This window comes from Amycolatopsis circi, assembly GCF_003385235.1.
In the GTDB taxonomy this organism is placed as follows: domain Bacteria; phylum Actinomycetota; class Actinomycetes; order Mycobacteriales; family Pseudonocardiaceae; genus Amycolatopsis; species Amycolatopsis circi.
This window is the reverse complement of the sequence record NZ_PQIA01000051.1, coordinates 1-55,154: the sequence shown is the minus strand read 5'-3', so window position 1 is coordinate 55,154 and position 55,154 is coordinate 1. Positions and strand designations below refer to the sequence as shown.

54 protein-coding genes are annotated in these 55,154 nt (G+C 69.4%); 15 read left to right on the top strand and 39 right to left on the bottom strand.

The annotated features are described in order from the left end of the window. The 3 genes from tsaD to tsaB form a co-directional block, all read right to left on the bottom strand. On the bottom strand, positions 1–970 hold a 970-nt coding region (gene tsaD, locus D0D37_RS22285; protein ID WP_116202503.1), incomplete at its 3' end, for a tRNA (adenosine(37)-N6)-threonylcarbamoyltransferase complex transferase subunit TsaD. Beyond that, positions 970–1,452 (bottom strand): ribosomal protein S18-alanine N-acetyltransferase, encoded by a 483-nt coding sequence (gene rimI / locus D0D37_RS22280; RefSeq protein ID WP_116202502.1) that lies wholly within the window; start codon positions 1,450–1,452, stop codon positions 970–972. The genes rimI and tsaD, both read right to left, overlap by 1 nt. Continuing rightward, positions 1,449–2,114, bottom strand: coding sequence for a tRNA (adenosine(37)-N6)-threonylcarbamoyltransferase complex dimerization subunit type 1 TsaB (gene tsaB / locus D0D37_RS22275; protein ID WP_116202501.1), 666 nt, complete (start codon positions 2,112–2,114; stop codon positions 1,449–1,451). Before tsaB ends, rimI begins: the two co-directional genes overlap by 4 nt. Before the next feature lie 81 nt (positions 2,115–2,195). On the opposite strand from tsaB, the gene D0D37_RS22270 reads away from it, so the two are divergent. The 8 genes from D0D37_RS22270 (at position 2,196) to D0D37_RS22235 (ending at position 10,634) form a co-directional block, all read left to right on the top strand. After that, positions 2,196–2,759 carry a DUF3558 domain-containing protein gene (locus tag D0D37_RS22270; RefSeq protein ID WP_116202500.1) on the top strand — a complete coding sequence of 188 codons (564 nt, stop codon included), beginning with the start codon at positions 2,196–2,198 and terminating at the stop codon, positions 2,757–2,759. A 112-nt stretch (positions 2,760–2,871) separates the two neighbouring features. Beyond that, positions 2,872–3,363 carry a hypothetical protein gene (locus D0D37_RS22265; protein ID WP_116202499.1) on the top strand — a complete coding sequence of 164 codons (492 nt, stop codon included), beginning with the start codon at positions 2,872–2,874 and terminating at the stop codon, positions 3,361–3,363. 4 nt (positions 3,364–3,367) lie between these two features. Beyond that, complete coding sequence (locus D0D37_RS22260) at positions 3,368–3,967, top strand: DUF3558 domain-containing protein (protein ID WP_116202498.1); 600 nt, start codon at positions 3,368–3,370, stop codon at positions 3,965–3,967. Continuing rightward, positions 3,964–5,265, top strand: coding sequence for a hypothetical protein (locus D0D37_RS22255; protein WP_116202497.1), 1,302 nt, complete (start codon positions 3,964–3,966; stop codon positions 5,263–5,265). The genes D0D37_RS22260 and D0D37_RS22255 overlap by 4 nt, the downstream gene beginning before the upstream one ends. Positions 5,266–5,268: 3 nt before the next feature. Next, positions 5,269–6,015 (top strand): ESX secretion-associated protein EspG, encoded by a 747-nt coding sequence (locus tag D0D37_RS22250; RefSeq protein WP_116202496.1) that lies wholly within the window; start codon positions 5,269–5,271, stop codon positions 6,013–6,015. A 109-nt stretch (positions 6,016–6,124) separates the two neighbouring features. Further along, positions 6,125–7,546, top strand: a complete 1,422-nt coding sequence (locus D0D37_RS22245) for an acyl-CoA synthetase (protein ID WP_116202495.1) — start codon at positions 6,125–6,127, stop codon at positions 7,544–7,546. Beyond that, on the top strand, positions 7,543–8,859 hold the full coding sequence (locus tag D0D37_RS22240) for a carboxyl transferase domain-containing protein (protein WP_116202494.1): 1,317 nt from the start codon (positions 7,543–7,545) through the stop codon (positions 8,857–8,859). The genes D0D37_RS22245 and D0D37_RS22240 overlap by 4 nt, the downstream gene beginning before the upstream one ends. 371 nt (positions 8,860–9,230) lie before the next feature. After that, positions 9,231–10,634 carry an MFS transporter gene (locus tag D0D37_RS22235; protein WP_116202493.1) on the top strand — a complete coding sequence of 468 codons (1,404 nt, stop codon included), beginning with the start codon at positions 9,231–9,233 and terminating at the stop codon, positions 10,632–10,634. A gap of 66 nt (positions 10,635–10,700) precedes the next feature. Here the strand turns inward: D0D37_RS22235 and tsaE are convergent, their stop codons facing one another. The 8 genes from tsaE to glmS form a co-directional block, all read right to left on the bottom strand. After that, a complete protein-coding gene (gene tsaE, locus D0D37_RS22230; RefSeq protein WP_279630330.1) occupies positions 10,701–11,156 on the bottom strand; it encodes a tRNA (adenosine(37)-N6)-threonylcarbamoyltransferase complex ATPase subunit type 1 TsaE in 456 nt (151 codons plus the stop codon). Continuing rightward, positions 11,153–12,241 (bottom strand): alpha/beta fold hydrolase, encoded by a 1,089-nt coding sequence (locus tag D0D37_RS22225; RefSeq protein WP_162834387.1) that lies wholly within the window; start codon positions 12,239–12,241, stop codon positions 11,153–11,155. Before D0D37_RS22225 ends, tsaE begins: the two co-directional genes overlap by 4 nt. Further along, positions 12,238–13,359 carry an alanine racemase gene (gene alr, locus D0D37_RS22220; protein ID WP_116202491.1) on the bottom strand — a complete coding sequence of 374 codons (1,122 nt, stop codon included), beginning with the start codon at positions 13,357–13,359 and terminating at the stop codon, positions 12,238–12,240. Before alr ends, D0D37_RS22225 begins: the two co-directional genes overlap by 4 nt. 29 nt (positions 13,360–13,388) lie before the next feature. Then, positions 13,389–14,489 (bottom strand): ABC transporter ATP-binding protein, encoded by a 1,101-nt coding sequence (locus D0D37_RS22215; protein ID WP_116202490.1) that lies wholly within the window; start codon positions 14,487–14,489, stop codon positions 13,389–13,391. 3 nt (positions 14,490–14,492) lie between these two features. Next, positions 14,493–15,926: a xylulokinase gene (gene xylB, locus D0D37_RS22210; RefSeq protein ID WP_116202489.1), complete on the bottom strand. Its 1,434-nt coding sequence runs from the start codon at positions 15,924–15,926 to the stop codon at positions 14,493–14,495. Further along, the gene (locus tag D0D37_RS22205) at positions 15,916–16,740 is read right to left on the bottom strand and encodes a DeoR/GlpR family DNA-binding transcription regulator (protein ID WP_116202488.1); all 825 of its coding nucleotides are present in this window, start codon (positions 16,738–16,740) and stop codon (positions 15,916–15,918) included. The genes xylB and D0D37_RS22205 overlap by 11 nt, the downstream gene beginning before the upstream one ends. 278 nt (positions 16,741–17,018) lie before the next feature. After that, the gene (locus tag D0D37_RS22200) at positions 17,019–18,464 is read right to left on the bottom strand and encodes an NAD(P)H-hydrate dehydratase (protein ID WP_116202487.1); all 1,446 of its coding nucleotides are present in this window, start codon (positions 18,462–18,464) and stop codon (positions 17,019–17,021) included. A gap of 17 nt (positions 18,465–18,481) precedes the next feature. Next, positions 18,482–20,344: a glutamine--fructose-6-phosphate transaminase (isomerizing) gene (gene glmS / locus D0D37_RS22195; protein ID WP_116202486.1), complete on the bottom strand. Its 1,863-nt coding sequence runs from the start codon at positions 20,342–20,344 to the stop codon at positions 18,482–18,484. A 194-nt stretch (positions 20,345–20,538) separates the two neighbouring features. On the opposite strand from glmS, the gene D0D37_RS22190 reads away from it, so the two are divergent. Then, positions 20,539–21,375 carry a dienelactone hydrolase family protein gene (locus D0D37_RS22190; protein WP_116202485.1) on the top strand — a complete coding sequence of 279 codons (837 nt, stop codon included), beginning with the start codon at positions 20,539–20,541 and terminating at the stop codon, positions 21,373–21,375. Here the strand turns inward: D0D37_RS22190 and D0D37_RS22185 are convergent, their stop codons facing one another. The 6 genes from D0D37_RS22185 to rplM form a co-directional block, all read right to left on the bottom strand. Next, positions 21,376–23,790 carry a hypothetical protein gene (locus D0D37_RS22185; protein ID WP_116202484.1) on the bottom strand — a complete coding sequence of 805 codons (2,415 nt, stop codon included), beginning with the start codon at positions 23,788–23,790 and terminating at the stop codon, positions 21,376–21,378. It lies immediately after the preceding gene. A 2-nt stretch (positions 23,791–23,792) separates the two neighbouring features. After that, positions 23,793–24,110, bottom strand: a complete 318-nt coding sequence (locus D0D37_RS22180) for a hypothetical protein (protein ID WP_116202483.1) — start codon at positions 24,108–24,110, stop codon at positions 23,793–23,795. Between the two features lie 27 nt (positions 24,111–24,137). Further along, positions 24,138–24,590: a hypothetical protein gene (locus D0D37_RS22175; RefSeq protein ID WP_162834386.1), complete on the bottom strand. Its 453-nt coding sequence runs from the start codon at positions 24,588–24,590 to the stop codon at positions 24,138–24,140. Positions 24,591–24,669: 79 nt separating this feature from the next. Beyond that, positions 24,670–26,007, bottom strand: a complete 1,338-nt coding sequence (glmM, locus tag D0D37_RS22170) for a phosphoglucosamine mutase (RefSeq protein ID WP_116202481.1) — start codon at positions 26,005–26,007, stop codon at positions 24,670–24,672. 206 nt (positions 26,008–26,213) lie between these two features. Beyond that, the gene (gene rpsI / locus D0D37_RS22165; protein WP_037816243.1) at positions 26,214–26,702 is read right to left on the bottom strand and encodes a 30S ribosomal protein S9; all 489 of its coding nucleotides are present in this window, start codon (positions 26,700–26,702) and stop codon (positions 26,214–26,216) included. 11 nt (positions 26,703–26,713) lie between these two features. Further along, positions 26,714–27,166 carry a 50S ribosomal protein L13 gene (rplM, locus tag D0D37_RS22160; RefSeq protein WP_009072361.1) on the bottom strand — a complete coding sequence of 151 codons (453 nt, stop codon included), beginning with the start codon at positions 27,164–27,166 and terminating at the stop codon, positions 26,714–26,716. A gap of 252 nt (positions 27,167–27,418) precedes the next feature. Between rplM and D0D37_RS22155 the strand changes: the two genes are divergently transcribed. Further along, on the top strand, positions 27,419–28,324 hold the full coding sequence (locus tag D0D37_RS22155) for a hypothetical protein (protein WP_167493554.1): 906 nt from the start codon (positions 27,419–27,421) through the stop codon (positions 28,322–28,324). Positions 28,325–28,376: 52 nt separating this feature from the next. Beyond that, on the top strand, positions 28,377–29,078 hold the full coding sequence (locus D0D37_RS22150) for a DUF4333 domain-containing protein (RefSeq protein ID WP_116202479.1): 702 nt from the start codon (positions 28,377–28,379) through the stop codon (positions 29,076–29,078). A 166-nt stretch (positions 29,079–29,244) separates the two neighbouring features. Here the strand turns inward: D0D37_RS22150 and D0D37_RS22145 are convergent, their stop codons facing one another. The 5 genes from D0D37_RS22145 to eccCa form a co-directional block, all read right to left on the bottom strand. Then, positions 29,245–29,535, bottom strand: coding sequence for a WXG100 family type VII secretion target (locus D0D37_RS22145; protein WP_116202478.1), 291 nt, complete (start codon positions 29,533–29,535; stop codon positions 29,245–29,247). Between the two features lie 61 nt (positions 29,536–29,596). After that, positions 29,597–29,917, bottom strand: a complete 321-nt coding sequence (locus D0D37_RS22140; RefSeq protein WP_116202477.1) for a WXG100 family type VII secretion target — start codon at positions 29,915–29,917, stop codon at positions 29,597–29,599. A 241-nt stretch (positions 29,918–30,158) separates the two neighbouring features. Then, complete coding sequence (locus tag D0D37_RS22135) at positions 30,159–30,518, bottom strand: hypothetical protein (RefSeq protein WP_116202476.1); 360 nt, start codon at positions 30,516–30,518, stop codon at positions 30,159–30,161. Positions 30,519–30,528: 10 nt separating this feature from the next. Next, the gene (locus tag D0D37_RS22130) at positions 30,529–32,559 is read right to left on the bottom strand and encodes a type VII secretion-associated protein (protein ID WP_116202475.1); all 2,031 of its coding nucleotides are present in this window, start codon (positions 32,557–32,559) and stop codon (positions 30,529–30,531) included. 43 nt (positions 32,560–32,602) lie between these two features. Further along, complete coding sequence (gene eccCa, locus D0D37_RS22125; RefSeq protein WP_116202474.1) at positions 32,603–36,622, bottom strand: type VII secretion protein EccCa; 4,020 nt, start codon at positions 36,620–36,622, stop codon at positions 32,603–32,605. 329 nt (positions 36,623–36,951) lie between these two features. Between eccCa and eccD the strand changes: the two genes are divergently transcribed. Together eccD and D0D37_RS22115 are read left to right on the top strand one after the other, a co-directional pair. After that, entirely contained in the window at positions 36,952–38,352 is a 1,401-nt protein-coding gene (eccD, locus tag D0D37_RS22120; protein ID WP_116202473.1) for a type VII secretion integral membrane protein EccD, read from the top strand. An 8-nt stretch (positions 38,353–38,360) separates the two neighbouring features. Continuing rightward, positions 38,361–40,007, top strand: coding sequence for a S8 family serine peptidase (locus tag D0D37_RS22115; RefSeq protein WP_116202504.1), 1,647 nt, complete (start codon positions 38,361–38,363; stop codon positions 40,005–40,007). Between the two features lie 135 nt (positions 40,008–40,142). On the opposite strand, the gene D0D37_RS22110 is transcribed toward D0D37_RS22115, so the two are convergent. The 3 genes from D0D37_RS22110 to eccB all read right to left on the bottom strand — a co-directional run bounded on the left by D0D37_RS22110 (position 40,143) and on the right by eccB (position 43,198). Beyond that, complete coding sequence (locus D0D37_RS22110; protein WP_116202472.1) at positions 40,143–41,189, bottom strand: WXG100 family type VII secretion target; 1,047 nt, start codon at positions 41,187–41,189, stop codon at positions 40,143–40,145. Then, complete coding sequence (locus D0D37_RS22105; RefSeq protein ID WP_162834385.1) at positions 41,186–41,494, bottom strand: hypothetical protein; 309 nt, start codon at positions 41,492–41,494, stop codon at positions 41,186–41,188. Before D0D37_RS22105 ends, D0D37_RS22110 begins: the two co-directional genes overlap by 4 nt. A gap of 90 nt (positions 41,495–41,584) precedes the next feature. Then, a complete protein-coding gene (gene eccB / locus D0D37_RS22100; protein WP_116202470.1) occupies positions 41,585–43,198 on the bottom strand; it encodes a type VII secretion protein EccB in 1,614 nt (537 codons plus the stop codon). A gap of 777 nt (positions 43,199–43,975) precedes the next feature. On the opposite strand from eccB, the gene eccE reads away from it, so the two are divergent. After that, entirely contained in the window at positions 43,976–45,208 is a 1,233-nt protein-coding gene (gene eccE / locus D0D37_RS22090) for a type VII secretion protein EccE (RefSeq protein ID WP_116202469.1), read from the top strand. Between the two features lie 79 nt (positions 45,209–45,287). Continuing rightward, positions 45,288–46,007, top strand: a complete 720-nt coding sequence (locus tag D0D37_RS22085; RefSeq protein ID WP_116202468.1) for a hypothetical protein — start codon at positions 45,288–45,290, stop codon at positions 46,005–46,007. Between the two features lie 209 nt (positions 46,008–46,216). On the opposite strand, the gene D0D37_RS22080 is transcribed toward D0D37_RS22085, so the two are convergent. The 14 genes from D0D37_RS22080 to secY form a co-directional block, all read right to left on the bottom strand. Further along, positions 46,217–46,630, bottom strand: coding sequence for a type II toxin-antitoxin system death-on-curing family toxin (locus tag D0D37_RS22080; RefSeq protein WP_116202467.1), 414 nt, complete (start codon positions 46,628–46,630; stop codon positions 46,217–46,219). Continuing rightward, positions 46,627–46,830 (bottom strand): CopG family transcriptional regulator, encoded by a 204-nt coding sequence (locus D0D37_RS22075; protein WP_116202466.1) that lies wholly within the window; start codon positions 46,828–46,830, stop codon positions 46,627–46,629. The genes D0D37_RS22080 and D0D37_RS22075 overlap by 4 nt, the downstream gene beginning before the upstream one ends. 59 nt (positions 46,831–46,889) lie before the next feature. Continuing rightward, complete coding sequence (truA, locus tag D0D37_RS22070) at positions 46,890–47,726, bottom strand: tRNA pseudouridine(38-40) synthase TruA (RefSeq protein WP_116202465.1); 837 nt, start codon at positions 47,724–47,726, stop codon at positions 46,890–46,892. A gap of 72 nt (positions 47,727–47,798) precedes the next feature. Beyond that, positions 47,799–48,347 (bottom strand): 50S ribosomal protein L17, encoded by a 549-nt coding sequence (rplQ, locus tag D0D37_RS22065; protein WP_116202464.1) that lies wholly within the window; start codon positions 48,345–48,347, stop codon positions 47,799–47,801. A gap of 42 nt (positions 48,348–48,389) precedes the next feature. Beyond that, a complete protein-coding gene (locus D0D37_RS22060) occupies positions 48,390–49,463 on the bottom strand; it encodes a DNA-directed RNA polymerase subunit alpha (RefSeq protein ID WP_009072342.1) in 1,074 nt (357 codons plus the stop codon). Positions 49,464–49,565: 102 nt separating this feature from the next. Continuing rightward, positions 49,566–50,171 carry a 30S ribosomal protein S4 gene (gene rpsD / locus D0D37_RS22055; protein ID WP_116202463.1) on the bottom strand — a complete coding sequence of 202 codons (606 nt, stop codon included), beginning with the start codon at positions 50,169–50,171 and terminating at the stop codon, positions 49,566–49,568. 23 nt (positions 50,172–50,194) lie between these two features. Then, the gene (gene rpsK, locus D0D37_RS22050; RefSeq protein ID WP_009072340.1) at positions 50,195–50,599 is read right to left on the bottom strand and encodes a 30S ribosomal protein S11; all 405 of its coding nucleotides are present in this window, start codon (positions 50,597–50,599) and stop codon (positions 50,195–50,197) included. Between the two features lie 18 nt (positions 50,600–50,617). After that, positions 50,618–50,803, bottom strand: a complete 186-nt coding sequence (locus tag D0D37_RS22045; RefSeq protein WP_116202462.1) for a hypothetical protein — start codon at positions 50,801–50,803, stop codon at positions 50,618–50,620. Next, positions 50,800–51,180 carry a 30S ribosomal protein S13 gene (gene rpsM, locus D0D37_RS22040; RefSeq protein WP_009072337.1) on the bottom strand — a complete coding sequence of 127 codons (381 nt, stop codon included), beginning with the start codon at positions 51,178–51,180 and terminating at the stop codon, positions 50,800–50,802. The genes D0D37_RS22045 and rpsM overlap by 4 nt, the downstream gene beginning before the upstream one ends. 197 nt (positions 51,181–51,377) lie before the next feature. Continuing rightward, positions 51,378–51,491, bottom strand: a complete 114-nt coding sequence (gene rpmJ, locus D0D37_RS22035) for a 50S ribosomal protein L36 (RefSeq protein WP_004558882.1) — start codon at positions 51,489–51,491, stop codon at positions 51,378–51,380. 37 nt (positions 51,492–51,528) lie between these two features. Continuing rightward, positions 51,529–51,750 carry a translation initiation factor IF-1 gene (infA, locus tag D0D37_RS22030; protein ID WP_004558881.1) on the bottom strand — a complete coding sequence of 74 codons (222 nt, stop codon included), beginning with the start codon at positions 51,748–51,750 and terminating at the stop codon, positions 51,529–51,531. A gap of 238 nt (positions 51,751–51,988) precedes the next feature. Continuing rightward, complete coding sequence (map, locus tag D0D37_RS22025) at positions 51,989–52,765, bottom strand: type I methionyl aminopeptidase (RefSeq protein WP_116202461.1); 777 nt, start codon at positions 52,763–52,765, stop codon at positions 51,989–51,991. A 44-nt stretch (positions 52,766–52,809) separates the two neighbouring features. Continuing rightward, positions 52,810–53,364 (bottom strand): adenylate kinase, encoded by a 555-nt coding sequence (locus D0D37_RS22020; RefSeq protein ID WP_116202460.1) that lies wholly within the window; start codon positions 53,362–53,364, stop codon positions 52,810–52,812. Beyond that, positions 53,361–54,668 carry a preprotein translocase subunit SecY gene (gene secY, locus D0D37_RS22015; protein ID WP_116202459.1) on the bottom strand — a complete coding sequence of 436 codons (1,308 nt, stop codon included), beginning with the start codon at positions 54,666–54,668 and terminating at the stop codon, positions 53,361–53,363. Before secY ends, D0D37_RS22020 begins: the two co-directional genes overlap by 4 nt. Positions 54,669–55,154 lie beyond the last annotated feature (486 nt).

The window sequence follows — 55,154 nt, the reverse complement described above, 5'->3', positions numbered from 1 at the left end:
CCACCTGCACGCTCAACGCCGCGATCATCGCACCGTTGTCCGTACACAACCGCGGCCGCGGCACGCGCAGCTCGATACCCGCCTCCGCGCACCGTTCCGCCGCCAACTCCGAAAGCCGCGAATTCGCTGCCACGCCACCGGAAATCACCAAGGTGCCGATGCCCTGCTCCCGCGCGGCACGAATCGCCTTCGCGGTGAGCACGTCCGCGACCGCCTCCTGAAACGAGGCTGCGACGTCGTTCACCGGCACCTCGTCGCCAGCCCGCTCGGCGTTCTCCACCCAGCGAGCCACGGCCGTTTTCAAGCCAGAGAAGGAAAAGTCGAACTTCGCGTCGCGCGGACCGGTCATCCCGCGCGGGAACGCGATCGCCTTCGGGTTGCCTTGCTTGGCCGCCTTGTCGATCGGCGGCCCGCCCGGATACGGCAGGTCCAGCACGCGCGCGACCTTGTCGTACGCCTCGCCCGCCGCGTCGTCCACAGTGGACCCAAGCTCGGTAATGCTCGACGCGATGTCGTCCACTCGCAACAGTTGCGTATGCCCGCCGGAAACCAGCAACGCCAACACCGGCGTCGGCAACGGACCATGCTGCAACGTGTCCACCGCGATGTGCCCGGCAAGGTGATTCACGCCGTACAGCGGCACATCCAGCGCGGTCGCATAGGCTTTCGCCGCCGAAACGCCCACCAGCAACGCACCAGCGAGTCCCGGCCCGGCCGTCACCGCGATCGCGTCCACATCGGACAGTTTCAGTCCGGCAGTGGCAAACGCGCGCTCCGCGGTCGGCACCATCGCTTCGAGATGCGCGCGGCTGGCGACCTCCGGCACGACCCCGCCGAAGCGAGCGTGCTGGTCCACACTGGACGCGACCTCGTCGGCGAGCAGTTCCACGGCGCCGTCGTCGTGCAGCCGGACGAGGCCGACTCCGGTCTCGTCGCAAGAGCTTTCGATGCCCATGATGACGCGCGCCATCAGCCGGCCACCTCGTCTCGTGCCGGGGCCTGCGCGGGGCGGGCCATGGTGAACGCGTCGGCGCCGGAGGGCTGGTAGTAGCGCTTCCGGATGCCGAGTTTCTGGAAACCGTGCGCCTCGTACAGCTTCACGGCCGGGTCATTGTCCGTGCGCACTTCGAGGAAGACGGGCGCGTGCAGCTCATCGGCGCGCGTCAGCAACGCACGCAGCAGTGCCTTGCCGATCCCCTGCCCCTGCGCCTCCGGCACGACGCCGATCGTGTGCACGTTCGCCTCGTAGTCACCGCGTCGCCCCACCACCGCGAGCCCCGCGTACCCAAGCAGGGTCTCCCCGTCGTCCGACCGCGCGGCCAAGTAGTAATGCCCCTGGTCAAGCTCGGAATGGAAGGCGCGCGCACTCCACGGATCGTCACCGGGAAAGAGGATCTTCTCGATCTCCGCACACCTCGCGACGTCAGCGCGGCGCAGTTGGTCGAGCTTCACAGCGCGGTCACCCTCTTGCGCGCCGCGGGCTCGACAGCGTCCGGACGACGCAGGTAGAGCGGCGTCAACGGCTCCGGCTGCGCGCGCTCGAGAAGCGCCGTACGCGCGACGCGCACCAACCCAGCCGGCGACGGAAACCGCGGCTCGATCGGCACCACGCCCACCGCTGCCGCGTACTGCAAGGCCCCGTCGCCCGCCGCTACGCGAATGTCCGTGTCGACTTCTGCAGGCCGCTGTACGTGGGGACCGTCCGTGCGCGCGCCCGAAGCGTCGTACGCGGCCCAGTAGACCTCGCGACGCCGCGCGTCCGTGAAGACGAGAAACGGCTTCTCCGTACGCACCACATCAGCAGCGATCGCGTCGAGGCTGCACACCGGATACGCCGGAATGCCGAGCGCGTGCGCGTACGCGGCCGCCGTGGCCATGCCCGCCCGCAGTCCCGTGAAGGGGCCCGGCCCGACGCCGCACACGATCGCGTCGAGTTCGCGGAGCGTGACCCCGGCCTCTTCCGCAGCAGCGAGCGCGTGCGGGGCGATCAGCTCGCCGTGCGCCCGAGGATCCACCGTGACGCGATCCGCCCGAGTGACGAGCGAACCCTCGTCGACAGCGACGATGCCCGCAGTCACCGCCGGAGTAGCCGTGTCGATCGCCAATACCAGCACGATTTCCCAGGATAGCTCTGGCCCGACAGAAGCCGGGGAGCGGGCGGGTCGGGTTGGGGGTCGGGGAGGATACGTTCCGTGATGAAGCTGTCTGCTGTGGCCTTGCTGGGCGGGGTGTTGGTTGTGGCTGGTTGCTCGGCCGCCCCGGCTCCCGTCCCGCCGGTGGCGTCTTCCGCGCCGCCCGAGGTGCCTCGGGTGACCCAGCCGCTCGATGTGGCCAAGTACGAGCGGGCACCGTGCTCTCTGCTCACCCAAGCCCAGGCCGCAGAGGTCTTCAACGCGGTCCGCAACCGCAAGATCGCAGGCAACGTCGCCCCGGTCTGCACGTGGAACAACAGCGAAAACAGCTCCCTGGCGATCGGCCTCCTCCCCGGACAGGGCGGACTCGCCACCGTCTACCAGAACCGCAGCAGCAGCGGCTACTTCGAACCGGCCCCCTCCGTCGACGGATACCCGGCGGTATTCACCAACGTCCTGGACAACCGTTCGGACGGCGGCTGCCAGATAGCAGTCGGCGTCCGCGCCGACGAGGCGTTCACCAGCTCAGTCATCCTCTTCAAACAGTCCCCGGCCTACGACGACCCCTGCGCGGTCGCCCTCAAAGCAGCCACTGCGGTCGTGGCCACCCTCGAGGCAGGTTCCTGACACCTGCCCGGCTTGGGGGATTTTGTCCACACGCGGAACCTCGACCGATTAAGCTCAGTCAGAGCGTCGGCAGTCGGAGACAGTGCCGCCGGGAGCGAGGGGGAGCGTCATCGTGGGCAATGGACAGTCGTCCAGCGACAGCCAGCCGGTGGACGGGCGCGCTGGGTACGTCGACCCGGAAGAGCAGGCCAAGCGCGACCGCCAGGACCAGCAGTTCGGCGAAGCGATGAACTCCAACGGCGTGCGCGTCTACCAGCAGCGGGCGGCCGAGGATGCCAAGGTCAACGCCGCTGCCGCGGGTGGCGGGTTCAACATGGACGTCGACGCGATGAAGACCCTGCAACCGGAGTGGCAGAGCATCGCCGACGGCCTGAACGGCATGATCAGGTCAGGTCGGCAGTTGCGCGCGGTAACGCCGCCAGCCAGCGACGATGGCAGCTCCCTGCAAAAGAGGGCAGCGGACATGCATGCCGACGCCTATCTCACGAGTCTCCAGCAACAGCAGACTTACGCGCAGGGCTATGCCGACAGACTGAAAGAAGCCATCGGCAAGTACGAAAAGCAGGATCAAGCCAATACGTCCAGCATGAGCAAGCAAGGATGACCCGGTGACGAAGACCAGCATCCGCGCCGCCGCGACAGCGATCCTGCTCCTCACCCTGACCGCCTGCACGTCCAATCCGGGTTCTCCCGCACCGTCAACTCCGAGCACGTCGCTGGCAACGTCTTCTGCCGCGCCCGACGTTCCGCAGGTAGCCAACCCGCTCGACGTCGCCAAGTACGAACAGAATCCCTGTACGCTCCTCACCCAGGCGCAGGCCAAGCAGGTCATCGAGTCGGTCCGCACCACCACCGACGCCGGAGCCGGGGCACCGATCTGCAGCTGGTACGGCCCGGACAACAGCAGCGTCGGGATCGGATTCGTCCCCAACGGCGGCGGACTCGCCAGCGCCTACCAGTACAAAGACAGCTCATCCGGATACTTCGAGAAAGCACCGGACACCGACGGTTACCCGACCGTGCTCTCCGGCCCCACCGACGACCGCAAAAAAGGCGGCTGCCAGGCCATCGTCGGAGTGAAGAACGACGAGACCTTCACCAGTTCGGTGATCCTCCGGCAATCCTCCCCCCACTACAGCGACCCGTGCGCATTGGCAATCACCGCGGCTACCGCGGCGATCAAGACGATCAAGGCAGGTGCGCGATGACTAATTACACTCCGCAGCAAATCGTCGGCCTCGTCAAAGGCGGCAAGGGATCTGGCGGGATGTACACCGGGGCAGACCTGTCCTCGGATCTCTCCCGTCAGCACCAGGAAATCGCCGGACGGATGCAGCAGCTGCAAGGCAAGATGAGCCAGTACTGGCAGGGAGATTCCGCCGGTCAGGCCTACGCCGGCGCGGGCCCGCTCGTGCAGGCGTCCGAGGTCAGCGGGCAGCATCTCCAGCAGGCGCAGGAGCTTTACCACGGCCAGGGCGGCTCGTTCCAGCAACTGCACAACAAGATCCAGGACATCGGCGACGTCGGCGATAAACCGGGCGGCGACTGGGTTTCCGGGACCCCTCTCTCGTTCCTCTCGAACCGGCAGGACGAGATCGACGAATGGAACCGGAAAGCGCAGGCGGTCACTGAAAGCTACGACGCTTATCACCAGCAGTCGACGGACAATTCGAGTCGCTGGGCGGACCCGTCCCAATACGGGCAGCTCGCGATGCCCTCCGCGGGCGGGGACTTCACCATCACCCAGCCCGGAGGCACCGGTACCGCGCATCTGCCTTCTCACTACACCCCGGGAGGTACCGGCGGCACCGCTGGCACGTACTCCGAGGGCGGCTACGTCGGCGACAACACCAGCAGCGGCACCGGCAACAACACCAGCCACCGCGACCACACCAACGATCGCACTGGGCCGCCGGGGGTGACGCCTCCTTCGGAGACCCATCGGTGGGATCCGGGGCCCTACACCCCGCCGCACAATGATCCGACGGAGACGCCGGGCAAGTACCACCCGCCGCACAGCGACCTGCCGGACGACACTCGGACGTCCAGTTATGTTCCGCCGGATCTGACGAGCACCAACAATCCCAACAGCACCAGCAACCCCAACTCCTGGTCGTTCAACAGCAGCAATCCCAACACCGCTAACCCCAACGGCGGCGGCAGCGGCGGTCTGTACACGCCGGGCCTCCCCGGAACCGGCGGCGGTGATGTAAGCGGGCGAGGTGGAGTCGGCGGAAACGCGGGCAACAGCGTCGGCCGAGGAGCAGGTACCGGCACCGGGCCGTTCGGGAGCGCCGAAGCCGCCGGTCGAGGCGGCGCAACGGCCGGAGCCAGCGGGCGCGCGGGGACGTCGGGCATGGGTGCGGGCGCGATGGGTCGCGGGCAGAAGGGCGAAGGCGAAGAAGACCTCGTCCACGAGACCGCCGACTACCTGGTCGAGCAGGACCCGGACGCCGCCCTCATCGGGGACCTTCCCAAGGCGGTTCCGCCGGTGATCGGGCTCTGACGGATGCTCGTGCTCGCCCGCGAGGTGGTCCTCCCCGCTGACTGCCTTCCCATCGCGGCGGAGATGGCTGGGGTTTCGCTCCCGGCGGCGCTCTCGCCCGACCCGCTCTGGCGCGACCCCGAGGAGACGCGCGCGTATCGCGAAGCCGCGGTGAACGCCATGGCCGACCAAGGCGTGTGGGGTCGGGGCGGTCCGGACGAGACGTTCGTCCGGACCATGACCGTGTTGTGTCGCGGGACCAGTGAGCTGTCGGCGACCGTCGAGAGCGGGCGGGATCGGCGGTATCGGCTGGTTGTCGCGGCGCTGGGCAAGGACGCGGTGCTCGCCTGCCACATGCCGTCGACCAGCACGGTGGTGTTGCGTCCGGCAAAGCCCGAAGCGTTGGCGGAGGACTTGATCCGCGAGCTGCCGCGCGTCCAGCCCGCGCAGGCGCAGGCGGTGTCGGTGCCGGAGTCGGCGTTGAATCTGGCCATCGACGGCGGTCCGGCCAGGCAGGACGTCCGGCATCTGCTCGACGTCGCCGCCCTTCCCCGCGTCGGGGGCGGGCAGATCACCGCGGGCGCCCGCGACGGGCTCGGCGGGCGGCGGATCAGCGGGCGCGACCTCTGCACGTATTACGACACCGAGCACGGCCGCTACCTGTTCTCGTTCTCCGAAACCGACGGCGGCGAGCGGTACGTGAACGTCGCCCCCGGCCGCTACGAAACGATGGTCCAGCGGGTGCGCGCGCTGCTCGATAATCTCTCCTGAACCTGGGTACCCCTGACAATCAGGGGCTGTGAATCGCGTCGCAGGTGGCGACCGCCGCAAGGCGGTACGGTGCGATTCCAGGCGCCGGTGACGCAGGAGGTCCGCGAAAGTGCCCGATCCGCTGTTTCCCGCAGTCGCCGCCGGATCCGACAAGGAAGCACTGCGCTTCGGCGACCGAAAACTCACCTACGCCGAACTTGGCGCGGTCGCCGGGGCGCTCGCCGCCGAACTGCCCCGAGACCGCCGGGTCGCGGTGTGGGCGACGCCGACGCTGCACACCAGCGTCGCGGTGGTCGCCGCGCTGCTCGCCGGGGTTCCGGTGGTCCCGCTCAATCCCAAGATCGGCGAACGCGAACTCGGGCACATCCTCGCCGACAGCGAGCCCGCACTGGTGCTCGCCGAACCCGGCGTCGAACTGCCCGCCGCGCTCGACCTGCCGCGTCACGACATTCCGCTGGAAAGCAACGGGAAACCGCCGGCCAGCGAACCGGACGCCGAAGCTCCCGCCTTCATCGTCTACACCTCCGGCACGACCGGTCCGCCCAAGGGCGTCGTGCTGCCCCGCCGGTCGATCGCGACCACGCTCGACGCGCTTGAGGACGCTTGGCAGTGGACCGCCGACGACGTGCTCGTTCACGGACTGCCGTTGTTCCATGTGCACGGCCTGATCCTGGGCATCCTCGGTCCGCTGCGCCGCGGCGGAACGGTCCGCCACCTGGGGCGGTTCTCCCTCGAAGGCGTCACCGAGGAACTCGCGAACGGCGCGACGATGCTGTTCGGCGTCCCGACCATGTACCACCGGATCGCCGAAGCGGTCGCGACCGACGAAGCTCTCACCGACGCGCTCAAGTCCGCCCGGCTGCTGGTCTCCGGCTCGGCCGCGCTGCCGGTGCACGACCACCAGCGGATCACCGCCGCGACCGGACAGCAGGTCGTGGAGCGCTACGGCATGACCGAGACGCTGATGAACACCAGCGTCCGCGCCGACGGCGAGCGCAAGCCGGGTTCGGTCGGCGTCCCGCTCGCCGGGGTCGACCTGCGGCTGGTCGACGAGTCCGGCACCGAGATCAGCGAGCCGGACGCGGTCGGCGAGATCCAGGTCCGCGGGCCGAATCTGTTCACCGAATACCTCAACCGTCCGGACGCGACAGCCGCCGCGCTCGACCGCGGCTGGTTCCGCACCGGCGACATGGCCACCCGCGACCCCGACGGCTACGTCCGCATCGTCGGCCGCAAGGCCACCGACCTGATCAAGAGCGGCGGCTACAAGATCGGCGCGGGCGAGATCGAGAACGCGCTGCTGGAACACCCGAACGTCGCCGAGGTGGCGGTGACTGGCGAACCGGACGACGACCTCGGCGAGCGGATCGTCGCGTGGGTCGTGCCGGACGGCGAACGGCCCGCGCTCGAAGCACTCGCCGACCACGTGTCGAAGCTGCTCGCTCCGCACAAGCGGCCGCGCGTCGTGCGGTATCTGGATGCGTTGCCGCGCAACGACATGGGCAAGGTCATGAAGCGAGCGCTGGGATGAGCACCACCGCGCGCGAGCTGCTGGCCGCCCTCTCCGCCGGGTTCACCGACCTACCTCTCGCGGACACTCCGGCGGACGATCCGCTCGGCTGGCCGGGATATCCGGAGGCCCGGGCCGCAGCCGCCGCGCGCACCGGCGAGACCGAGTCGGTCGTCGTCGGGGAAGCCCGGATCGGCGACGTGCCGACAGTGCTGATCGCCTGGGAGTTCGGCTTCCTCGGCGGTTCGATCGGACAGCAGACCGGCGACCGCGTCGAGGCCGCCTTCGCCCATGCGAAGGAGCGCGGACTGCCGGTGGTTTCGCTGGTCGCGACTGGCGGCAGCCGGATGCAACACGGCATGCGTGCGCTTTCCCAGCTCCAGCGAATCGCGCGCGCCTCCGCGGAAGCACGCGCGGCGGGTGTCCCGCAGATTTCCGTTCTCCGCAATCCGTCCACCGGCGGCGGCTGGGCGACGCTCGGCGCCGGATCCGACATCGTGCTGGGGCTGCCAGACGCCCAAGTGGGCTTCGCTGGCTCCCGCGTACGGCCTGCGACGTCGCCTGCGGAGGCGTACACCGTCGAAGCGAAACTGGAATGGGGACAGGTCGACCGTCTCGTTGAGACAGAACAGCTGGGCGACGTACTCGCGCGATGGTTACAACTGTTGGCTTCGCCATCGACAGAGCCCGCTCCCCCGCCTAACGCCCGTCGCAAAGCCGCGCTGCCCGAAACCGGCTGGGACGCCGTACGGACGGCGCGGGCCTCTTCGCGAGCGCGCGCACCCGAGTACCTCGACGCGTACTTCGACTGGCGAGAGAACGTACAAGGCGACCGTGCCGGTCACGTCGATGAAGGCGTGCAGTGCGGCTTCGGCTGGCGAGAAAGCCGTGCGATCGCGTACGCAGCACAGTGCGGCACGGCGACGCGCCCGGCAGGATTCCGCACGGCGGCACGACTCGTGCGGCTGGCGTCCCGGCTAGGAATTCCGGTGTTGACGCTTGTGGACACTCCCGGCGCGGCAAACGACGCGGAAGCGGAAGAAGGCGGGATCGGACCAGCGATCGCGGAATTGTTCGAGGCGATCGCCACCGCCGCGGTTCCGGTCACCACGCTGGTGATCGGCGAAGGCGGTTCCGGTGGGGCACTGGCTTTCGCCGCTCCGGGCGCGACCTGGATCACCCCGGACGCCTACTTCTCGGTCACCTCGCCGGAAGCCGCGGCGGCGATCCTGAAACGCCCGATGACCGACGTGCCGGCCGTGGCCGACCAGCTGCGGTTGCGTCCACAGGATCTGGTCGGCCTCGGCCTGGCAGCCGGGATCGTCGAGTTCTAGAGTCCTGAACGGTCAGGCTTCGACAGCCTGGACCCGCCACTTGCGCTGCGCGTAGGACGCGAGGGTAGCCGCGACAGCGACTCCCGCGGTTGCACAGCTTGCGATGGCCACGAATACTGCCGTCATTGCGGCTCCTCCTCACGGGTGCACGCGTCGATGCCGTCGGCGAATCCGGATGATCCGCTGGCCGACGTGTGCGAGTTGATGGGGTTTTACAGGTATCTACCTGCTATAACGCATGGTCCCCGCTACGCGTTACCTCCGCTACCCCCGTGCGGGAGTGAGACGTATCACGTTACGCTTTGCATTGCTCGCGGTAGGTGATGTCGGGGGCTCTGCGCAGTGAGTCCTGAAAACGCGAAGGGAGCGATGTGACAGAGGCAGCAGACGGGAGGGGGCCGTCGGGCGGCGCCACCGTCACGGACGACGCGACAATGCGCCGGGCGGTCGGCGCGGCCGCGGTCGGCAACATCACCGAGTGGTTCGATTTCGGGGTCTACGGCTACCTCTCCACCACCATCGAGGCGCAGTTCTTCCCGCCCGGCAATCCCGCGCTGGCCCAGCTCGCGACGTTCGCGACCTTCGCGGTGGCGTTCCTGGTGCGTCCGCTCGGCGGCCTGTTCTTCGGCCCGCTCGGCGACAAGATCGGCCGGACCAAGGTGCTCGCGGTGACCGTCATCCTGATGGCGACCGGCACCTTCCTCATCGGACTGATCCCGTCGTACTCGTCCATCGGACTGGCCGCGCCGATCCTGCTGGTCTGCGCGCGGGTCCTGCAGGGCTTCTCCACCGGCGGCGAGTACGCGGGCGCGATGACGTTCATCGCCGAGTACAGCCCGGACCGCCGCCGCGGCTACTTCGGCAGCTTCCTGGAGTTCGGCACCTTCATCGGGTACGCGCTCGGCGCGACCGTCTCGTCGGTGCTCCCGCTGGTGTCGACCCCGGCCTTTATGGACACCTGGGGCTGGCGGATCCCGTTCATGGTGGCGCTGCCGCTCGGCATCGTCGGCGTCTACCTGCGGACGAAGCTCGAGGAGACGCCCGCGTTCCAGCAGCTGCTGGACGAGTCCGGCAAGCGCGAGGACTCCGAGGCCAAGCACGTGGTCCGCACGATCTTCGCGAAGTACTGGCCGACGATGCTGCTTGCCGGCGGGCTCGTGGTGACCTGGAACGTCACCAACTACATGCTCACCAGCTACATGCCGACCTACCTCAAGGACGACCGCACGATGTCCGCGAACGGCGGGCAGGCGATCTCGGCCACCGCGGCGGAATGGCTGCAGATCGGCGTGCTGTGGCTGGGCGTGCTGCTGATCCCGTTCCTCGGCAAGCTCAGCGACAAGTACGGCCGCAAGCCGATCCTGTGGGTCGGCGCGGGCGGGCTGATCGTGCTCGGCCTTCCGATGGTGCTGCTGCTCAAGAGCGGGTCGCTGATCTCGGTGCTGCTCGGCCTGATCCTGATGGGACTGCTGCTGATCTGCTTCTCGTCGACCTGCCCGTCGACGCTGCCCGCGCTGTTCCCGACCGAGGTCCGGTACGGCGGGTTGTCGATTTCGTTCAACATCTTCGTGTCCGCGTTCGCCGGGACGGTGTCGCTGGTGATGAGCGCGCTGGTGCTGGCGACCGGGGATCTCAAGTGGCCTGGGTACTACCTGATGATCGCCGGGGTGGTCGGCGTGATCACGCTGCTGAAGCTGAAGGAGACCGCGAGGAAGCCGTTGCCTGGCTCGGCTCCTTCGCTGTCCGCCAGCGAGGAAGCCACCGCCGGGCGGTAATCGCCTAACGGGCCGTGAAGGGCCCCTTGAGGGAATCAGATTCCCTCAAGGGGCCCTTCACGGCTTTCAGGCCGCTTGCAGCTCGTCGACCCGGGTGGTCCAGGAGCCGTGCGGTTCCAGCACGACGGTCCGGGTGTCGTCGTCGTGGCGGGTCAGCCGGACGACCAGGTGGTCCTCCGACAGCCGCTCGGCGCTGCCCTCGCCCCACTCGACGACCACCGCGGACGACTCCAGGTCGGTGTCCAGATCGAGGTCGTCCAACTGGGACAGATCGCCGCCCAGCCGGTACGCGTCCACATGGATCAACGGCACCCCGGCCGCGCCCGCGGCGTGTACTCGCGCCAGCACGAATGTCGGCGAGCTGACCCGGCCGCCGACGCCGAGACCGTCCGCGATCCCGCGGGTCAGCGTCGTCTTCCCGGCCCCGAGCGGACCGTCCAACAGCACCAGGTCGCCCGCGCGCAGGGCCGCGCCCAGGGTCCGCCCGAAGGCCATCGTGTCCTCGGGGGTTTCCAGAATCACCTTGTCCACCACCAGTTTCGCCGGTTCGGCGCGGCGCTGCCACCACAGCGCTGCAGCAGGTCGATGAGATGGCTGTTCACCAGCTCGGGCTGTTCGAGCTGCACCATGTGCCCGGCTCCGCGCACGCGCACCAGCTCGGCGTCCGGCAGCTCGGCGGCGATCCGCTCGGCGTGCGCGAACGGCGTGAACCGGTCCGAGTCGCCGCCGATGACCAGCACTTGTGCGTGTTTCAGCCCGGCCAGCACAGCGTAGCGATTGTGGCTGCCGAGAGTGTCCACGAAGTTGATCAGCCCGCGCACCGGCGTGACGGCCAGCATTTCCAGCATGAAATCGACCAGGCGCGGCGAGACGTCGCGGCTGCCGAACGCGAGCCGTCGCACTGCCTGCCGGGTGAGCTGACCGCCCGCGGCGCGGACGAACTCCACCAACCCGGGTTGCCATCCGGCCAGCTCGCCGACGCCGCGAGTGAGCGGGTTGTACTTGGACAGCAACGGCCTCGGCAACCCGCGTGCGCCGACTTCGCCCGCCGCGGTCGCGATGAAGGCGACGCCGCAGACGCGGTCCTCGAAGAGGTCTGGCCGTTGCGCGGCCAGCTCCATGATCACCATGCCGCCCATGGAATGTCCCATCAGGACAATCGGTCCTTCGGGCACCATCGCGCGCAGCACGCTGTCGAGGTCGTGCGCGAGCTGTTCGATCGTCGACGTCTCGGTGGACGCTTCTCCGGACAGACCGTGGCCGCGATGGTCGAAGTAGACCTGCCGTACGCGGGGCAGTCGCAGCGAAGCGACGTCGCGGCGCTGGAAGTGCCACGAGCGCCGCGAAAGCGCGAAGCCGTGTACGCCGACGAGAGTCAGCTCAGGCTTTTCGCCGTCCTCAGGGTCGATTTCCTCGACCGACAGCGGCGTGCCGTCTTCGGCGGCGACAGTGGACGTACGGTCCGGCTTCAGCTCGCCTAACGGCTCGTCAGCGAACGGGTCTTCGGTCGGTTTGCGTTGCTGCGTCGCGACAACTGCCGCGGCCGCACCCGTCACTACCGCTCCGACTCCGCCGACGATCGCCCACAGCCGCGCCGAAGGAGTCACGCCCGCTCCCCCACGTACCGGCGCTGTACGCGCGGCCGATACATCGAGGTGACGATCTCGTAGTCGATGGTGCCGAGTTTGTCCGCCCACTCGCGCGCGGTCGGCTCGCCGGAGCGGCCTGGCCCGAACAGCACGACCTCGTCGCCGACGCGAGGCACGTCCTCGTTGCCGACGTTCACCACGAGCTGGTCCATGCAGACCCGCCCGACGACCGGACGCCGTCGCCCGCCCAGCCAGACGTCCATCCGGCCGGACAGCGTGCGCGGCACCCCGTCGGCGTACCCGGCGGGCACGAGCGCGAGCGTGGTGTCCTCCTGCGCGGTCCAGGTGTGGCCGTAAGAGACGGATTCGCCGGCCGCCAGCGGCTTCGTGAGGACCACGCTGGAGCGGAAGGTCATCGCCGGGCGCAGGTCGTCGTCGGTGGGCACCGGGTTGAGGCCGTACATCGCGATGCCCGGGCGGACCAGGTCGAAGTGCAGGTCGGGCCGGGTGAGCGTGGCCGCGGAGTTGGCCAGGTGCCGGATCGGGTCGAGCCCGGCGGCGCGGGCCGCGTCGTAGGCCTCGGAGAACAGCTTCGCCTGCGCGTCGATCGACGCGTGTCCCAGCTCGTCGGCGCAGGCCAGATGCGACCAGACGGCCACTACCTCGACGCCGCGCGCCTTGGCCGCCGCCTCGACCAGCGCGGGCCAGTCGGCGGCCGGACAGCCGTTGCGCGACAGCCCCGTGTCGATTTTGAGGTGCACGCGGGCGCGCTTTCCGACGCGCTCCGCCGCGGCGTCGACCCGGGCCAGCTCACCGAGGGAGCTGACGCCGAGGTCGATGTCCGCCTCGATGCCGGGCGCGAAATCCAGCTCCAGCACGTCGAGCCAGCTGAACAGCCGCACCGACAGCCCAGCGGCCCGGAGGTCGAGGGCTTCCTGCAGCGAGCAGGTGCCGAGCCACGTCGCCCCGGCCTCGACCGCGGCGCGACCGACCGGCACCGCGCCGTGCCCGTACGCGTCGGCTTTGACCACGCACATCACGGCCGCGCCGGGTGCCCGGTCGGCCAGCAAGGAAACGTTGTGGCGCACGGCACCGAGATCGACCACGGTCTCGGCGTGCGGAGAACTGGCAGTCATAACGACTGCCAGTTTCCCACGTCATCGGCTCAGGAGAGACTCTGCCCGGATGTGCCGGAGAACACGTGCAGTTCGTCCGGGCGGATCCGCAGGTGCAGGGTGTCGCCCATGCTGGGAGGCATACGCGGGTCGACGCGCGCGACCACGTTGCGTGACGAGCCCTCGGCGGTCTCCGCGACGCCCGCGCCGAGCTTGCCGTACATGTACGCGTCCGAGCCCAGCTCCTCGACCAGCTCCACCTTGATCGGCAGCGCGCCCTCGGTGTCGGTGGTGACCTCCAGCGCCTCCGGACGGAAACCGATAGTGACCGTGTCTCCGTCGGCCGCGGACCGGACCGCCGGGGTGAGCGGCACCTGCACGCCGCCGACCTCGGCACCGTCCGCGGTGAGCTTCGCGGCGACCAGGTTCATCGCGGGCGAGCCCATGAAGCCCGCGACGAACACGTTTTCGGGCCGGTCGTACAGCGCGCGCGGAGTGTCGCACTGCTGCAGCAGACCATCCGACAGCACCGCGACCCGGTCACCCATCGTCATGGCCTCGACCTGGTCGTGGGTCACGTACACGGTGGTGACGCCGAGCCGACGCTGCAGTGCGGCGATCTGCGTACGGGTCGAGACGCGCAGCTTCGCGTCGAGGTTCGACAGCGGCTCGTCCATGAGGAACACCTGCGGCTCACGGACGATCGCGCGGCCCATCGCGACGCGCTGCCGCTGACCGCCCGACAGCGCCTTCGGCTTGCGGTCCAGGTACTGCTCGATGTCCAGCAGCTTCGCCGCGTCGAGCACCTTCTGCTTGATCTCCGACGCGGGCCGCCCGGCGATCTTCAGCGCGAAGCCCATGTTCTGCGCGACCGTCATGTGCGGGTACAGCGCGTAGTTCTGGAACACCATCGCGATGTCGCGCGAACGCGGCGGCAGCTGGGTGACGTCGCGGTCGCCGATCCAGACCGCGCCGTCGTCGATGTCCTCCAGGCCCGCGAGCATCCGCAGCGCGGTGGACTTGCCCGAGCCCGACGGCCCGACCAGCACGAGGAACTCGCCGTCGGCGATCTCCAGGTCCAGCGCGTCGACGGCGGGACGCTCGGTCCCGGAGTAGCGCCGGGTCGCCTTGTCGTAGGTGATGCTGGCCATCGGTCAGTCCTCTCCCAATTTCGCGGAAACCCCGTGCGCGGCCTCGCGCGCCTCGAGGTGGCGTTGCTGGATCTCGATGCCCGCGGCGCGCAGTGCCCCGGCGGGTTCGTCCAAAACGAGCTGGTTTTCGGTCCCGTGCCACACCGGCGGTTCGGCGGTGCCCGCGAGCGCCCAGGCGGCCTGCCGAGCGGCGCCCTGCGCGACGTATTCGCCGACCTCGGGGATCACCACGGGCAGGCCGAGCACGATCGGCGCGATCGCCCGCACCGCGGCGGACTGCGCGCCGCCGCCGATGAGCAGCACCCGCTTCACCGCCATGCCCTGCGCACGCACCGCGTCGAGCCCGGCGGCCAACCCGCAGACCATTCCCTCGACGGTCGCCCGCGCGACGTTCTCCGGCGTCATGTTCGCCCTGGTCAGACCGTGCAGCGAACCGGTCGCGCCGGGCAGGTTCGGAGTGCGCTCGCCGTCGAGGTACGGCAGCAGCGTGAGCCCGTCCGCGCCCGGTTCGGCGGCCAGCGCGAGCCGGTCGAACTCGGCCAGGTCGACCCCGAGCATCGCCGCGCCCGCGGTGAGCACGCGGGCGGCGTTGAGGGCGGCGGTCAGCGGCAGGAACCGGCCGGTGGCGTCGGCGAATCCGGCGACCAGGCCGCTCGCGTCGGCCGCGCCGGTCTCGGTGACGCCAAAAACCGTGCCGCTGGTGCCGATCGACATCACCGCGTCGCCCGGAGCCAGTCCGAGGGCGAGTGCGGCGGCCATGTTGTCGCCAGTGCCCGCGGAGACGAGCATGCCGTCGCTGGTGTGCCCGGCGACGTCGGAGGGACCGAGCACCGTCGGCAGATCCGGGGTACGGCCGCCGAACGCGTGCGCGAGGACGTCTTGGCGATAAGTGTTGTCCGTCGGCGAGAAATAACCGGTGCCGGACGCGTCGCCGCGGTCGGTCACCGCGGTTTCCGGACGGCCGAGCAGCCGCCAGGTGAGCCAGTCGTGCGGAAGCAGGACGCGCGCGACGCGGTCGGCGTTCTCCGGTTCGTGCTCGGCGAGCCAGCGGAGCTTGGTGACGGTGAAGCTGGCGACCGGCACCAGCCCGACCGACTTCGCCCACACGCCGGGTCCGCCCAGCTCCTCGGTCAGGTCCTTGGCTGCCTGCGCGGAGCGGGTGTCGTTCCAGAGCAACGCGGGACGGACTACCTCGCCAGCCTCGTCGAGCGTGACCATGCCGTGCTGCTGACCGCCGACACCGATGGCTTTCACGCCGTCGAGGACGGCGCGAGTGGCGTCCGCAAACGCTTGCGCCCACGCTGCGGGGTCGACCTCGGTGCCGTCCGGATGCGGTGCGCGACCGGTGCGCACGATCTCGCCCGTGCGTGCGTCGCAGACCACGACCTTGGTCGACTGGGTCGACGAATCGACCCCGGCCACCAGCTCAGCTGTCATAGGGCTGCCCCTCCTCGACGTACTCCGCGGCCTCGACCGCCGTTCCCTCGTTCAGCGCGGCCTCGATCTCCTCGGTCGGAGTGGCTTCGCTGGTGATCAGGAGGTCGTAATCGCCGACGGTGCCGTGCGCGTACGTCGCGGTGCGGCCGAACTTCGAGTGGTCGAGCACCAGCACGTTGCGGTTCGCGGCGCGCAGCACGGCTTTCTTCAGCTCGGCGTAGTCGCGGACCGGGTGGAAGAGCCGGCCGACCGCGACCGCGCTCACCGAAACGAACGCGATGTCCACGCGAATGCGCTCGAGCAGCGCGAGCACGTCAGGACCGGAGCAGGAGTCGTACTCGGGGTCGTAATGCCCGCCGGCGAGAACCACCTCGACGCCGGTGCCCAGCAGCCGCGCCGCCTGCAGCGAATTGGTGATCACGGTGAGGCGCTCGATCTGGGCGAGTCGCTCGACCAGCGGGAACAGCGTGGTGGAGTCGTCCACGAACACGGCCTGACCGGGCTCGACCTGCTGGATCGCGAGGTCGGCGAGGGCTTCTTTCTCGGCCGAGTGCAGCGTGAACCGGCTCGCGGTCTCCATGGTGAGCGCGGGGTACGCCTCGACCTTGCCGCGCAGCTTCCGCAGCATCCGCTTGTCGGCGAGTTCGTCGAGGTCGCGGTGCATCGTCATGAGGCTGACGCCGAACCGGGCGGTGAGGTCGTCGATCCGGACTTCGCCCTGGTCAATGACGTAGTCGAGGATCTCGTGGCGCCGCTGCTCCACCGCGGCGTCGGACGGGCGCGTCTTCGGCCGTCCAGGCGTGTCTCGACTCACATCTTGTTCTTACCAGATATCACGAGCCGAGTTAACACGTAACTCGATAACTATGCGGTGCGCGAGGTCGAGGTCCGTGAAGGACTCCTTGAGGGAATCTGATTCCCTCAAGGAGTCCTTCACGGACTTCTGCGGGACGAGGCCGGGCGCGTGCGGCTTCTACCCGCGCGCGAGTCCGTGAGGGGAACCCTGGGGGACTCTGATTCCCTCAGGGTGCCCCTCACGGACCTCCGACACCCCCACCCGCTACTGAGAAGACCTCCTTGGGGAAAGCCTGGTCAGCGGGACGTCGCGCGAACCAACCGAAGCGCGGCGGGGATGGCGTCGACCAGACCGGACGCCGACGTCGGCACGTCCTCGGCGGCGAGCGCGCCCGCCAGCGAATGCACCTGCGCGGCGGCCGCAGCGGCCAGCCACGGGTCGAGACCGGCGGCGAGCAGCGAGCCGACTAGGCCCGTGAGCACGTCGCCGGAGCCAGCCGTGGCCAGCCATGAACCGCGCGGGGTGTTCACCGCGACGCGGCCGCGCGGGGCGGCGACGACCGTGCAGTGGCCTTTCAGCAGCACAACGGCGTCGTACTTCTTCGCCGCCTCGCGCGCCGCAGCGACTCGGTCTGCACCTGGGCGGCGGCCCATGAGGCGTTCGTATTCACCAGCGTGCGGGGTGAGGACGAGCGGGGTGTCCGGGTCGCGGGCGTCGAGGACTTCGGGGGTGTGCGCGATGAGTGTGGTCGCGTCGGCGTCCGCGCACACCGGGACGCCCTGGCCGAGGATGTGCCGCAGGATTTCCCTGCCTTCCCCGCCGGTGCCGATGCCCGGGCCGACCACCCACGCCTGCACCCGGCCCGCGTCGGTGACCGAACCGGTCGCAACGATCTCCGGCCAGCGCGAGCGCACGACATCTGCCGCGTGTCCGGCATAGCGGACCATGCCCGCCGTCGCGCGGACCGCCGAACCGGACGCGAGCACCGCCGCTCCTGGATACGTCGCCGATCCGGCCGCGATGCCGACGACGCCTTGGGTGTACTTGTCGTCCTCCGGGCCGGGAATGGGCCACACCTCGGCGACGTCGGCCAGATCCAGGCGTTGCAGATCCGGCTCGTCCAGCCAAGGCCGCAGGCCGATGTCCACCAGCACGACTTCGCCGCATTCCTCCGGGGCCAGCACGTGCACGGGTTTCAGGGCGCCGAACGTAACGGTGCGCGCGGCGGTGACGTGCGGACCGTCGACCGCACCGGTGTCCGGGTCGACGCCGCTCGGCAGATCCACCGCCACGACGGGCGCTTCGATCTGCGCGACCAGCTCAGCGGCTTCGGGACGCAGCGGGCCACGGGCGGAAATGCCGACGATGCCGTCCACGACGACATCCGCTCGCTTAATCCATTGTGGACTGTCCGCTATGGACACCACTCGACCGCCGGATCGCCGTAGCGCAGCCAATCCGGCCGGATGCGCCTTCTCCGGCTTCAGCAGTACCGCAGCCACCGCGACACCGCGTCGACGCAGGAAAGCGCCAGCCCACAACGCATCGCCGCCGTTGTTGCCCGAGCCGACCAGCAGCACGACCCGTCGACCGGAAACGCCGCCGGTGTCCTCGGCCAGCAACCCAGCCACTTCGGCGGCGAGGCCGAAAGAAGCGCGGCGCATCAGCTCGCCGTCCGGAGTGCGCGCGAGCAGCAGGTCCTCCGCCGCGCGAATCCGTTCTGTAGTCCAGATTCCTTGCACGGCGGCGGCCTCCGGTCTTACTCGACGGTGACGGACTTCGCCAGGTTACGCGGCTTGTCGATGTCGTACCCGCGCGAACTCGCGATCTCCGCGGCCAGCACCTGCAGCGGAACAGTGGAAACCAGCGGCTGCAGCAGCGTCGGAACCGCGGGCACCTCGATGAGTTCGTCGGCGAACGGGCGCACGGTCTCGTCGCCCTCCTCGGCGATCACGATCGTGCGCGCGCCCCGCGCCTGGATCTCGCTGATGTTCGACACCAGCTTCGAGTGCAGCACCGCGCGGCCCTTCGGCGACGGCATCACGACGACGACCGGCAGGCCCTCTTCGATCAGCGCGATCGGACCGTGCTTCAGCTCGCCCGCAGCGAAGCCCTCCGCGTGCATGTACGCGAGTTCCTTCAGCTTCAGCGCGCCTTCCAGCGCCACCGGGAACCCGACGTGCCGGCCGAGGAACAGCACCGCGCGGGAGTCGGAGATCCGCCGCGCGATCTCACGGGTCTGCTCCACAGTGGACAGTACCTTTTGCACCGCGGCTGGCATGGCTTCCAACTCGGCGAACTCGCGGGCGACCTCGTCCGGATACTTCGTGCCGCGCGCCTGCGCCAGCGCTAGGCCGACGAGGTAGTTCGCGGCGATCTGCGCGAGGAAAGCCTTGGTCGACGCGACGCCGATCTCGGGCCCGGCGTGCGTGTACAGCACGGCGTCGGACTCGCGCGGGATCTGCGCGCCGTTGGTGTTGCAGACCGCGAGGACGCGGGCCTTCTGCTCGCGCGCGTGCCGCACGGCTTCGAGGGTGTCCGCGGTCTCGCCGGACTGGGAGACGGCGACGACGAGCGTGTCGCGGTCGAGGACCGGGTCGCGGTAGCGGAACTCCGACGCCAGCTCCACCTCGACCGGCAGCCTCGTCCAGTGCTCGATGGCGTACTTGGCCACGAGGCCGGAGTGATAAGCCGAACCGCAGGCGATGACGAAGACCTTGTCGACGTCGCGCAGGTCCTGGTCGGAGATGCGCTGCTCGTCGAGGATGATCCGGCCGGCCTCGAAGTGCCCGCGCAGCGTGTTCGCCAGCGCCTCCGGCTGCTCCTCGATCTCCTTGAGCATGAAGTACTCGTGACCGCCCTTTTCGGCGGCCGACAGGTCCCAGTCGACGGTGAACGGCTTGGCCTGCGCGGCGTCGCCGTGGAAGTCGGTGACCTCGTAGCTGTCGCGGGTGATGACGACCAGCTGGTCCTGACCCAGCTCAACGGCCTCGCGGGTGTGCTCGATGAACGCGGCGACGTCGGACGCGACGAAGTGCTCGCCCTCGCCGACCCCGACCACCAGCGGCGAGGACCGGCGCGCGGCGACGATCGTGTCCGGCTCGTCGGCATGCGTGACGACGAGCGTGAACGCGCCCTCCAGCCGACGGCACACCGCGGCGACGCTCGCCGGCAGGTCACCCTTGGTGTCGCCGTCGGTGTAGGCGAGAGAAACCAGGTGCGCGGCGGTCTCGGTGTCGGTGTCGCTGGCCATCTCGATGCCCGCGGCCTCAAGTTCGGCGCGCAAGGCGGCGAAGTTCTCGATGATCCCGTTGTGCACCACCGCGACGCGACCGGTGGTGTCCCGGTGCGGGTGCGAGTTGCGGTCGATCGGAGCCCCGTGGGTGGCCCAGCGGGTGTGCCCCATGCCCGCGGTGCCCGCGAACGCGTCGCGGCCGACCTCGTCGAGCCGGGCTTCCAGGTTGGCCAGACGGCCGGCCTTGCGCTCGACTGTCAGCGCGCCGGCGCCGTCCAGCACCGCCACGCCAGCCGAGTCGTAGCCCCGGTATTCCATGCGGCGGAGCCCACCGAGCACGACGTCCAGAGCCGGGCGGTGTCCGACGTATCCCACGATTCCACACACGCGAACTAGCGTAACGAGACAAGTCCAGTCCCCTACTCCGGTCCCTAGAGCGGGGTTTTCAGTGCCGCTGAGCTGGGCGAGCGACCTCCCGGACAACCGTTGACCGGGTCCGCGCGCAGTCCGGCGGGGCACCCCTAAACCGATCGGGGTGGCGCACCGGGCCGGGGCGGGGCGCGGGCAGTAAGGTCACGCGCATGGCCAGCAAGCCCAAGCAGCTGCTCACGGAGCTGTCCCACCCGGGACCCCACGAGGTTTTGCGCGGCAACCTCGCCCTGGTCGGACTGCCCGGCGTCGTGTTCACCCCGCGCCAAGGCCTCGGCCTGCCCGCCATCGCGTTCGGACACGGCTGGATGCAGCCGGCCACCCGCTACCGGCAGCTCCTGCACCACCTCGCGAGCTGGGGCGTGGTCGCCGCGGCCCCCGCGACCCAGCTCGGCCCGCTCCCGTCGCACCGCCTGCTGGCCGGCGACCTGCTGACGACCCTCGACGTCATCACCACGGTCCGCCTCGGCCCGGACGGCATCAGCGTCGACCCACAGAAGCTGGGCCTCGCAGGCCACTCCACCGGTGCCGGTTCGGCCGTATTGGCAGCCGCCCAGTCCGCCGGAGCAGGCGACGATGCCCGCCCGAAGGTCCGCGCGGTAGCGACAGTGGCTGCGGCACAGACGTTCCCGCCCGCGACGGAAGCCGCGAAAGTGATCAGCGCCCCCGGCCTGCACCTGGCGGTGGACGGCGACCTGGTGGCCCCGGCGGTCGGCCATGCGGATGCCATCGCGCAGGCGTGGGCTGGTCCGGTGCAGCTGAGGACGCTGGCGAAGTCGTCACACCTGGCGGTGACCGAGGGGCGGCACTGGAGCCAGTTGCTGCTGCAGGGCAAACCGCAGCGGGCGACTCAGCAGTTGGCGAAGGCGCTGTTCACTGCGTTCTTTCTCACGCATTTGACGGGTACGGACAAGTACCTGCCGCTGTTGGACGCGGACGTGAAGCGCGCGCCGATCGAGGTTCCGGAGGACGAGGAACCGGCTGCCTGATCAGCGCCGCCCTTCGTCCTCCTCCGCGAGCGATCCGCTGATCCGGCTGCCGCCCGGCGCGGTGCCGAACAGGCCGCCGTCGACGCGGTAACCGCTGTTCCCGCGTTCCTGGTCACCGGAGTTGCCTTGCCCGCCGCCGCCCATCATCGGGCTGCCCATCATGCCCATCTGCTGGCCGTGCTGCTGATCGGTGGTGGTCGGCGCGGTGCCGAGTTCGGACGGATGTGCCGATTCGTCCTGCTCCCATCCGGCCGGAACCGCCGAATCCCCGAGACCCGAGTCAGACGGGACGTGACCGAGCCCGGGGTCGCTGCTGAACGGGTCCAGCACGGACTGCGCCGTGGTGGACTCGTCCGGGCCGCTCTCCACCGGAATGCCGTGCGCTGGGGTCGCGTCCGCCTCCGCGGCGACCGGCTGGGCGTGGTGGCGACCCGTTTGCTCTCCAGCGGGTTGGTCGTGTCCGTCGGCGGCCGCTGATTGCCCGGTCGCCGAGTGGTCCTGCGGCACGGAAGCTTGCGCGCTTACCGGCTCGCCCTGTCCGGCAGCGGCCACGCCAGCGTCCGCCACGACCTGCCGACCTTCGCGAACGTGCTCCGCGGGCAGCTCGCTGGCAGGGGCGGCTGGACTCCCGGCACCGCCGCCGTGCTGCTGAGCGGTCACCCCGTCGACCGGCCGACCGGTAGCCGGATCGATCTTCCCGTGGTCGTCGAGGGTGTACTTCGTCGGCTCGCCGGATCCGTCGTCCACCGTCACCACGGTCGGACCGTCCGGCCCGCTCGGGCGCTCGGCGGTGATCTTGAGGCTGCCGTCCTCGATGTGGATCTTTCCGTCCGGGCCAGGGCGGTGCACCTGGTCCGGATCCGTCGTCGGCGAGGCGCCGTCCGGCTGCTTGTGGATCGGGTCGCCGGGAGCGTCGTGCGGCTTCGCCGCGGCGTCCTGACCGTCGTGTGCGGGCTGCCCCGAACCGTCGTTCGGGTGAGTGGCCGGGTTCCCTTGCGCCGCATCAGTGGCGGTTCCGGGGACCTTGTCGGCCTGGTCGCCGAAATCGAGCTGGTACGCCTTGTCGTGCCCGGTCCCGTCTCCGATCGAGACCGCCATCTTCCCGTGGTCGTCCGGCTCCGACATGGTGATCTTCTGATCGCCGTGCTGGACCGTCACGGTGTCCGGTGCTTCGTGCTCGGTCTTGACCGCTTCGCCGGTTCGCGGGTCGATCGGGTACGGCTGCCCGGTCGACGGGTCCACCTCGAGCGGCTTGTGCGTCACCGGGTTCTGGTTCGGATCCGGCTGCGCGGGCGGGGTCTGCGGCTGCGCCGGGGTCGGACCGACCTGCGGCGGCACGGTGGCCTCCTGCGGCTTCGTGTCGCCCCCGCCGCCAGAGGAGCGCGGCTTGGTGTCCCCTCCACCGTCGTCGTTCCGGCCGGACGATCCCTTGTCGTGCCCGCCGCTGCCGCTGTCGGCGCCGAGTTGCAGGCGGCCGAACGGATCCGTCGGCACGTTCAGGCCGTCGGAAAACGCGCGCAGCGCGTTCGTCGCCGCCGTGTGCGCGTTGCGGATGTACTGCCGGTAGGCGTCCATCGCGTCCGAGTACTGCTGGCAGTACTCGTCCATCTGACGGCAGAACATGTCGGACCACTTGGAATCGTAACCGGTGTCCAGGTCCACCGACATGTTCCGGATGTCCTGCGCGTTGATCGGGCCAGTGCCGTCCTCTTGACTACGCGCTACTTCCGAGCCGCTCCGCGGATTGATGACTTCGCCATCGTTGTCGTCCTGTCGGCCCCATTTGATCGCTTCGTCGAGCCGGTCCATGAAACTCAACAGCCCGTCGGTGTCCTCGGGCTTGTGCGCGTCCAGAAACTTCTTGGGCGCCTGTCCGCCGTTTTCGGGCACCTGTCCCAAATCGAGGATCGGCTTGCGGACCGTCTGCCACAACTGCTGAAGCAGCTGGCTGAAACCGTTGACCGTGCCGAGGTATTCGCCGGAAGCCTTGCTGAAATCGTCCAGCTTTTCGGCGGCCGAATCGGCGGCCTTGCCCTGCCAGGCGGCGGTCAGGCCCTGCTTGACCTGAGAGGTGTCGTCCTGCGCGGCTTTCGCCGCCTTGCCGAGGTTCGCCGCGCGTCCCTGCGCTCCCCAGAGGTAACCGAATCCGAACCCGCCGAGTTCGTTCAGCATCCGGTTTTCTTCGTCGCCCTGGCCATACGGCGGGGCGAACCGCAGCCCGAGATTCCGCGACGGATGCTGCATCCACCGCGTGTACGGCTGCACGAGTTTTCCGGTCATCTTTTCCCGGAAACCGGCCAGCGGCTTGAGAATGTTGTCGGACGTGTCGTCGAGATGGACGTCCGAGGGAGGCTGCAGCGGGGCGATGATCGTGTCGCCGAGACGACCAGTGCCCTGGTCCGCCGGAGGAGTCACAGTCAGGCTCCCTTGCCGGCGTTCGCGACGCCCCAGGCGTTCTCTTGCTCGTTCTCGCTGTGCAAGGTCACCGAGGTGTTGAGCCGTTCCGCGAAACCGCCGAGGAAAGTACTGCCCTTCGCGGCGGAGTCGCCGAGCGCCTGCATCTTCGCGACGTAGGCTCCCGCCGCTTCGGACAGGCCGGGGATCTTGCCGAAATGCGCTGGCGCCAGCTGAGACTGCGCGGTGTAAGTCTTGATCTCTTTGAACGAGGTGCTCATCGTAGAGACGTCGTTCGCCACCTTTTTGACCTGGTCCGGCTCAATGTGGAACTTCGCCATCGTCGCCCTCTCCCCTCGCGCCCGCGGCTACTCTGCGTCGATCCAGTTGGTGGACGAGAAGTCGTCGTCCTCCCACGCCCGGTGCCGGGCCGCCGAAGCAGGCGGAGGAGACGCCGGCGGCGGAGCGGCTGGCGCCGGTGGTGCCGGCGCGGCCGGTTCGGTGTCGTCCTCGACCCGGAACATCGCGGCGGCCGCGTCGTCCTCGGCAACCTGTTTGGCAACCCGCTGGGCGGTCCGTTCTGCCTCTTCCGACGCGGCGTGGTCGTCCTCGGTTCCCTCGGCGGCGACAGCGGCCTCGCGGTCGGCTTGCGACTGTGCGTCCTGAGCGCGGTGCTCCTCGAGAAGCTTGGCGAACGCGGCCTGCCTGGCCTCGTCGTCGGCGATCGCACGCTCGTGATCGGCGCTGTACTGTGCGCGCACCTCTTCCATTGCCGCCAGACTTCTGGCGAAATGCGAAGGCACCTCACTCTGGTCGTACATCGCCCCTCCCCGGTTCGTCCCGCATTGCGGAATGTACCTGCCGGGTCACTGGTGGCGCAGAGTATTCACCATATTTCGGTCAGGAGACCGCGGACACGACCCCCGCCAGCCGATCCGCCGCCGCCTGAGCTGTGGCGTGGGCCGGGGCTTCCACCATCACCCGCACCAGCTGTTCGGTCCCGGAGGGGCGCAGCAGAACCCGCCCTTCCTCGCCGAGTTCGGCTTCGACCTCGCCTACCGCGTCGCGGACTTCGGCGGATCCGGCCACCGCTGCCTTGTCCGCAACCGGGACGTTGACCAGCACCTGCGGCAGCCGGTTCATCACCGCGGACAGTTCGGCCAGCGGCTTGCCCGTCGCGGCCATCCGGGCCATCAGCCGCATCGCGGTCAAGAGGCCGTCGCCGGTCGTGGCGTGGGCGGGGAGGACCACGTGGCCGGACTGTTCGCCGCCGAGGGCCAAGCCCGACGCGCGCAGTTCCTCCAGCACGTAGCGGTCACCCACCGCAGTCGTGACGACGGTGATGCCGTGTGCCTTCATCGCCAGGTGCAGGCCGAGGTTGCTCATCACGGTCGCGACCAGGGTGTCCTTGACCAGCGCGCCTTCTTCGGCCAGCGCCAGCGCCAGGACCGCCATGATCTGGTCGCCGTCAACCAGTTCGCCAGCGGCGTCGACGGCTACGCAGCGGTCGGCGTCTCCGTCGTGGCCGATGCCGAGGTCGGCACCGTGTTCGACGACTGCCGCGCGCAGCAGGTCGGGGTGATTCGAGCCGCAGCTGTCGTTGATGTTGATGCCGTCCGGCTCCGCGTGCAGGGCCACGACCTCGGCGCCGGCGCGGCGGTACGCCTCCGGTGCGGCCGCGTACGACGCGCCGTTCGCGCAGTCCACCACGACCTTCAGCCCGGTCAGCGGGTGCGGGGTCGCGGCGACCAGGTGCTCGATGTACTTGTCGAGCGCGTCGGGAACGTCGGTGACGCGGCCGACGCCATCGCCGGTCGGGCGGGTGATGCCGGTCGCGTCGAGGCCGGATTCGATCTCGTCCTCGATGCTGTCCGGCAGTTTGTGCCCGCCGGCGGCGAAGAGCTTGATGCCGTTGTCCGGCATGGGGTTGTGCGAGGCGGAGATCATCACGCCGAGGTCCGCGTCGAGCGCGCCGACGAGGTACGCGACGGCGGGGGTCGGGAGCACGCCGAGCCGCAGGACGTCCGCGCCGGCCGAGGCGAGTCCCGCCACCACGGCGGCCTCCAGCATCTCGCCGCTGGCGCGCGGGTCGCGGCCGACCACGGCCACCGGGCGGTGCGAACGGTCGTGCGCCGCCAGCACTCGGGCGGCACTCGCCGCGACCGACAGGGCCAGCTCCGGGGACAGGTCGGCATTGGCCAGACCGCGTACCCCGTCGGTGCCGAACAGTCGAGCCATTTCGACCTCCTTGTCTTGATTCACCAGCCTCGGGGCGTGCCGGGCCTCGACAAACCTAGCGCCGGGCCCGGCAGGGGTGCTCCCCTGCCCTACCCCAAGACAGTCGCGTCAGCGAAAGAGAACGCATCAATAGTCCCGGAAAACGCCGGAAGCGCCCATCCGATGGACGGATGGACGCTTCCAGGGTTGCGCCAGAGTGCTGAATATCAGCGCTTGGAGTACTGCGGGGCCTTACGGGCCTTCTTGAGGCCGTACTTCTTCCGCTCCGTGGCGCGCGCGTCACGGGTCAGGAAGCCGGCCTTCTTCAGGGCCGGGCGGTCGTCGGCGTCGACCTCGACCAGCGCACGGGCGATGGCGAGACGCAGCGCGCCAGCCTGGCCCGAGATCCCGCCGCCCTTGAGGTTGGCGAAGATGTCGAAGGAGTCCGGCTTCTCGACGGTGACGAGCGGCTCCTTGATGAGCTGCTGGTGCACCTTGTTCGGGAAGTACTGCTCAAGGGACTTGCCGTTGAGCTTGAACTCACCGGTACCCGGCACGACGCGGACGCGGACCACGGCTTCCTTGCGGCGGCCGACCGTCTGCGCGTTGCCACCGGCGGCACGCGACGGGCGCGGGGCGGCGGCGGACTCGCTGGTCGCCACGGCCTCGGCGGGGGTCTCGGTCGAAGCGACGACCTCGGTCTCGGTGCTGGTCAACTGTTCCTCACTCACTGCGCGACCTGCGCGATCTTGGTGATCTCGCGCGCCTGCGGCTGCTGCGCGGCGTGCGGGTGCTGCGGGCCGGCGTACACCTTCAGCTTTTTGGCCATGGCGCGGCCGAGCTTGTTCTTCGGCAGCATGCCCTTGACCACCTTCTCTACGAGGTGCTCGGGCTTGGTGTCGAGCAGCTCGCCGAAGGAGCGCTTCCGCAGGCCGCCGGGGTAACCGCTGTGCCGGTACGCGAACTTCTGCTCGCGCTTGTTACCGGTGAGAGCGACCTTCTCGGCGTTGACGATGATGACGAAGTCACCGGTGTCCACGTGCGGGGCGTAGGTCGGCTTGTGCTTGCCGCGCAGCAGCGTGGCGACCTCGGTCGCGAGCCGTCCGAGCACGACATCCTCGGCGTCGATCACGTGCCAGGCACGAGTGACGTCGCCGGGCTTGGGGCTGTACGTGGGCAAGGGTCTACCTCGTCGTCATTGCGTGTGGGTAATGTGCGGGCCGAGCGCTGACGCGCCGCAACGCACAACGACATATGAAGATACCCCTGTGGTCCCGCCAGTTGTGCAGCGGGGGTGCGAAGACGCCTCGTCGGCCGCTCACAGCATACCCGACCGGTTCCTGGAACCACCACGCCGCCGTGCGCGTCCGCTCGAGGTGAGACGATTCGGGCGCGCAGCCGCGCGAGCACGACGAGCACCTGGGGACGGCAGTTGAAGACACGAGCGAGGACGACCCGAGCCGCACGGACGGCGGGAGCCGTCGCCGCCGTGCTCGCGCTCGCGACCGCGTGCGGGCAGGCCCGCGCCGGCACCGCGCTGCCCGACGGCGACCAGGCCGCCGCGTACGTCGGCGCGAAGTTCGAGAAGGCCATGGCGAAGCTCGGGGACACGATCGTCGACCCGCGCAACGTGACCAACTCGGCGGACCGGTACTTCAAGTTCGACGACAAGTACCTGCACAACATCGTCACCTCCGCGCGCACCGGCAGCCCGGAGAGCCGCATCGTGCACAACCGGTCGCAGAAGAACCCCAACGAGTTCCTCGACTCGTTCACCCCGGCCGACGGCGCCGTCGAGTACCTCTACCTCGGCCCGGCCTACAAATCGCTCGCGCCGACGCCGTGGGTGTCGATGCCCAAGCCGGAGGCCGGGCTCGTCCAGCCGTGCGCGTGGGGCGGGGTGCAGATCGCGTGCAAGATGGGCGACGCGGTGGACAGCTCGTACAAGGCGGACAAGAAAGCGCTGCGCGGCGCGAAGAGTTCCGCGGACGGCACCGAGCAGCTCACTGTGAACGTGCCGTTCTCGATCTTCCTCGACCGGCGCGTCGAACTGCTGCCGGACAAGGTGGTCAACCAGGTCGGGCCGGAACTGCGCAAGGCCGTCGTGCCGAGCGTGATCACGCTCAAGCAGGACGGTTCGCTCGCCGAGTTCACGATGGCGGCGAAATTCGAGGGCGACGGGCACAAGGTCGAACTGCGCTACGACTTCAAGTTCACCGGCGAGGCCACCGTGTCGGACCTGCCGACGGTGCCGGACGCCTCGCAGGTCACCGTGCTCGCGGACGACGCGGCCAAACAGGACTTCTACCGCAGGCTCGGCGAACTGCAGGGGCGTTGATGCGCACCCTTCCGCCGGTCCCCGCGCCCATCGAACCCCGAGGTGACCTCCGATGACCCAGCCTCCCGACCAGCACCCGCAGGGGCAGCCGCAGTGGTGGCAGCCGGGGACGAACGCACCGCAGCAACAGCCGGGTTACCCGTCCGAAGTGGACAGTTCCGGCTGGCAGGGCGGGCAGCCTGCGGGCGGGCAGTGGGCGCAACCTCCGGCGCAGCAACAGTTTCCGCCCGCGCAGTATCCGCAGCAGGGGTATCCGGCGCAGCCTTACGGCCAGCAGGCCCAGCCGTACGGCGGGCCTGGGCAAGTGCCCAGCCAGCCGACTCCGGCGCAGCCGCAAGGCCAGCCGGGACAGCCGCCGACCGGAAGTCCCTACGGCGGCGGATTCCAGCCGTCCGAGTACGGCGGGTTCGGCGCGTTTTCCTCGGCCAAGCCAGGAAAACCGCGGTCGAAGAAGCCGCTCCTGATCGGCGGCGCGATCGTCGTGGTGCTGGCCGCGGCGGCCGGGATCTCGTGGGCGACCGGAGTGTTCAGCGGGGACACGCTGGACCAGAAGTCGTTGCAGGACGGCGTTTCCAAGGTGCTCAACGAGAACTACGGCGAACCGGACGTGAAGAACGTCGCGTGCCCGTCCGGGCAGACGATCGAGAACGGCACCACGTTCGACTGCACCGTCCAGGTCGGCGGACAGCCGAAGAAGGTGACCGTGCGGGTGCTCAACGACAAGCCGGAATATTCGGTCGGCGCACCGCACTGACCGGCGGCGCGATTGTCCTGGTGCTGGCCACCGCTCCAAGGTGCTCAACGGCAAGCCGGAATACTCCGTCGACACCCCGCACTGATCGGCGTATTCCTTACCCGCACACGAAAACGGCGGACCGGCACCCGAAGGTGCCCGGCCCGCCGTGGTTTCGGGGCTTGGCTCAGAACAGGTTCTGCACCGAGCGGTCCGTCGCCTGGTAGCCGTCCGCGATCTGCGGCAGCACGGCGGCGATCTGCGCCAGAAGCTGGGTGAACTCGTCGAACTTCTGGTCCCACTCGTTCTGGGCCTGGATGTACTGGTCCTTCGCTTCACCGCTCCAGCTGTGGGTCAGCGGGTTGAGGTCGCTCTTCAGGTTGTCGAAGAGGCTCTTCAGCTCGCTACCGGTGGCGGTGCAGTCCTCCGCGGCGCGGTGGATCGTACCCGGGTCTACAACAATACGGCCGTCAGGCATGTCAAGCTCCTGTCAGAAGAATGAATGAAGAGGAAGGCGAATCCGAACGGGAAAGTCCCGATCAGCCAAGAACGCCGAAGCCCTTGTTGAGCGAGTTGATGTGCTCGTGCTGCGCCGCCTCGCTCTTGGCGTACATCGAGCCACCTTCCTGAAGCAGGGTGCCGATGCGGTGCAGAGCGTCGTTGAGGCCACGACCGCAGTCGTCGAAGCGGCGCATGACGTTGTCGAAGGCACGCTGCGCGTCGCCTTCCCAGCCCGCGCGGGTCGCTTCGATGTTGGAGCGCAGGTCGCCCAGGTTCTTGTTCATCCGGCCGGTCGCGTCGACAACGCGCCCCTCAGCCTGAGTGAATTCCTTCGGATCCCCAGTGAAGCCGCCAGCCATGGGAACTACCCCCTTCGTGAGTGGTTGTGCGCGCCGGCTGGTGTTTCCGGCACTGCACCTACGACGAAGACATTGCCAGTTCGGTTCACACTTGTCGCGACTTCTTCTCAAGTAGTTGCTTGCGGGAACGCCGGACCAGGGAACCGCCCGGCAACGGGTGGGTTAACGATCTCCGGGCGCCCCCGAAAAAACCTTGTCCACCAGCGTGGTTAGCACACGCACAGCCGGTTCCTGGAATATTTCAGGAGTCCCGGCTCATGATTCGCGACTGCGAAAAGTCCTCGTCCTCTTCACTCGACCGTGTCTGTTCGGGCGAAATCTTGGGACGAACGGGAACCGGCTCGGGAGCGGCGGGTTCCGCCGGCATCGGCAATCCGCGGGCCGCGCGGAACCGGCGGGCGGCCCCGCGCAACGCGGACGGCGCGGGTTCCGCGGCACCGGAAAGCCGACGCCGGCCGAACTCCTTCAGCAGTTCCCGGTTTTCGCCGCGGCGGCGTTCGCTGCGCGCGAGCGCGGTGCCCGCGACGCGGCGCGAGAAAGTGACTGCGTCCTGGCCTGCTCGGGTGAATGCCGCTGGCGCGGATTCCGGTTCGGAGGCCACGAGTGCTCCTTCAGCTGGTGATCTTCAACGTGCGCACCACCTGCTCGCACGCGGCGTCGACGCGCTGCTGCACCGCCGGCGACTGGTACTGGCAGCCGACGTGCACCCGGATCCGCCCCTGCACGAGCACATACCAGCGGACGGTAATCCGTTCCGGTTTGCTCTCGACATAGCCGATCACGCTCCGGCCACCGTAAGTCAGATCGGAACGGAACGCAGTGTAGTTCGCGTTTCCGGTCACCCCGGATTGCAACGTGCTGACGAGTTTCTGCCGGTCCGCAGTCGCGTCGTAGTCCATGACGAACTCCTGCGCGAGCACGAGATCATTTCCTCGCTCGGCGTCCTGCGGGTGCAGGATCACCTGCCGGTCCGCGACCTCGTCGGTGGTCTGGACCCAGTCGTTCGGCGCGATGAGGCTGAAATCGTATTGGGAGAACGAACGGCCTTGCTCTGAGCTGTCCCCGCTGCTGACGAAGTACACGACGCCGCCCGCGATCAGTGCCACGACCGCCACCGCGGCGGTGATCAACCACAGCCGACGGCGTTTCTTCGCCTTGCCGCCGGAGTCGCCCGACGGCTCCGTGCCGGAAGCGGCGAACGCCCCGTGCCCGGAACCGTTCTGTCCCAACGTGTTCTTGCCCGGACCAGTCTGGAGTGGACTCGGACCACCGGGCGCTACGGCACCGAACGGCGCGCTTTGCGGCCCCCTGGCCGGATCGGCGGGCGAGAACCCGCGCGGCGGCACCGGAGCGTTCCGCACGTTCGGCGGCGCGTTCAGCGCGTTTGGCACCGGCGGCAGGCCGCGCCGGGCCGGCGCGTCCCCGCGGACGATCTCGGTGCGGTGATCGGTTTGCCCCGGGATCGACGAACCTGGCAGCACGCCGGTGCGGTCCGGTTCCAGCAGCACCGCGCGGAGCGCGCCGCGCGCGACGACCGTCTCCGGCTGGTCCAGGCTCGTCGGCACCACGCCGGTGCGCTCGTGCACCAGCCGGGAGATCATCGGGATCCGGCTTGAACCGCCGACGAGGAAGATCGCCGCGAGCTGCTTCGGGCGCAGGCCCGAGTCGGCGATCGCGGCGCTGGTCAGCTCGACCACCCGGCCGAGCGGAGCTCCGATCAGCCGTTCCAAGTCCACCCGGGTCACGTGCGCGTCCGCGAACGGCGGCGGCAACGGCACATCGGTGTACGTGTGCCGCGACAACGTCTCTTTCGCGCCGCGGACATCCTGGCGCAGGACCCGGCGCCGCCGGCGCTCAGCCAGCTCGCGGCCCTCGACCAGTTGCTGCCACGCCTGCGGATCCGTGCCGGACACCAGCGACCCGACGTGCTCCAGCAACGCCTGGTCGATGTCGGCCCCGCCGAAACTCGGATCGCCTCGGGTCGCCAGCACCTGGAACCCGCCCCGCTGCGGCGGCGCACCGGGCACTCGCGCGGCGCGAGCGGCCTCCGGTGACCGCTGGACGACGCTGACGTCGACCGTGCCGCCGCCGAGATCAAGCACTGCCAGCGCGTCGCCAGGACGGCCGGAGAACTCGACCGTCCGGCCGCCCGGCGAAGCTTCCGGGGCGAAGGTGGCCGCGTGGTACACCGCCGCGGCCACCGGTTCCGGTACCAGCGCCACCTCGCGCGCCAGCCTGCCCGCAGCCTGGCGCAGCAGCCGGGTGCGGATCGCGCCCCAGTCCGCCGGGTGGGTGAGCACCAGCAGATCCACCTCGGCGTCGCCCGCGACGCGCCGCGCCTCAGCGACCGCCCGGTCCAGCACCGCGTGCACGACGTCGATGACCCGCAGCACCGAATCGCCGAGCAGCAGATCGCCCTCGTCGATCCGCCGCTTCGGATTCGGCTCGTAGCGCGACGGGTCGACGGCCGCCTGCCGCTCGGCCTCCTGGCCGACGAACAGCGTGCCGTCGGACGCCGCGTACACCGCCGACGACATCAGCGGCTGCCCGTCGATCACCACGACCTGCGGTTCGCGGCCGTTGACCGACACGACGACACAGGTGCTCGAGGTCCCGAAGTCGATCGCGACCCGCACTGTCACCGGGCACCCCTTCGGTCAAGCGCGCCGGCTCCTCCCCGGCCGGTCAGTCCGGCTGGATCCACGACACCTGCACGAGCTGCTTCCCGTTCTTGCGGCTCAGCATGTTGCCCCGGCCCGGCGGCATGGCGCTCGGCCGGATGTTGCCGATCAGCACGCCCTCGTCGCGGGAACCGTTCATCACCATGCCGGTGGCCGCCAGCTCCTTGAGCTTGCCGATGATCGGGTCGTACGCCGCCCGCGACGCACCACCGGTGCGCCGGACCACGATCAAGTGCAGGCCGACGTCCTTCGCCTGGGCGAGGAATTCCGACAACGGCTTGAGCGGGTTGGTGGACTGCGTGGCCACCAGGTCGTAGTCGTCGACAAGGATGAACAGCTCCGGACCGGTCCACCAGGACCGGGTCTTCAGCTGCTCCTGGGTGACGTCCGGACCCGGCAGCCGCCGCGTCATCGACCCGACCACGTCCTGGACCATGCTGTCCAGCTGCGCCGACGACACGGCGTAGCCGAGCAGCGAATCGCCCTGGAGGAACCCGAGCATCGTGCGCCGGTAGTCGACCAGCAGGATCACGGCCTCCTGCGGCGTGTAGCGCTCGGTGATGCCGCGCGCGATCTGCCGCAGCAGGTTCGTCTTGCCGGACTCGCCGTCGGCGAACGCGAAGAAGTGCGGGTCCGCGTCGAAGTCCAGGTAGATCGGCTGCAGGTCTTCCTCGTTGACGCCGATCGGGACCAGCTTCGTGTCCCGCTTCTGGTCGATCTGCAGGACCTCTTCGTAGGTGATCATCTCCGGCAGCAGGCGCACCTGCGGAGCCACCCGGCCGCGCCACGCCCCGCGGATCTTCGCGACCGCGTCCGCGACGCCCGCCGCGACCGTCTCCGGGTCGCTCGACCCGTCGATCCGCGGCAGACCGGTGAGCAGGTGCAGCTTGTCGCGGGTGAGTCCGCGGCCCGGCCGCCCGGCAGGCACGTTGACCGCGATCCGGCGGTCCATTTCGGACTCCGTCGGGTCACCGAGGCGCAGCTCGAACCGCGTGCCGAGCATGTCCTTGATCGCCGGCCGGAGGTCCGCCCACCGGTTGGCCGAGATGATCACGTGCACGCCGTAGGCCAGACCCTGCGTGGCCAGCCGCGTGATCGACGTCTCCAGCTCCTCGAAGTCGTCGCGCAGCGCCCGCCAGTTGTCCACGATCAGGAACGCGTCGCCGAACGGGTCCTGCTCCGGCGGGATCTCCCCGCGGCGCTTCCGGTTGCGGAACTCCGTCATCGAGTCGACGCCCAGCGCCCCGAACCGGCCTTCGCGCTCGGTCAGCAGCGTGGTCAGCTCGGCCACGATCCGGCGGGCCTTGTCCGGCTCGCGCCGGGCCACCGCGACCCCGCCGACGTGCGGAAGGTCCGCGAGGCCGGCGAGGGTGCCGCCACCGAGGTCGAGGCAGTAGAACTGCGCTTCCTCGGGGGTGTGGGTGAGCGCCATCGACATGATCAGCGTCCGGAGCATGGTCGACTTGCCCGACTGCGGGCCGCCCGCGATGACGCCGTGGCCCTGCGCACCGGCGAAGTCCGCCCACAGGAAGTCGCGCCGCTGCTCGTACGGCCGGTCGACGATGCCCATCGGCACCTGCAGCCTGCCGTTGCCGAAGAACCCGACCGGGGACAGGCCGCGGTCGTCGGTGGGGTTGAGGTTCGGCAGCATCGTGTCGAGCGAGTTCGGCTCGTTCAACGGCGGCAGCCACACCTCGTGCGCCGGCGGCCCCTGCCCGATCAGGCGGCTGACGATGACGTCCAGCTCGCTGGGCTCGACCGCCTCTTCGGACTCCTTCGGCTTCGGAGCTTCTTCTTCCTCGGCAACCGGTTCCGGCTCGGGTTCCTTCGGCAGTTCCACGAAGTCCGGCACGAACAGCTGCGGCCGCTTGTCGGCGCGCACCACGGTGGCGGCCGGACCGGCCGCCTTGATGCCCGCGGGCCGGTACGGGCCCGAGACGTAGGAAGCCTTGAACCGCACCAGGGTCGAGGTGTCGTACTTCAGATAACCGCCACCGGGGACCGACGGCAGTTCGAACGCGTCCGGCACGCCGATCGCCGCGCGGGATTCCGCCGCGGAGAACGTCTTCAGGCCGATCCGGTAGGACAGGTGCGAGTCGAGACCGCGCAGCTTGCCCTCTTCCAGCCGCTGCGACGCGAGCAGCATGTGCATCTGCAGCGACCGGCCCAGCCGGCCGATCGCGACGAACAGGTCGATGAAGTCCGGCTTCGCCGCCAGCAGTTCGGAGAACTCGTCACAGACGATGAACAGCGCGGGCAGCGGGTCGAGGTCGGCGCCGTTCTCGCGGGCCTTCTCGTATTCCCAGACGTTCTTGAAGTTGCCGCCGTTCTTCAGCGCTTCCTGGCGACGGTTCATCTCGCCGGCCAGCGCGTCCTTCATCCGGTCGACCAGCGTGACCTCGTCCGCGAGGTTGGTGATGACCGCGGACACGTGCGGGGCCTTGTCCAAGCCGAGGAACGTCGCACCGCCCTTGAAGTCGACGAGGACGAAGTTCAGCGTGCTCGACGAGTGCGTGGCCAGCATGCCCAGCACCAGCGTGCGCAGGAACTCCGACTTGCCGGAACCGGTCGCGCCGATGCACAGGCCGTGCGGGCCCATGCCCTCCGCCGCGGCTTCCTTGATGTCCAGCTCCACCGGCTGGCCGTACTCGCCGACGCCGAACGGGACGCGGTAGCGGTCGCGGATCGGCCGGGGCCGCCATGCCTGCTGGACGTCGAACGTCATCGGGTCGCCGGGGATGCTGAGCAGTTCCAGCAGCGAGGGGTTGGACAGCAGCGGCTCTTCGTCGCTGACGTCCTGGCCGCCGCCCCCGCCGACGCGGTACGGCGCGAGAAGCCGGGCGAGCGCCTCGACCTCGACCACGCTGAGGCTGTCCGGACGGCCGAACCATTCGACCCCGCCCGCGCTGCGCGCGCCGAGCCGGTCTTCCTCGACCACGAGCCGGAGGCCGCGCCGGGCGGCGAGGTTGCCGACCGAATCGGAAAGGTCGATCAGGGTGACGCCGACCAGGCCCTCCTCGAGGATGATCTGCTCCTCGCGGGTGACCTCGGCGTCGTCCACGATGATCACGACGTGCGGCTGGTCCGGGGCGGGCGTCGCGTTGCGGGAGAACCGCTGCCGGTCGCGCAGCTCCTCGTCCAGCCAGTCTTCGATCTGCTTGAGCGAGCCGGCCATCATGCGCAGCTGGCCGATGCCGTCGGACAGCGTGGGGTGCTGGGCGTGCGGGAGCCACTTCGCCCACTCCCACTCCTCCTTCGCCCGGCCCGCGGTGGCGACCGCGATCATCACGTCGTCCGGGCTGTGGAAGGCGACCAGCTGGGCCAGCATCGCGCGGGTCAGCGCGCGGGTGCGGTGCCGCTCGCCCTGCATGCTGACCGCCGCGAACCCGCGGAGGGTGATCTGGGTGGGCAGGTCCGGCACGATCGAGTGCGCGCGCACGAACCGGCGCAGCGCGAGGGTGGCGATCGGCTCCAGTTCGTCCACCGGGCCGGTCTGGGGCGGGACCAGCCGGGTGGCGAGGCGGTGCGAGCTGCGGCCGACGCGCAGGTGCAGGAAGTCCTGGTCGTTCTGCCTGCGCTCCCACATCCGGCGGCTCGCCGCGAGCGACCACAGCGACTGCGGGTCCGGGTGCACCCATTCGAGGGCGGCGCGCTGGTCGACCATCGCCTCGCGGGCGCGGTCGCGCATCTGGCCGAGGTACCGCAGGTAGTCCTTGCGGTCCTCGTCCATCTCGGCCTTCTTCTGGCCGCCGCCCTTTCCGCCGCCTCCGGCGAGCATGCCGACGGTGCCCATCAGCATCATGCCGCTCATCATGATCGTGGTCGGGCTCTTCCCGCCGCCCGCCGTGAACATGAAAACCATCATCCCGAGCGACGCGAAGATCATCACGGCCGGAATCGCCTTGGCGACAATGCTTCCCGGGATCGTGCGGGGCACCTCGGGCGGCGGCTCGAGATGCACCTCGCCGCCGGGCGGGCGCGGCGCGGCCAGCCGCGGCGACTTCTTGAACTGCAGCGTGCTCATCTAGAAGGACCCCTCTATTCCTGCTCGACGCCTGCACCCGGGTGCGCGGGACAACCTATCGAACGTCGCCCCGGAAATCCGGCCAACTCCAGGATCGGCATCTCGCACCCCCTCCGCGGGCCCCCGGCGGGGCCCGTCCTCCCAGTGCGGCCGAGTGTAAGGACCGCCACCGACAGTTAACGGACCAGGCGGACGAACCCGCTGCTCGGTCTGGCTCAAACGGGCCGGTACGGGTATTTTCGCCGACGATTTGCGGACACGCGCTGAAACCTGTCACCAGGTTCGGTATAAGTTCCCCCGGGAGCTGTCTTTTCAGAGCGGGGGATCTAGTGGCAACGGGCACGACGGTATTCAGCAGGGTCACGGTGGTCGCACCGACGACACGCATCGACGTCGCGCTTCCGGCCGACGTGGCGGTGGCCGACCTGCTGCCCATGCTTCTGGAGATGGCCAAGGAGGTCACTCCGGACGGCGGGGCCCGCCACGGCGGGTGGGCGTTGGCCAAGCTCGGCGACGCCCCGCTCGACCCGAGCCGGACGCTCGCGTCCCTCGGCGTGGTCGACGGCGAACTGCTGCAGTTGCGCAAGCGGAACGAGAACCCGCCGCCGCCGATGTACGACGACGTGGTCGACGCCATCGCGGAGGCCGACCCCGACACCTTCCGCCCGTGGACGAAAGAAACCGCGCGCCGGTTCGGCCATGTCGCCGGCGGGCTCGCCCTGTTCTTCTCCGCGCTGGCGCTGTTCTTCAGCGGCTCCCTCTACGGCGGTTCGGCGCTCGGCCCGGCGATCGCCGGCGGCCTCGGCGCGATCGCCTGCGTCGCGGTTGGCGCCACGCTCGCCAAGGCCTACCAGGCCGAGGCCACCGGCGTGCTGATCGCGTCGGCGGGCGGCCTTCCGCTGGCGTTCGTCAGCGGGTTCTACATCGTGCCGGGACTGTCCGTCCGGGCAAACCTGCTGCTCGGCGCGGTGCTGGTGCTGATCGTCTCGGCGGTCTGCATCCTCGTGGTCGGCGCGGGCATCCGGGTGTTCATCGCGACCGCCACCGCGGGCGTGTTCGGCTCGCTCGCCTTCCTCGTCGCGACGCTCATGACCGGCGCCGACACCTCGGCGGTCGCGGCGGGCACGGTCGCCGTCGCGCTGGGCTGCATCTCGTTCCTGCCGCGCGCCACCATCTGGCTCGCCAAGCTGCCGCTGCCGTACGTGCCGAGCACCGCCGAAGAACTGAAGGAAGACACCGGCTTCCCGGACTACAAGGCGATCGAGCAGCGCACCGCGGTCGCGCACGACTACATGACCGGCCTGATGATCGGCTGTGGCGCCACCACGGCGGGCGCGGCGGTCCTCGCGGCCACCGCGCCGAACGCCTTCGGCGTCATCCTCGGCGTCGTCGCCACGCTGGTCCTGCTGCTGCGCGCCCGCGCCTACGCCAACGGCGCGCAGGCCATCGCGCTGCTCACCACCGGCATGGTCGCCGCGGCGGGAATCCTGCTCGGCTGGCTGTTCTTCTCCGCCACCGCCGAGCAGCGGCTGCTGTACGTCTTCGGCGCGCTGATCCTGATCGCCGCGGCCGCCCTCGTGGTCGGCGTGATCTTCCCGGACCAGCGTTTCTCGCCGCCGCTGCGGCGCACGGTGGAGATCATCGAGGCGATCTGCATCGCCGTGGTGCTGCCGCTCGCCCTCGGCGTGATGGACCTCTACTCGACGCTGCGACACCTCAACCTCAAGTGAGCCGCGCGATGCGTTCCTTCCCCCGCAGGCTCGGCCTCCCCGGCCGCGCCGGGGTGGCGCTGTTCGCGGCCGGGCTCGGGCTGCTGTCCCCGTTCGCCGCGGCTCCGGCGTCGGCACAGACGGCGGACGCACCCGCGGGCACCTGGGCCACCCCGCCGCCGCTGGGTCTCGGCGACGCGCCGCCTGCCGACGGCCACGGACCGGATACCAAGTACAAGAAGAAAAACGACTGTGTGCAGCGCAGTCTCGGGCAGAACGTCGAGATCAAGTCCCGCCCGTGGGGCCAGGACTACCTGCAGCTGACGAAGGCGCAGGAGATCGTCCGCGCGGCGACCGGATCGGTCGGCGGCAACCAGAAGGTCGCCGTGATCGACACTGGTGTCACCCCGCATCCGTGGTTCCAGGGCCGGGTGGAAAGCGGCGGGGACTACGTCGCGCATCCGGACAACGGCGCGCAAGACGGCCTTCAGGACTGCGACGGCCACGGCACCGAGGTCGCCGGCATCATCGCGGGCAACCCGCAGGACCCGAACGTCGGCTTCATCGGCGTCGCCCCGGACGCGCACATCGTGTCCTACCGGCAGCTGAGCGAGAACTACACCAAGGACGACAGCCCGCAGCAGCCCGCGGCTCCCCCGTCCGGCGAATCCGGCCAGCCGCCCGCGAGCGGCGACAGCCAGAAGCCCCCGGCGGGCAGCAGCAACAGCCAACTGCCCCCGTCCTCGGGCGGCGGCACCGGCGGCGGCAGCGGCACGTCGCCCCAGCAGGACAACAAGGGCGACAGCCGGGATCTGGCGAAACAAGGCACCGCGGGCACGCTGAACACGCTCGCGCAGATCATCCGCGGCATCGCCGACGCCGGCCAGGTCGGCGTGATCAACATGTCGGTCGACCACTGTCGCGCGGGCACCGCGCCCGGCGACATCCAGGATGGCGAGCGCAAGGTACAAGCCGCGGTGCACTACGCGGCAGGGAAGGACATCGTGGTCGTCGCGGCCGCGGGCAACGTCTCGGAAAACTGCCCGCAGAACGACCAGCCCGACCCGAACAAGCCGAAGTCGATCGTCACGCCGCCGTGGTTCTCCGACGACGTGCTGTCCGTCGGAGCCATCCAGGAAGACGGCGGCATCGCGCCGTTCAGCGTGCACGGCCCGTGGGTCGGCGTCGCCGCGCCGGGCACCAAGATCGTGTCGCTCGACCCGGCGGAGCATTCGACCGGACTGGCGAACCTCACCATCGCGAACGGCTCTCCGTCGCCGATCCAGGGCACCAGCTTCGCCGCGCCGTACGTGGCGGGCGTCGCCGCGCTGGTCCGCTCGATGTACCCGCACATGAAGGCGAGCGACGTGGTCAAGCGGCTCAAGGCGACCGCGCAGCACCCGGCCGCTCCCGGCGGACGCGACAACTTCGTCGGCTACGGCGTGATCGACCCGGTCGCCGCGCTCACCGCGAACCTGCCGGGCGACACCGGCAACCTCTCGCTGCCGAAGCCGGTGGTGCAGGAGGCCAAGCTGCCGCCGGCCGACGGCATCAGCTCGACGCCGATGATCGTCGCGCTCGCCGGCACCGGCGGCGGCGTGGCGGCGCTGCTGATCACGCTGTTCGTGGTGCACACGATCCGGCGGAAGCGGTCCGGGGCGCCGCCGGCCCGGTAATTCAGGCACGAAAAGAGGGCCGCTCCCCGCGATCATCGCGAGGAGCGGCCCTTTTGTTTGTCCACAATGGAGAGCGCCCGGTTCCAGGCACGGAAAAGGCCGCTCGCCGCGGAGTCGCGGCGGCGGCCTTCCTGGTCACTTTCCGGGTTTCGGCGGCTTCCCGTCCTTCTCCGGGCGTCGCGCGGGCGGGTCCTGGCCGATCACCGGCGGAGTCACCTGCGCGGGTTCGCCGAAGATCTCGGACGTCTTCGCCGCCGTGCGCTGCCTGGGCTTGTGCTGCGAGCTTCCGCCGCCACCGCCTCCGCCGCCCATTCCGGCGAAGCCCATCATCGGCATCATCGACGTGCCGGAGCCCTGATTCGCCGCCGCGGGCTGCGGGGCCGGGGCGACCGGCTCGACCGGCGGAATGCCCGCCTGGCCCTGTTCCAGCCGCGGATCGGCGGCGGTTTCCTTGCCGTGGTGGGAATCCTCCGCCGCGGACGGGCTCACCGAATCGCCTGAAGAGGCCACTGTGGACTCCCCCGCCGCAGCGTCGGCCGACGGACTGGTCCCGGCAGCGGCACCCGCCGGGGCACTCGCGGGCGCGTCGGCGTCGTGCAGCCGGAACTGCTCCGCCGGATAGTGGTGCCGCAGCTCGATGCTCGACGGGCTCCCCGCCGGAGCGTCCACCCCGGCGCACAACCGGCCGAACTCGCGCAGCACGTCCTCGGCCGCCTCGTGCAAGGACTTCAGCGACTGCTCGGTCTCCCGCATCTGCGAACGCGCCCGGGAAGCGCCGCCGCTGGGCAGCATCGCCGATTCGGAAAGCAGATCAGCCGCGTCGACCAGCACTTCCTCCGCCGCGCCCGCGATCTTGCGCAGCGATTCGGTGAGCTGGTCGATCGAGCCGGCGAGCGCGTCGAGCGCGTCCTCCGCGCCCTCGCTCGCGGCGCGGATTTCGCCAAGGTAAGCGACAAACGCGTCCGCGTCGGGGCCGGACCACGACGCGTCGATCCGGCCGAGATCGTCCGCGAGGTCCGTGGACACCCGGGCCGCCGTACGGGCCGCGGCGCGCAGGCTCTCGGCCTCCGCGTCCAGTTCCTCCCAGCGGCCGGTGAGCGGCTGGTAGTAGGCAGCGACCGGATCGTTCACGCCCAGCTCGCGGGCAAGCTCGGTCACGTACGCCAACGACGGCTCCGTCACGAGATCCTCCCGGCGCGCTCGATCCGCTCGGCCGCGTCGGCGTCCCGCTCGGCGTGGCCGGTGGTGAGCTGCTCCAGCGCCGCGGTGACCGACCGCAGCGCGGCCACCCCGGCGGTGAGCTGGCCGCGCAACGCCCGGGAAGCCTGTGCGTACGACTCCGGCACGCCCAGCCGCGCGCCCACCTCGCCGTACGCCTCGGCAGTGGTCGCTCCCGCGCCCACCTCGCCCGCGGCGGTTTCCAGTTCGTCGGCCGCCCGCGCGACTTTCGCCGCGTAGCCGCCGACGACCGCGCCGTCGATCCGCACGGCGCTTGCCCCTGGACTGCTTCCCGGCGCTGTCACGTTCAACCCTCCGCTCACCCGGCTGTGTCCGAGTGTGACGGACGGAACCCGCCGTCAGTTCCCGGCGGGTTGCTGCTGTCCGGCCGCCTGCTGTTTGTACGAGCCGGCGTTCGGGTCGATCGGCACCGAGTCGAACTGCTTCATCACGTTCTGCACGTTCAGCGACGCCCCGGTCGGCAACAGCCCGATGATCGACTCCGGCGCCGGCAGCCGGTTGTTCAGCCCGAGTTCGTCCGCGGTCGCCGCGTCCGGCACGCCGTAGCGGATGCCGCGGTCGGAGATCAGCTGGATCGGGCCCTTGTTGAAGGTCGCGCTCGTCTCGGTGGCCGACTGCACCACCGCGCCGTATCCGGTCGGCATGTAGAAGCCGGTGATCGGCACGCCGTTCGGGCCGGTGTTGCTGACGCTGATGATCTTCGAGGTGCCGTCGGCGTTCTTCTCCACCGGGAGCTGCTTGTTGATGTAGACCGAGGTGTGCGCCTGGCTGTGGTCGGCGTTGAGCGTCCAGCCGAGACACGCCACCGGATCCTGGACGGCGTCGAGAACGGCCGGGACGACCTGCGGGTAGGTGTCGACCGGAACGTAGCCGGGATCGCCCTGCTGCAGCACCTTGACGTTGTTGATCTTGTCGAGGCCCAGCGCCGGCGTGGTGGCCGTGCCGCCGCTCTTCGCCGTGCGGACGATGTCCGCGACCGCGGGCGACACCTTCTGGATGCCGTTCTTCGCGATGAGCCAGAACTCCTGCGCCCCGCCGGTCGGCTGGGTCGAGAAGACGTTTCCGACGGTCAGGCCGTCGAAGCTGCTCGACGGCGTCGAACCCTCGTCGGCCACCGGCGGCGGGATCAGCTTGGCGACCTCGGGAATCGCGTTGAGCAGGGCCTGCGACACCTTGCGCGACTTCGTCGGCAGATGCAGCGCGGACCGCACCGGGTCGTTGGAGCCGGACGGCACCTCGGCGCGCACGGTGTTCGCGTTCGACCGGTAGATGAGGTACGTCTTGCCGTTCCCGGCGTCGCCGAGGAGCGCCTGGTTCGCCTGCAGTTCGCCGCCGAGCTTGTCGATGCCCGCGATCACGTCAGTGTTGGTCTTGTTGACCGAGTCCGGCTGCGGCAGCGACGGGTCGAGCACGACCTCGTCGCAGACCGCCCAGTTGGGGGTGATCCGCTGGTCCGCCGACGGCAGCAGCTGCGGCCCGTCCGGGATGCCGGTCAGCTTCTCGCGCGGCATGTTCTTCAACTGTTCATCGGAGACGACAGTCGGGTTCTTCACGTCGGCCGCCTGCTGCGGCTGACCGCCTTGGCCGCCGCCCGGCTGTCCCTGGCTGCTCTGCTGCTTCTGCGCCATGAGGATCAGCCGCGCGGACGCGAGGTTGAAGGTGGGGATCAGCCGCGACGGGTTACCCGTGACGACATACACGGTGCCGGACTGCTCGCCGATCACGATGTTGTCCGACTGCGGCACCGCGGGCGCGGGGCTCAACAGGCCCCACAGCACGAAAACGACGGCGCCCAGCACGCCGAGGATGACGCCGACCGCGGTCGCGCGCCCGTGCGAGCGCATCGGGTCGTGCAACATCACCGCGTCACGGCGGACCAGCGCGGACTGCATCCTGCGCAGGACGAACTTGTATGCCTGAACCTGAGACTTAGTCGTGGGCGTTGATGGCATTCTCGACCTACAGTCCTCCCCGTCGCGGTACGGTTCCGCAGGATAGCCGTACGGGGACCGTCTGGTGTGGGGTTTCTACCAACTCCGGTTAGGGTCAGGCATCCCGGGACCGGCTTTCCGGGTACGCAGCACTCACGAGGGGAAGAGAACGCGCGGATGTCCGTCAGCACGCCTCCACGTCCGCCTGGTCCGCAGGGACCGCCACCGCCTCCCGGGGGACGTCCCCCGGGTCCGCCGCAGCGGCCCGGCAGAACCGGCGGACCCGGTGCGGCTCCCGGCGGTCCCGGCATGCCTCCTCGTACTCCCCCTCCCGGGGTTCCCGGCGGGCCGGGTGGACCCGGCGGTCCCGGACGGCCCGGCGGACCGGTCACTCCCGGACCCGGCATTCCGAAGCCCGGCGGACCCGGCGCTCCCGGCCCGGGCGGTCCCAAGCCTGGTGGTCCCGTAGGCCCCGGCGGGCCTAAGCCTGGTCCTGGCGGCCCCGTGCCCGGCGGACCTGGCGGCCCCGGCCCTGGTGGACCCGGCGGCCCGCGCACTGGACGTCCCGGCGGCGGACCCGGCGGTCCGCGTCCGGGCGGTCCCGGCGGCAACGGCCCTGGTGGACCCGGTGGCCCTGGCGGTCCGGGCGGACCTGGGGGCGGTGGTCCCGGCGGACCGGGCGGACCCGGCGGCGGCGGACCCGGTGGTCCCGGAGGACCTGGCGGCCCGAACAGCGGCGGCGGCCCCGAAAGCAGCGAACCCGCACCGACCGGCGGCGGCACCGCGACCGCGGTCCGGATGGCCCCGCCCTCGCGGCGGCGCTCCGGCGGCATCTCGCTCGGCCCGCTGCCGGTGGTCAACCTCGTCGTGCTGGAAGTCGGCGTCGCGATCGGTCTCGTCCTGCTCGCGATCAACATGCGGCTCAAATACGTCGCGATCGGCGTCGCGGCGCTCGGCCTGATCCTCGCGTTCCTGCGCGTCGGCGGCCGCTGGTTCACCCAGTGGCTCTCGCTGACGCTGCGGTACCGGTTCCGCTCGCGCGGCCGCGTGGCGACCCCTCCGCCGCCGACCAGCATCGAGGAACTCGCCGAGGAAAGCGCCGTCACCGGCCCGGAGGACGCGCGCGTCAGCCTGCTGCGGCTGGCCGTGCCGGACCTCGTCGTGGCGCACGCCGTCGACCACGAACGCCAGGAAGTCGGCATCGCCTGGAACGACGGCACCTGGACCGCGGTCCTGCTCGTCGAGCCGATGCCGGCGATGATCTCCCAAGCGGGCGGCGCGCCCAGCCTTCCGCTGTCCGCGCTCGCGCCGTGCCTGGAAGACCGCGGCGTGCTGCTGGATTCCATCCAGATGATCTGGCACAGCTACCCGGGTTCGGCCGCGATGCCCGCGGACGCCCCGGCGCTCAGCTCCTATCTCGAGGTGCTCGGCCCGCTGCCCGCGGCCGCCCGGCGGACCACGTGGATCGCGGTCCGGCTCGACCCGCGGCGCTGCCCGGAAGCGATCCGGGAACGCGGCGGCGGCGTCGTCGGCGCACACCGCGCGATGATCGGTGCGCTGTCGCGAGTGCGGAACGCTCTGGAATCCCAGGGCGTGCCGACCCGGCCGCTCGACCCGGACGAGTTGCTGCGCGCCAGCATCTCGGCCGCCGAACTCACCGCGGTCGCCGGTTCGAACGAGAAGGTCGGCCTGCAGGAGAGCTGGACCGGCGTCACCGCGGCCGGCATCGGGCACTCCAGCTACGCGATCACCGGCTGGCCCAAGGGCAAGATCAGCGGCAGCCTCAACGGGCTCACCAGCGTGCGCGCGCTGTCCGCGACGGTCGCCATGGCGATCTCGCCGTCCGCCGACGAGGGCCGCATCGGCCTGCGCGGCGTGGTGCGGCTCAGCGCTCGCAACCCGCGCGAGCTGGACGCCGCCGACCAGCGGCTGCAGAGCATCGCGGAGCGGCTGGACGTCGACCTGACCCCGTTGAAGGGCATGCAGGTTTCGGCGTTCTCCGCGACGCTGCCGATCGGAGGGACGGCATGAGCGCCGCTTGCCAGCGAGTCATCGTTATTCACGCCGCCTCCCGGGCAATCAGCGTGAAACTCCTCAAGGAGGCGGCGGCATGAGCACTCGAGTCCGCGACGCCGGGTACAACGCGGGCGTCGCCCCGGAATTCACGGTCGACCCGGCCATGCTCGACGCGATCAGCCCGTCCGGCGACCGCGGCGGCGTCGTCCTCGGCTCCGGTCTCAAGGGCGAACCGCTGACGGTGTCGGCATTGCGCTCGCAGCCGACCCGCATCGTGCTCGTCGGCGGTCTCTACCTGGCCCGCCAGGTCGCGATGCGCGCCTTGGCGACGGGTGCCTGGGTAGTCGTGGCCACTGGCCGTCCCGCGGCGTGGCAGGTGCTGCAGCAAGCAGCCGGAAGCCGCGACGGACGCCCGTCGCCGCTGGTGCAGATCCGCCGGCTCTCGCCGGTCGAACTGCCGCGCCCGTCCGAGGACGCCCCGCTGCTCGTGGTCACCGACGGCGGCCCGACGCCGCAGGACCTGTTTCCGCCCCGTTCGCCGTGGCAGACCACGGTGTACGTCCTGCCGTACCTGCACCCGCAGGCAGGCACCACGGCCAACGCGGCGGACCTCGTGCTGATGCAGCGGCTGCCCGCCGGACAGGCTGAGTTGGCGGCGCGAATCTGGCGTCTGCCGCCGCAGATGATGCGCCAGCTGACCACGCTGAAGGACGACCAGGTCGTCGCACTGGGCACGAACCTGTGGCGTCCGCTGCGACTGGTCACCACGCAGAAGGAACAGCAACTGCTCGGTCCGGTCCGCCGGGGCGACTGAGCGTTCGTCGGCCACAAGCCGTGAAGGACTCCTTGAGGGAATCTGATTCCCTCAAGGAGTCCTTCACGGCTTTCCGGACCAATCCCAGGTCGACGGGGCGGCGCGGCTCTTGCCGGGCACAGCGCGCGTGGCGAGAGCGGGATCGTCGTCCTTTATGGACGGTCAGCAGGCGTTGAGCCACGCGCGGCTTAAGTTCCTGGCATTGGCTTTCAGGACTCGGTAGCGCGCCGGGCCTGCAGATTCGACGGAACGGTGATGGCGCTGGCCCATTCCGCCAGTCGCTCAGCCACCGCCTGATACGGCAACGTCCCGGTCGCGGTCGCGATCACCAGGTCGTACGCCTCGTCCTCCGGCGCGTCCAGGTCGAAGCCGTTGAGCCCATAGAAGACGTACCCCGACATCCAGCCCAGGCGCTTGTTCCCGTCGATCAGCGGGTGGTTCCGGACGATGGATTCCAGCAGCACCGCGGCTTTCTCGTGCAGATCCGGATAAGCGTCCCGCCCCATCAGCGAGGACTGCGGCCGGTGCGCCGCCGCGTCGAGCAAGCCCAGATCGCGTACCCGGGGCACCCCGAGATCGGCCGACAGGGTGAGCAGATCGTCGAGCGTCAGGTAGTCGATCACTGTGCCAGGCGATCAAGCAGGGAGGCGTAGCGGGCGCGGCCTTCGCTGGAAAGGTCGCGGACCCGGTCGTCCCGGACCCGGCGGGCCGCGGCGTCCGCGATCGCCCGCACCACCGCTTCGTGCTTGCTCACCCCGTCCGCCTCGGCAAGCAACGCGAGCGCACGCTCCAACTCGTCGTTCAACCGCAAAGTCATCGCCATGAGATTGATGATACCACTCTGGTATCACCGGTGGCCTGCTCTTTTACGCCCGCCCCGGCCTAAAGCTCGGTCGACGACCGCACATTCCGGGTCTGCTCCGCCCGCGCGGCCAGCAGCTCGTCCGGCGGGTAATCCACCGCCGTCAACGTCAATCCGTGCGCCGGAGCGACCGCGCTGTCTCGCGACCCGCTCGCCAAAACCTCGCCAGGCCACTCGGTTCCACGCCGCCCGTCCCCCACGAGCAGCAACACCCCGACCAGGCTCCGGACCATCGAATGACAGAACGCGTCCGCGCTGACCCGGACTTCCAGCAGATGCTCGTCAACCCGAGTCCACTCCAGACGCTGCAGCTCGCGGATCGTCGTGCCGCCCTCGCGCTGTTTGCAGTACGCCGCGAAGTCCTGCAGGCCCAGCAATGCCTCGGCGGCGGCGTTCATCCGCTCTGTCGACAGTGGACGTCCCCAAGCCAGAGTGTCGTTGCGGCGCAAGGGATCGACTCCCCACGGGGCATCTGAAACTCGGTAACGGTAATGCCTGCGGATGGCCGAGAACCGGGCGTCGAAACCCTCGGGAGCCACGCGGGCGTGCAAAACCCGCGCGTCGGCGGGCAAAAGCTTGTTCCAGCGGCCGCGCATCCGCGTCAGGTCCGGGATTCCCCGTTCGTCCACCGGAATCCGGCCGGGCGCACCGGGCTCGAACGGGACCACGTCGACGTGCACGACCTGACCGGTCGCGTGCACTCCGGCGTCCGTGCGGCCCGCGACGACCACGGACTTCGGCACCGACTCCCCCGGCGGCTGGCGCTGCAGTGCCTGTTCCAGCTCGGCCTGCACGGTGCGGCGGCCGGGCTGGCGGGCCCAGCCCGAGAAGTCCGAACCGTCGTAACTCACGTCCAGACGCAGACGAACGAGCCCGCCCTCCCCGTGGGGAGCGGCGGGCTCGTCCGATGTAGACAGTGCCGGCAGGACTCAGTCCTTCTTGGCGTCGGCGTCGTCCGAAGCAGCAGCTTCGTCCGCAGCCGGGGCGGCGGCCTCTTCGGCAGCCGGGGCCTCTTCGGTCGCGGCGGGGGCCTCAGCGGCTTCCTCGGCGACCGGAGCGGCGACGACCTCGTCCTTGGCGAACTTGGTGCCGCGGGCCCGCTCGGCCTCAGAGGTCACGGTCTTCTCCGCGACCAGTTCGATGACGGCCATGGCGGCGTTGTCGCCCTTGCGCGGCATCGTCTTGGTGATGCGGGTGTAACCGCCGGCGCGCTCCGCGAAGTGCGGGCCGATCTCGGCGAACAGCTTGTGCACGACGTCCTTGTCCCGGACGACCTTCTGCACCAGGCGACGGTTGTGCAGGTCGCCCCGCTTCGCCTTGGTGATCAGCTTCTCGGCCAGCGGGCGGACCCGCTTGGCCTTGGCCTCGGTCGTCGTGATCTTGCCGTGCTCGAACAGCTGAGTGGCCAGGTTGGCCAGGATCAGCCGCTCGTGCGCGGCAGACCCGCCGAGCCGGGCTCCCTTGGTAGGGGTGGGCATGACTTTCTCCTAGTTCAGCTCACAGCGTCCGGGCACGAGGCCTCAGAGCTGCTCGGTCTCTGCGTAGTCCTGGCCATCGTCGTGGCCGTCGTCCGAAATCCCGCCGCCGATGCCGGCGACCCCTTCCGACCAGCCTTCGCCGTCGTAGCTGGTGGCAGCCGCGGACGGGTCGAACCCGGGCGGGCTGTCCTTCAGCGCGAGGCCGAGGCCGACGAGCTTCAGCTTGACCTCGTCGATCGACTTGGCGCCGAAGTTGCGGATGTCGAGAAGGTCCGCCTCGCTGCGCGAGACCAGCTCGCCAACGGTGTGGATGCCTTCGCGCTTCAGGCAGTTGTACGACCGGACGGTGAGGTCCAGGTCCTCGATCGGCATCGCGTAGGCGGCGATGGTGTCCGCCTCCTGCGGCGACGGGCCGATCTCGATGCCCTCGGCGTCGACGTTCAGCTCGCGAGCGAGACCGAACAGCTCCACCAGCGTCTTGCCGGCCGAGGCCACCGCGTCGCGCGCGGTGATCGACGGCTTGGTCTCGACGTCCAGGATCAGCTTGTCGAAGTCGGTGCGCTGCTCGACACGGGTGGCCTCGACCTTGTAGGTCACCTTCAGCACCGGCGAGTAGATCGAGTCGACCGGGATCCGGCCGATCTCCGCGCCCGCCTGCTTGTTCTGCAGGGCCGGAACGTAACCGCGGCCGCGCTCGACGACCAGCTCGATCTCGAGCTTGCCCTTGCCGTTCAGCGACGCGATGTGCAGATCCGGGTTGTGCACGGTGACGCCCGCGGGCGGCACGATGTCGGCAGCCGTGACCTCACCCGGGCCCTGCTTGCGCAGGTACATGGTGACCGGCTCGTCCTCTTCCGAGGACACGACCAGTTCCTTCAGGTTCAGGATGATGTCGGTGACGTCTTCCTTCACCCCGGGAACGGTGGTGAATTCGTGCAGCACGCCGTCGATGCGGATGCTCGTCACGGCCGCGCCCGGAATGGACGACAGCAGCGTGCGCCGCAGCGAGTTGCCGAGCGTGTAGCCGAAGCCGGGCTCCAGCGGTTCGATGGTGAACCGGGAGCGGGTCTCGTTGACCGTCTCTTCGCCAAGAGCCGGCCGCTGGGAAATCAGCATTTCTTGGTTTCCTTTCCAGACGACGCCCGCCATATGACGTCGAAGGGATGGCGTGGCGGCGGCGCACTCTGGACGCCGCCGCCGGGTCCGACCGGGGCCGGACTACTTCGAGTAAAGCTCAACGATCAGCTGTTCCTGAACCGGAACGTCGATCTGCGCGCGCTCCGGCAGCTGGTGGACCAGCACGCGGAGGTTCGACTGAACGACCTGCAGCCACGCCGGGACCGGACGGTCGCCGAAGGACTCCTTCGCGACCACGAACGGAAGCGTGCCCGCCGACTTCGGCTTGACGTCGATGATGTCCCACTTGGTGACCTGGTAGGACGGCACGTTGACCTTGACGCCGTTGACCAGGAAGTGGCCGTGGCTCACCAGCTGCCGCGCCTGACGGCGGGTGCGGGCGATGCCGGCACGGTAGATCACGTTGTCCAGCCGGGACTCGAGGATCTGCAGCAGGTTCTCACCGGTCTTGCCCGGACGCCGCACGGCTTCCTTGTAGTACCGGACGAACTGGCGCTCGAGAACGCCGTAGGTGTAGCGAGCCTTCTGCTTCTCCTGCGACTGCAGGAGGTACTCGGACTCCTTGATGCGCCCGCGGCCGTGCTGGCCCGGCGGGTAGGGGCGACGCTCGAAAGCCTGGTCGCCGCCGATGAGGTCAACCTTGAGGCGACGCGAAATACGCGTCGCGGGGCCGGTGTAACGAGCCATTTCTTAGTACTCCTCCCCGTTCCTCAGACCCGGCGCCGCTTGGGCGGGCGGCAGCCGTTGTGAGGCTGCGGGGTCACGTCCTGGATGGTGCCGACCTCGAGGCCGGCCGCCTGCAGCGAGCGGATCGCCGTCTCGCGGCCCGAACCCGGGCCCTTCACGAAAACGTCGACCTTCTTCATGCCGTGCTCGGCAGCCTTGCGGGCGGCGTTCTCGGCGGCCATCTGCGCGGCGAACGGAGTCGACTTGCGCGAGCCCTTGAAGCCCACGTGGCCGCTCGACGCCCACGCGATCACGGCGCCGGTCGGGTCCGTGATCGAGACGATGGTGTTGTTGAAGGTGCTCTTGATGTGCGCGTGACCGTGCGCGACATTCTTCTTTTCCTTGCGGCGGACCTTCTTGGCCCCCGCAGTGCGGCTCTTGGGTGGCATGTTCTGAGGGATCTCCTGTTAGCGCGCGTTCTCTTGGTGAGCGGCGACCGCTTCCTGCTGCCCGCGCCGGATGATGGATCCGGCGTCGGTGTAGAGGTTGCGCAGTGCCATCGGGCGGGCGTAGAGAGCCTTGGGCGAAGCGCAGGCCGCGGAGCGCCGGACGGAACCGCCCATGCGCACGACCTTCTTGCCCTGGAGGCTCACTTCTTGCCAGCCTTCTTCTTGCCGGCGACCGTCTTCTTCGGGCCCTTGCGGGTGCGGGCGTTGGTCTTGGTGCGCTGACCGCGCACCGGAAGACCGCGACGCCAGCGCAGACCCTGGTAGGTCCCGATCTCGATCTTGCGCCGGATGTCGGCGTTCACCTCACGGCGAAGGTCACCCTCGACCTTGAAGTTTTCGTCGATGTAGTCCTTCAGCTTGACGAGGTCTTCGTCGCTGAGGTCCTTGACGCGGGTGTCGGCGTTCAGCTCGGCAGCAGCGATCATCTGCTTCGAGCGGGTACGGCCGATCCCGTAGATGTAAGTCAGCGCGATCTCCAACCGCTTCTCGCGGGGGAGGTCTACGCCAGCGAGTCGTGCCACTGGTGCTCCTTTATCGAGTTTGTCTTCAGGTCTGCTCCCCGTCCGGTTCCGGAACCGACTCGCCTGTCGTGCCCGTGGCTTGCGCCGCGGGTGTCCCGGCCCCGGCCTGAAGTCCGGGGGTGCACCGGAATCGCTTTCGCGATCCGGCAGGCACGGGGAGGTGGGTAGCCGTCAAGCGGCCTGCTGCAGTGCGGTGGTCAGCCCTGACGCTGCTTGTGACGCAGGTTCTCGCAGATCACCATGATCCGGCCGTGACGGCGGATCACCTTGCACTTGTCGCAGATCTTCTTGACGCTCGGCTGAACCTTCACGTCTTCCTGCTTCCTGCTCTGCTCGGCTCTGGCGTGATCACTTGTAGCGGTAGACGATGCGACCACGGGAGAGGTCGTAGGGCGACAGCTCCACGACAACCCTGTCTTCGGGCAGGATGCGGATGTAGTGCTGCCGCATCTTGCCGCTGATGTGTGCCAGGACCTTGTGGCCGTTCTCCAACTCGACGCGGAACATCGCGTTGGGGAGCGGCTCGACCACGCGGCCTTCGACCTCGATGGCCCCGTCTTTCTTAGCCATGTCCTCCGCAATCCCTGAGCACGCGTGACGTGCACAACGTGATCGGTTTTGAGCTCGAGTCCTTGCTTACTGGGTAGTGCTCGGCCACACTCGGCCCCGGGTCCATGAGGTTCGCGAGAAATCACGAGCATGCTGGAACCGGCGCATGAGCGCGCCGACTTGACAGTGTACGCAACCCGTGCAGTGCCCCGTCGACCGGGGGTGAAGTAGACCCTTGTGAGTGGCGGCGCGGGGCCGCTCAGGACTCTTCGGGCAGGGTGAGAACCCAGGGACCGTCCTCGGTGATGGCGACGGTGTGCTCCCAGTGGGCGGCGCGCGAACCGTCGATGGTGACGACCGTCCAGCCGTCTTCCAGTTCGAGCGTTTCGCCGCTGCCGCCGGTCAGCATGGGCTCGACCGCGAGCGCCATGCCGGGCTTGAGCCGCGGGCCCTTGCCGGGTTTGCCGACGTTCGGCAGGAACGGTTCCATGTGCATCTCGCGGCCGATGCCGTGGCCGCCGTACTCGAGGATCATCCCGTACTCGCGGCCGTCGTCCCGGCTCGCCTTTTCGGCGGCGGTCTGCACGGCGAACGAGATGTCGGTGAGCCGGGAGCCCGCGCGGACGGCTTCGATGCCCGCCCACATGGCGCGTTCGGTGGCCGCGGACAGCTCGTGGTCCTTGTCGCTGACCTCGCCGATCTCCAGCGTCACCGCGGAGTCGCCGTGCCAGCCGTCGAGGATCGCGCCGCAGTCGACCGAAATCAGGTCGCCCTCGGCGAGCACCTGCTTGCTCGACGGGATGCCGTGCACGATCTGCTCGTTGACCGACGCGCAGATCGACGCCGGGAACCCGTGGTAGCCCTTGAACGAGGGCACCGCGCCGGCGTCGCGGATCGTCTGCTCGGCCAACTCGTCGAGGTCGGCCGTGCTGACTCCGGGCCGCGCGAGTTCGCGCACGGCGGCCAGAGTCCGGGCGACGACGAGTCCGGCCGACCGCATGGCCTCCAGCTCGCCGCGCGTCTTGACCTCGATCATGCGCCCGCGGCGGAGCACTTGCAGAACACGCAATCCTCCGAGATTCACGTGCGGTCGCGCAGCGCTTTCAGCACGCGGTCCGAGATCTCCTGCACCTCGCCGACGCCGTCGACCTTCACCAGGATGTCGGCGTAGTACTCCAGCAGCGGCGCGGTCTCCGACACGTACACCTGCTGGCGACGGCGGATCACGTCTTCGGTGTCGTCCGAGCGGCCGCGCGACATGAGGCGGCCGACGACGACGTCCTCGGCCACGTCGAGCTGGATGACCGCGTCGAGCTTGCTGTCGGCCTCGCTCAGCATCTCGCCGAGGACCTCGGCCTGCTTGGTGTTGCGGGGGAACCCGTCGAGCAGGAAGCCTGCCTTGGCGTCCGGTTCGGCCAGCCGCTCGCGGACCATCTCGTTGGTCACGGAGTCGGGGACCAGCTCGCCCGAGTCCAGGTACCGCTTGGCCTCCTGGCCGAGCGGGGTCTCCTGGCCCACGTGCGCCCGGAAGAGGTCGCCCGTCGAGATGTGCGGGATCCGCAGCTGCTCGGACAGGGCCACCGCCTGCGTGCCTTTGCCCGCGCCGGGCGGTCCGACGAGAACCAGTCGCGTCACTTCAAGAACCCTTCGTAGTTGCGCTGCATCAGCTGGCTTTCGATCTGTTTGACGGTGTCGAGACCGACGCCGACCATGATCAGCACAGCCGTGCCACCGAACGGGAAGTTCTGGTTGTTCCCGCTGCCGGTGAGGGACAGGAAGAAGTTCGGGAGGATCGCGATGATGCCCAGGTACAGCGAGCCGGGGAGCGTGATCCGGCCCAGCACGAAGCTGAGATACTCGGCGGTGGGACGCCCGGGCCGGATGCCCGGGATGAAGCCGCCGAACTTCTTCATCTCTTCCGCACGCTCGTCCACGTTGAACGTGATCGTGATGTAGAAGTAGGTGAAGAAGATGATCAACAGGAAGTAGAGCAGGATGTGCACCCAGCTGCTCTGGTTGACCAGGTAGTTCTGAATGAACGACTGCCAGCCCGAGTTGCTCTGCGGGTCGCCGATCAGCTGGCTGAGCAGCTGCGGCAGGTACAGCAGCGACGAGGCGAAAATGACCGGGATGACACCGGCCTGGTTCACCTTGATCGGCAGGTAGGTCGAGGTGCCGCCGTACATCCGGCGGCCGACCATGCGCTTGGCGTACTGCACCGGGATCCGGCGCTGGCCCTGCTCGACGAAGATGACGCTGGCGATGATCACCAGGCCGAACGCGAGGACCACGACCAGCGCGACGCCGCCGCCGTTGCTGATGATGTTGGCGCCCTCGGCCGGGATGCGGGCCGCGATGTTCAGGAAGATCAGCACCGACATGCCGTTGCCGACGCCGCGCTCGGTGATCAGCTCGCCCAGCCACATCATCACCGCGGTGCCCGCGGTCATGGTGACCACGATCAGCGTCAGCGAGTAGATGCTGTTGTCCGGGATGATCGGCTGCGAGCAACCCTGGAACAGGGTGCCGCGGTCGGCGAGCGCGACCACGCCGGTGGCCTGCAGGATCGCCAGCGCGATCGTGAGGTACCGGGTGTACTGGGTCAGCTTGTTCTGGCCGGACTGGCCTTCCTTCTTCAGCTCCTCGAACCGAGGGATGACCACGGTGAGCAGCTGAACGATGATGCTCGCGGTGATGTAGGGCATGATGCCCGTCGCGAACAGCGACAGCTGCAGCAGCGCGCCGCCGCTGAAGAGGTTGAGCAGCTGGTACACGCCCTGCTGATCGGCCTGTGCGGTACAGGCCTGCACGGCGGCGAACGAGACCCCCGGAGCCGGGATGGTTGCACCGATCCGGTAGACCGCGACGATGGCTAGCGTGAACAGGATCTTCTTGCGTAGATCCGGCGTCGCGAGAGCCGAGCGGAATGCGCTGAGCACGCGGGGGACCTCCTCGGCGTCGTCGGTCGTCCCAACCGACGATCGGCTTGGCCGGTACGAGACCGGCGGGATGTCTGACTCACTGGCAAGCCAGGAACGCTTCAGGGCAAACAGGCCCGGAAGCGTGCCGCCGACTCTAACAGCTTCGCATGGGCCGCCCGCAGCGCGTGTGCGTTTTACGTCTCAGTGCGAGACAGCCCCGCAGCGCTGAGCCGCAGGTGAGGCCAGTCGGACCACAGATGATCACCTGTTCGGCCCGCACCGTTCGGCGGGCTTTCCCACAACAGCACGGAAAAACGCCTCCGGCTACGACACCGCGGCAAGTCCGTGAGGGGAACCCTGAGGGACTCTGAGTCCCTCAGGGTTCCCCTCACGACCCGCCATTCCCTCAAGGGGCCCCTCACGGAACCAGATTCCCTCAAGGAGCCCTTCACGGACCACCCACCCCAACCGCACCAACGCAGCCAGCCCCACCCACCCACCAAA

Excerpts from the sequence above, each read along its gene's own strand:
- D0D37_RS22085 (WP_116202468.1), top strand. The coding sequence starts at position 45,288 with ATGAGCACTCGAGTCCGCGACGCCGGGTACAACGCGGGCGTCGCCCCG.
- rpsD (WP_116202463.1), bottom strand. The coding sequence starts at position 50,171 with ATGGCTCGTTACACCGGCCCCGCGACGCGTATTTCGCGTCGCCTCAAG.
- infA (WP_004558881.1), bottom strand. The coding sequence starts at position 51,750 with ATGGCTAAGAAAGACGGGGCCATCGAGGTCGAAGGCCGCGTGGTCGAG.
- alr (WP_116202491.1), bottom strand. The coding sequence starts at position 13,359 with ATGACTGCCAGTTCTCCGCACGCCGAGACCGTGGTCGATCTCGGTGCC.
- D0D37_RS22145 (WP_116202478.1), bottom strand. The coding sequence starts at position 29,535 with ATGCCTGACGGCCGTATTGTTGTAGACCCGGGTACGATCCACCGCGCC.
- D0D37_RS22255 (WP_116202497.1), top strand. The coding sequence starts at position 3,964 with ATGACTAATTACACTCCGCAGCAAATCGTCGGCCTCGTCAAAGGCGGC.
- eccB (WP_116202470.1), bottom strand. The coding sequence starts at position 43,198 with ATGCCATCAACGCCCACGACTAAGTCTCAGGTTCAGGCATACAAGTTC.
- rplQ (WP_116202464.1), bottom strand. The coding sequence starts at position 48,347 with ATGCCCACCCCTACCAAGGGAGCCCGGCTCGGCGGGTCTGCCGCGCAC.
- D0D37_RS22270 (WP_116202500.1), top strand. The coding sequence starts at position 2,196 with ATGAAGCTGTCTGCTGTGGCCTTGCTGGGCGGGGTGTTGGTTGTGGCT.
- eccCa (WP_116202474.1), bottom strand. The coding sequence starts at position 36,622 with ATGAGCACGCTGCAGTTCAAGAAGTCGCCGCGGCTGGCCGCGCCGCGC.
- map (WP_116202461.1), bottom strand. The coding sequence starts at position 52,765 with ATGATCGAGGTCAAGACGCGCGGCGAGCTGGAGGCCATGCGGTCGGCC.
- D0D37_RS22075 (WP_116202466.1), bottom strand. The coding sequence starts at position 46,830 with ATGGCGATGACTTTGCGGTTGAACGACGAGTTGGAGCGTGCGCTCGCG.
- D0D37_RS22215 (WP_116202490.1), bottom strand. The coding sequence starts at position 14,489 with ATGGCCAGCATCACCTACGACAAGGCGACCCGGCGCTACTCCGGGACC.
- rpsK (WP_009072340.1), bottom strand. The coding sequence starts at position 50,599 with ATGCCACCCAAGAGCCGCACTGCGGGGGCCAAGAAGGTCCGCCGCAAG.
- D0D37_RS22250 (WP_116202496.1), top strand. The coding sequence starts at position 5,269 with ATGCTCGTGCTCGCCCGCGAGGTGGTCCTCCCCGCTGACTGCCTTCCC.
- D0D37_RS22190 (WP_116202485.1), top strand. The coding sequence starts at position 20,539 with ATGGCCAGCAAGCCCAAGCAGCTGCTCACGGAGCTGTCCCACCCGGGA.
- D0D37_RS22115 (WP_116202504.1), top strand. The coding sequence starts at position 38,361 with ATGCGTTCCTTCCCCCGCAGGCTCGGCCTCCCCGGCCGCGCCGGGGTG.
- D0D37_RS22140 (WP_116202477.1), bottom strand. The coding sequence starts at position 29,917 with ATGGCTGGCGGCTTCACTGGGGATCCGAAGGAATTCACTCAGGCTGAG.
- glmM (WP_116202481.1), bottom strand. The coding sequence starts at position 26,007 with ATGGCTCGACTGTTCGGCACCGACGGGGTACGCGGTCTGGCCAATGCC.
- D0D37_RS22150 (WP_116202479.1), top strand. The coding sequence starts at position 28,377 with ATGACCCAGCCTCCCGACCAGCACCCGCAGGGGCAGCCGCAGTGGTGG.
- D0D37_RS22240 (WP_116202494.1), top strand. The coding sequence starts at position 7,543 with ATGAGCACCACCGCGCGCGAGCTGCTGGCCGCCCTCTCCGCCGGGTTC.
- D0D37_RS22175 (WP_162834386.1), bottom strand. The coding sequence starts at position 24,590 with ATGTACGACCAGAGTGAGGTGCCTTCGCATTTCGCCAGAAGTCTGGCG.
- D0D37_RS22180 (WP_116202483.1), bottom strand. The coding sequence starts at position 24,110 with ATGGCGAAGTTCCACATTGAGCCGGACCAGGTCAAAAAGGTGGCGAAC.
- xylB (WP_116202489.1), bottom strand. The coding sequence starts at position 15,926 with ATGACAGCTGAGCTGGTGGCCGGGGTCGATTCGTCGACCCAGTCGACC.
- eccE (WP_116202469.1), top strand. The coding sequence starts at position 43,976 with ATGGCCCCGCCCTCGCGGCGGCGCTCCGGCGGCATCTCGCTCGGCCCG.
- D0D37_RS22060 (WP_009072342.1), bottom strand. The coding sequence starts at position 49,463 with ATGCTGATTTCCCAGCGGCCGGCTCTTGGCGAAGAGACGGTCAACGAG.